This window comes from Streptomyces sp. NPDC001292, from assembly GCF_042896465.1.
GTDB lineage: Bacteria > Actinomycetota > Actinomycetes > Streptomycetales > Streptomycetaceae > Streptomyces.
Genome location: NZ_JBIAXG010000002.1, coordinates 339,678 through 397,348 on the forward strand (window position 1 = coordinate 339,678; position 57,671 = coordinate 397,348).

At 68.5% G+C, this 57,671-nt stretch carries 43 protein-coding genes and 2 pseudogenes (2 of these 45 cut by a window edge); 13 read left to right on the forward strand and 32 right to left on the reverse strand.

Annotation, left to right across the window (positions count from 1 at the left end; all coding sequences use genetic code 11):
• The 4 genes and pseudogenes from ACFY4A_RS04385 to ACFY4A_RS04400 form a co-directional block, all read right to left on the reverse strand.
• Nucleotides 1-993: pseudogene (locus ACFY4A_RS04385) on the reverse strand (type IV secretory system conjugative DNA transfer family protein) (it extends 796 nt beyond the left edge of the window).
• A 95-nt stretch (nucleotides 994-1,088) separates the two neighbouring features.
• Complete coding sequence (locus tag ACFY4A_RS04390; protein ID WP_390827859.1) at nucleotides 1,089-1,754, reverse strand: hypothetical protein; 666 nt, start codon at nucleotides 1,752-1,754, stop codon at nucleotides 1,089-1,091.
• An 89-nt stretch (nucleotides 1,755-1,843) separates the two neighbouring features.
• Entirely contained in the window at nucleotides 1,844-2,572 is a 729-nt protein-coding gene (locus ACFY4A_RS04395) for a hypothetical protein (protein WP_390827860.1), read from the reverse strand.
• A gap of 124 nt (nucleotides 2,573-2,696) precedes the next feature.
• Nucleotides 2,697-3,073, reverse strand: a pseudogene (locus ACFY4A_RS04400) (hypothetical protein).
• A 424-nt stretch (nucleotides 3,074-3,497) separates the two neighbouring features.
• Here ACFY4A_RS04400 and ACFY4A_RS04405 point away from each other — a divergent pair.
• Nucleotides 3,498-3,791 (forward strand): hypothetical protein, encoded by a 294-nt coding sequence (locus ACFY4A_RS04405; protein WP_390827861.1) that lies wholly within the window; start codon nucleotides 3,498-3,500, stop codon nucleotides 3,789-3,791.
• An 825-nt stretch (nucleotides 3,792-4,616) separates the two neighbouring features.
• Here ACFY4A_RS04405 and ACFY4A_RS04410 read toward each other — a convergent pair.
• The 16 genes from ACFY4A_RS04410 to ACFY4A_RS04485 all read right to left on the reverse strand — a co-directional run bounded on the left by ACFY4A_RS04410 (nucleotide 4,617) and on the right by ACFY4A_RS04485 (nucleotide 18,758).
• The gene (locus ACFY4A_RS04410) at nucleotides 4,617-4,847 is read right to left on the reverse strand and encodes a hypothetical protein (RefSeq protein WP_390827863.1); all 231 of its coding nucleotides are present in this window, start codon (nucleotides 4,845-4,847) and stop codon (nucleotides 4,617-4,619) included.
• Nucleotides 4,848-5,047: 200 nt separating this feature from the next.
• On the reverse strand, nucleotides 5,048-5,470 hold the full coding sequence (locus ACFY4A_RS04415) for a hypothetical protein (RefSeq protein ID WP_390827864.1): 423 nt from the start codon (nucleotides 5,468-5,470) through the stop codon (nucleotides 5,048-5,050).
• Nucleotides 5,463-5,738, reverse strand: a complete 276-nt coding sequence (locus tag ACFY4A_RS04420; protein WP_390827865.1) for a site-specific integrase — start codon at nucleotides 5,736-5,738, stop codon at nucleotides 5,463-5,465. Before ACFY4A_RS04420 ends, ACFY4A_RS04415 begins: the two co-directional genes overlap by 8 nt.
• Nucleotides 5,739-5,761: 23 nt before the next feature.
• Nucleotides 5,762-6,658, reverse strand: a complete 897-nt coding sequence (locus tag ACFY4A_RS04425) for a site-specific integrase (RefSeq protein WP_390827866.1) — start codon at nucleotides 6,656-6,658, stop codon at nucleotides 5,762-5,764.
• Between the two features lie 397 nt (nucleotides 6,659-7,055).
• Nucleotides 7,056-7,445, reverse strand: coding sequence for a hypothetical protein (locus ACFY4A_RS04430; RefSeq protein ID WP_390827867.1), 390 nt, complete (start codon nucleotides 7,443-7,445; stop codon nucleotides 7,056-7,058).
• A gap of 189 nt (nucleotides 7,446-7,634) precedes the next feature.
• Entirely contained in the window at nucleotides 7,635-8,894 is a 1,260-nt protein-coding gene (locus ACFY4A_RS04435) for a hypothetical protein (RefSeq protein ID WP_390827868.1), read from the reverse strand.
• 251 nt (nucleotides 8,895-9,145) lie between these two features.
• Nucleotides 9,146-9,910 carry a hypothetical protein gene (locus ACFY4A_RS04440; RefSeq protein ID WP_390827869.1) on the reverse strand — a complete coding sequence of 255 codons (765 nt, stop codon included), beginning with the start codon at nucleotides 9,908-9,910 and terminating at the stop codon, nucleotides 9,146-9,148.
• Nucleotides 9,911-10,007: 97 nt separating this feature from the next.
• Nucleotides 10,008-10,598 carry a hypothetical protein gene (locus ACFY4A_RS04445; RefSeq protein WP_390827870.1) on the reverse strand — a complete coding sequence of 197 codons (591 nt, stop codon included), beginning with the start codon at nucleotides 10,596-10,598 and terminating at the stop codon, nucleotides 10,008-10,010.
• Nucleotides 10,599-10,733: 135 nt separating this feature from the next.
• A complete protein-coding gene (locus tag ACFY4A_RS04450; RefSeq protein ID WP_390827953.1) occupies nucleotides 10,734-11,369 on the reverse strand; it encodes a hypothetical protein in 636 nt (211 codons plus the stop codon).
• A gap of 95 nt (nucleotides 11,370-11,464) precedes the next feature.
• Nucleotides 11,465-12,970 (reverse strand): ATP-binding protein, encoded by a 1,506-nt coding sequence (locus tag ACFY4A_RS04455; protein WP_390827871.1) that lies wholly within the window; start codon nucleotides 12,968-12,970, stop codon nucleotides 11,465-11,467.
• 27 nt (nucleotides 12,971-12,997) lie between these two features.
• Nucleotides 12,998-13,450: a DUF6238 family protein gene (locus tag ACFY4A_RS04460; RefSeq protein ID WP_385942197.1), complete on the reverse strand. Its 453-nt coding sequence runs from the start codon at nucleotides 13,448-13,450 to the stop codon at nucleotides 12,998-13,000.
• 25 nt (nucleotides 13,451-13,475) lie between these two features.
• The gene (locus tag ACFY4A_RS04465) at nucleotides 13,476-14,942 is read right to left on the reverse strand and encodes an SCO6880 family protein (protein ID WP_390827872.1); all 1,467 of its coding nucleotides are present in this window, start codon (nucleotides 14,940-14,942) and stop codon (nucleotides 13,476-13,478) included.
• Nucleotides 14,943-15,079: 137 nt separating this feature from the next.
• On the reverse strand, nucleotides 15,080-16,507 hold the full coding sequence (locus ACFY4A_RS04470; RefSeq protein WP_390827873.1) for an ATP-binding protein: 1,428 nt from the start codon (nucleotides 16,505-16,507) through the stop codon (nucleotides 15,080-15,082).
• Between the two features lie 28 nt (nucleotides 16,508-16,535).
• Nucleotides 16,536-17,216 carry a hypothetical protein gene (locus tag ACFY4A_RS04475; RefSeq protein ID WP_390827874.1) on the reverse strand — a complete coding sequence of 227 codons (681 nt, stop codon included), beginning with the start codon at nucleotides 17,214-17,216 and terminating at the stop codon, nucleotides 16,536-16,538.
• Nucleotides 17,216-17,524, reverse strand: a complete 309-nt coding sequence (locus ACFY4A_RS04480) for a DUF6112 family protein (protein WP_390827875.1) — start codon at nucleotides 17,522-17,524, stop codon at nucleotides 17,216-17,218. Before ACFY4A_RS04480 ends, ACFY4A_RS04475 begins: the two co-directional genes overlap by 1 nt.
• Before the next feature lie 88 nt (nucleotides 17,525-17,612).
• Nucleotides 17,613-18,758: a C40 family peptidase gene (locus ACFY4A_RS04485; RefSeq protein WP_390827876.1), complete on the reverse strand. Its 1,146-nt coding sequence runs from the start codon at nucleotides 18,756-18,758 to the stop codon at nucleotides 17,613-17,615.
• 576 nt (nucleotides 18,759-19,334) lie between these two features.
• Between ACFY4A_RS04485 and ACFY4A_RS04490 the strand changes: the two genes are divergently transcribed.
• Entirely contained in the window at nucleotides 19,335-20,081 is a 747-nt protein-coding gene (locus ACFY4A_RS04490) for a DNA-methyltransferase (RefSeq protein ID WP_390827877.1), read from the forward strand.
• Between the two features lie 96 nt (nucleotides 20,082-20,177).
• On the opposite strand, the gene ACFY4A_RS04495 is transcribed toward ACFY4A_RS04490, so the two are convergent.
• Entirely contained in the window at nucleotides 20,178-21,116 is a 939-nt protein-coding gene (locus ACFY4A_RS04495) for a DUF5655 domain-containing protein (RefSeq protein WP_390827878.1), read from the reverse strand.
• A 492-nt stretch (nucleotides 21,117-21,608) separates the two neighbouring features.
• Between ACFY4A_RS04495 and ACFY4A_RS04500 the strand changes: the two genes are divergently transcribed.
• Nucleotides 21,609-22,817, forward strand: a complete 1,209-nt coding sequence (locus ACFY4A_RS04500) for an IS110 family transposase (protein ID WP_390827879.1) — start codon at nucleotides 21,609-21,611, stop codon at nucleotides 22,815-22,817.
• Nucleotides 22,818-22,869: 52 nt separating this feature from the next.
• Here the strand turns inward: ACFY4A_RS04500 and ACFY4A_RS04505 are convergent, their stop codons facing one another.
• Complete coding sequence (locus ACFY4A_RS04505) at nucleotides 22,870-24,561, reverse strand: DUF6119 family protein (protein ID WP_390827880.1); 1,692 nt, start codon at nucleotides 24,559-24,561, stop codon at nucleotides 22,870-22,872.
• Nucleotides 24,562-24,564: 3 nt separating this feature from the next.
• Between ACFY4A_RS04505 and ACFY4A_RS04510 the strand changes: the two genes are divergently transcribed.
• Nucleotides 24,565-24,729 carry a hypothetical protein gene (locus ACFY4A_RS04510; RefSeq protein ID WP_390827881.1) on the forward strand — a complete coding sequence of 55 codons (165 nt, stop codon included), beginning with the start codon at nucleotides 24,565-24,567 and terminating at the stop codon, nucleotides 24,727-24,729.
• A gap of 107 nt (nucleotides 24,730-24,836) precedes the next feature.
• Here ACFY4A_RS04510 and ACFY4A_RS04515 read toward each other — a convergent pair whose 3' ends face one another.
• The 5 genes from ACFY4A_RS04515 to ACFY4A_RS04535 all read right to left on the reverse strand — a co-directional run bounded on the left by ACFY4A_RS04515 (nucleotide 24,837) and on the right by ACFY4A_RS04535 (nucleotide 32,735).
• Nucleotides 24,837-28,208, reverse strand: coding sequence for an AAA family ATPase (locus ACFY4A_RS04515; protein WP_390827882.1), 3,372 nt, complete (start codon nucleotides 28,206-28,208; stop codon nucleotides 24,837-24,839).
• A 106-nt stretch (nucleotides 28,209-28,314) separates the two neighbouring features.
• Nucleotides 28,315-28,689 (reverse strand): hypothetical protein, encoded by a 375-nt coding sequence (locus ACFY4A_RS04520; protein ID WP_390827883.1) that lies wholly within the window; start codon nucleotides 28,687-28,689, stop codon nucleotides 28,315-28,317.
• Nucleotides 28,686-31,145, reverse strand: a complete 2,460-nt coding sequence (locus tag ACFY4A_RS04525) for an AAA family ATPase (RefSeq protein WP_390827884.1) — start codon at nucleotides 31,143-31,145, stop codon at nucleotides 28,686-28,688. The genes ACFY4A_RS04520 and ACFY4A_RS04525 overlap by 4 nt, the downstream gene beginning before the upstream one ends.
• Nucleotides 31,146-31,343: 198 nt before the next feature.
• Entirely contained in the window at nucleotides 31,344-31,973 is a 630-nt protein-coding gene (locus ACFY4A_RS04530) for a hypothetical protein (protein ID WP_390827885.1), read from the reverse strand.
• Nucleotides 31,974-32,150: 177 nt separating this feature from the next.
• A complete protein-coding gene (locus ACFY4A_RS04535) occupies nucleotides 32,151-32,735 on the reverse strand; it encodes a hypothetical protein (RefSeq protein ID WP_390827886.1) in 585 nt (194 codons plus the stop codon).
• Nucleotides 32,736-33,018: 283 nt separating this feature from the next.
• Here ACFY4A_RS04535 and ACFY4A_RS04540 point away from each other — a divergent pair, with 283 nt between their 5' ends.
• The 5 genes from ACFY4A_RS04540 to ACFY4A_RS04560 all read left to right on the forward strand — a co-directional run bounded on the left by ACFY4A_RS04540 (nucleotide 33,019) and on the right by ACFY4A_RS04560 (nucleotide 42,678).
• Nucleotides 33,019-35,160, forward strand: a complete 2,142-nt coding sequence (locus tag ACFY4A_RS04540) for a hypothetical protein (RefSeq protein ID WP_390827887.1) — start codon at nucleotides 33,019-33,021, stop codon at nucleotides 35,158-35,160.
• A gap of 17 nt (nucleotides 35,161-35,177) precedes the next feature.
• Complete coding sequence (locus tag ACFY4A_RS04545; RefSeq protein WP_390827888.1) at nucleotides 35,178-36,800, forward strand: type I restriction-modification system subunit M; 1,623 nt, start codon at nucleotides 35,178-35,180, stop codon at nucleotides 36,798-36,800.
• Nucleotides 36,793-37,992, forward strand: a complete 1,200-nt coding sequence (locus ACFY4A_RS04550; RefSeq protein WP_390827889.1) for a restriction endonuclease subunit S — start codon at nucleotides 36,793-36,795, stop codon at nucleotides 37,990-37,992. The genes ACFY4A_RS04545 and ACFY4A_RS04550 overlap by 8 nt, the downstream gene beginning before the upstream one ends.
• Nucleotides 37,989-41,267, forward strand: a complete 3,279-nt coding sequence (locus ACFY4A_RS04555) for a type I restriction endonuclease subunit R (protein ID WP_390827890.1) — start codon at nucleotides 37,989-37,991, stop codon at nucleotides 41,265-41,267. Before ACFY4A_RS04550 ends, ACFY4A_RS04555 begins: the two co-directional genes overlap by 4 nt.
• A 154-nt stretch (nucleotides 41,268-41,421) precedes the next feature.
• Nucleotides 41,422-42,678, forward strand: coding sequence for a hypothetical protein (locus tag ACFY4A_RS04560; protein WP_390827891.1), 1,257 nt, complete (start codon nucleotides 41,422-41,424; stop codon nucleotides 42,676-42,678).
• Between the two features lie 140 nt (nucleotides 42,679-42,818).
• On the opposite strand, the gene ACFY4A_RS04565 is transcribed toward ACFY4A_RS04560, so the two are convergent.
• Together ACFY4A_RS04565 and ACFY4A_RS04570 are read right to left on the reverse strand one after the other, a co-directional pair.
• A complete protein-coding gene (locus ACFY4A_RS04565; RefSeq protein ID WP_390727911.1) occupies nucleotides 42,819-43,259 on the reverse strand; it encodes a DUF5615 family PIN-like protein in 441 nt (146 codons plus the stop codon).
• On the reverse strand, nucleotides 43,259-43,876 hold the full coding sequence (locus tag ACFY4A_RS04570) for a DUF433 domain-containing protein (RefSeq protein WP_390727910.1): 618 nt from the start codon (nucleotides 43,874-43,876) through the stop codon (nucleotides 43,259-43,261). Before ACFY4A_RS04570 ends, ACFY4A_RS04565 begins: the two co-directional genes overlap by 1 nt.
• Before the next feature lie 580 nt (nucleotides 43,877-44,456).
• Here ACFY4A_RS04570 and ACFY4A_RS04575 point away from each other — a divergent pair.
• Nucleotides 44,457-45,776: a hypothetical protein gene (locus ACFY4A_RS04575; RefSeq protein WP_390727909.1), complete on the forward strand. Its 1,320-nt coding sequence runs from the start codon at nucleotides 44,457-44,459 to the stop codon at nucleotides 45,774-45,776.
• A 308-nt stretch (nucleotides 45,777-46,084) separates the two neighbouring features.
• Here ACFY4A_RS04575 and ACFY4A_RS04580 read toward each other — a convergent pair whose 3' ends face one another.
• Complete coding sequence (locus ACFY4A_RS04580) at nucleotides 46,085-46,249, reverse strand: hypothetical protein (RefSeq protein WP_390827892.1); 165 nt, start codon at nucleotides 46,247-46,249, stop codon at nucleotides 46,085-46,087.
• A gap of 236 nt (nucleotides 46,250-46,485) precedes the next feature.
• On the reverse strand, nucleotides 46,486-48,015 hold the full coding sequence (locus ACFY4A_RS04585; RefSeq protein WP_390827893.1) for a helix-turn-helix domain-containing protein: 1,530 nt from the start codon (nucleotides 48,013-48,015) through the stop codon (nucleotides 46,486-46,488).
• A 412-nt stretch (nucleotides 48,016-48,427) separates the two neighbouring features.
• Between ACFY4A_RS04585 and acnA the strand changes: the two genes are divergently transcribed.
• Nucleotides 48,428-51,145: an aconitate hydratase AcnA gene (gene acnA, locus ACFY4A_RS04590; RefSeq protein ID WP_390827894.1), complete on the forward strand. Its 2,718-nt coding sequence runs from the start codon at nucleotides 48,428-48,430 to the stop codon at nucleotides 51,143-51,145.
• A 596-nt stretch (nucleotides 51,146-51,741) separates the two neighbouring features.
• On the opposite strand, the gene ACFY4A_RS04595 is transcribed toward acnA, so the two are convergent.
• Nucleotides 51,742-55,545: a GH92 family glycosyl hydrolase gene (locus ACFY4A_RS04595; protein WP_390827895.1), complete on the reverse strand. Its 3,804-nt coding sequence runs from the start codon at nucleotides 55,543-55,545 to the stop codon at nucleotides 51,742-51,744.
• Between the two features lie 458 nt (nucleotides 55,546-56,003).
• On the opposite strand from ACFY4A_RS04595, the gene ngcE reads away from it, so the two are divergent.
• Together ngcE and ACFY4A_RS04605 are read left to right on the forward strand one after the other, a co-directional pair.
• Complete coding sequence (ngcE, locus tag ACFY4A_RS04600) at nucleotides 56,004-57,449, forward strand: N-acetylglucosamine/diacetylchitobiose ABC transporter substrate-binding protein (RefSeq protein WP_390827896.1); 1,446 nt, start codon at nucleotides 56,004-56,006, stop codon at nucleotides 57,447-57,449.
• Nucleotides 57,450-57,504: 55 nt separating this feature from the next.
• A protein-coding gene (locus ACFY4A_RS04605) for a carbohydrate ABC transporter permease (protein ID WP_390827897.1) crosses the window boundary here: on the forward strand, nucleotides 57,505-57,671 show its beginning. Its footprint extends 760 nt past the window's final position; only the first 167 of its 927 coding nucleotides appear in the window; it begins with the start codon at nucleotides 57,505-57,507; the stop codon falls past the right edge of the window.

The following is a 57,671-nucleotide window of genomic DNA, read 5'->3' on the forward strand; positions in this document are numbered from 1 at the left end:
GCTCCGGAGACGGTGCCCTGGAGCTGGGCGGCGACCGCGTCGTGGCCGGCGTCGGTGAGCAGGTCCACCGGGGTGCGGTCGGCCGGCATGGCGAGCCAGGCCAGGACGTCGGTGATCGGCCGCCGGTGGGACGCGGCGGCGAGGAAGAGGGCGCCGAGGGTGTTGCTCGCGGCCGTGGACCAGAAGTCGGAGCCGCTGGACTCGTCCACGCTCGCGGTGACGAAGTGCCCGGCCAGGCGCTTGGCCCCGGTCAGGTCGCGGGCGTCGGCGAGGATGTCCCACCACATCTCGCGGGGGTGGTGGGCGATCTGCTGGGGGTCGAGGGTCCAGATCGTGCCGACTTCGGCGCGGGCGTCGACCGTGGCGGTGAAGGCGTCGTTTGCGGCCTTGTTACTGGTGAGCAGGACCGGACCCGGCGCCGAGAGGATCGCGGGGATCGCCAGCCCGGACGTCTTGCCGGAACGCGGGGCCATGATCGCGACGATCACGTCCTCCCAGGACGCGCGGACTTCGGCACTACCGGGGTCGAGAGTGCCGAGCAGGATGCCGCGATCGGCGGGAGCGACCTCTTTTACCCTCCCGGCCGCCCAGGGACGGGCGCAGGCTCTTCGCCTTGGTGACGATCTCCTTGTCCAGGAGAGGCGCCAGGTCCGCCTTGCGGGCGAGTCCGGACTGGGAGCCAGCCCGCCAGCGCATCCACAGCACCACAGCGCTGGTGACCAGGGCCACGGTGAGCAGGCCGGGGACGAGGCGGGCACCGACCAGCAGCGCGGTGGCGCTCAAGGTCGGCCACAGCACCTCCGGGTGCAGCAGTGCGTCGGTGGCGCGGAAGGAGGCCCATGGCCCGTTCCCGACCAAGGTGTTGGTGAGGTTTCCAGTCAGCCAGGCGAGGGAGCCGAAGGCCATGGCGGCGCCGAGGACGCCGAACAGGAGGTAGAGGAGCGCGTCAGACCCGGTGGTGGTCGAGGGTGCGCTGGTACGCGGGGAAGGCACGGCGGTTCCTTGGGTGTGCGAGCGGGCGGGGGCGGGGCGCGCTCGGCTCTCGTGCAGCTCATGGGGCTACTCCTGGGGGCTCGAAGCAGAACGTTTCAGCGAGGTCGGCCGGCAGGGCGCGACGCGGGCGGAGGCGGTGCGGCGGCCGGCGGGCTGCCGGTCGACGGCGGTAGTCCGGCGTGCGGCGAGGAGGCGCGGGCGGCCCGCTGCCGGTCCGAACCGGGGCTCTGGACGGACGACGGTGCGGGGACAGCTTCGGCGCCGAGGACGTCGTCGAGCAGCTCCCGGCTTCGCAGGACGTTGACCCTCTCGTAGTGCCGGGGGTCTGTGCGCTCGGCAGGACAGGCGGCGACACCGTCCTCGGCGACCTCCAACTGCTCACGGACGTCCTGGAGTATTCCGTAGGCGGCAGCCAGTCGCGTCCAGGTCTCGAAAGTCGGGTTGTGGTGCGGGTCGTCGAAGTCGAGACGGGCGCGGGTCCAGTCGGCGGCAGCGGCGACGAGTTCGGTCAGCTCGGGCAGGGCCCCGACCAGTGCGTCGTTGACCTCCTCGATGATCCCGGCCACCTCGTCGGGCGTGGCGTCCTCGTTGAGGCGAGCGATCATCTCGCGGACGGAGTACGGGTCGGCGGAAGCACCGGGCAGGTGCCGGATCTGCAGCGGCTTGTCGGAGCCGGGTGCCACGCTGCGGTGGGCGAGCCGGATGTTGTGCTGCATGGCGGCGCCGACGGCCTCGCCGATGCTGGAGTAGTACTCGGGCATGTCGCCTCCTCGGGCGGTGGTCCTGGACGGCCGAGCCGGGTGGGGACACGCGACAGATCGGTGGCTGGCGGTGAGGAAGACGACCTGGGTCACCGTCGGGGGCCCGAGGCGCGCGGCGAGTGGCCGGTCGCGTTGAGCTGCGCCGTTTCGGAACCGGGTGCCGAGGAGACCTTGGCCTTGACCGCTGCGGGCGACGTGGCCAGAGCGGCACCCCGGTGATCGCGCAGCGTCCGTGCTGCGGTGTGGACCTCTGACGCGGTGCCGACGCGGCGCAGCTCGGCCTCGGAGTCGATGAGTTCGGACTGTGCCGAGCTGACGAACTCCGAGGCGAAGCCGAACCGATCGGCGAGTGCGTACGCCTCCTCGTCCAGGTCGTTGATCTGTTCCCCAGCCGCCTCCAGCGCCTCCCGGACACGCTCCAGAGCACCGTGCTCGGGATGAAGGAGCTGCTCGACCGCTTGCCGAAGGCCGATCCCGTCCTCGGCTGCCCGGATCCGGTCCGTGATCCTGAGGAGTTCCGCTCCGGCGGCGTACGGCCCGAGCGCATCCACCGGAGGGCTCCTCCGGGTCGTGTCGAGAGAGGGCGGAAGGACGACGTCGTAGCGAGCGGCGCGGAGCATCTCGACCGCGTGGGTGGCGATGGCGACCTTGTCGGCGAGCGGAGTGGTGGTGGGAAGGCGATGACGGCGGCCATGCCAGTCGTCGATCTGCTGGAAACCGGCGTGCCGGAGCAGTTGGGCGGAGAGGTCGTCGGTAGCGCCCTTGGCGACGACGCTGCCGCTGAACTCGGACGTAATGGTGATCGAACGGGTAGGCAAGGAAGTCTCCGGGGCTCGGGGAACAAGGGACCCGGAGGACCGGGTCAGCAGGGAGAGAATCCGGCGAATCCGGGATTTGGCCGGGCCGGAGATCGCTGGTAGAAGCCGCAGGCCGCCCGGTCGGTCAGAAGTAGGGGTTCTCGGTCGGCCGATCGGCCCCGGTGGCGGCCTGGAGTAGCTCGGTGAGGTCGTCCGGCTGGGAGGAGCGCTCATCGATCCACCACCCGGCGCGGGTGACCGTACGAGCGCTCTCCTCGATCCCCTCCCATCCCGCCTCGCTGGTTTCGCCTTCGGTGACCAGCGCGGTGTAGGCGGCGGTCAGCGACAGCGCAAACCCCAGGCGACGGCCCGCTCGGTCCCCTCTAGAGGAGGCATCCGGTACTGCTCGAACCAGGCTTCGGACGCGGCCTGCTCCTCGGCGCGCTTGGCCTTGAGTCAGGCGGCCTTGTCCTGCTCGTCGCCCTCATTGGAGGCATGCCAGCAGTCGGTGCTTATCTGCATTTCACCAGAACGAGTGCAATCCAAGGTTGTGATCCGTCGTCTGACAGCGACCAAGACCTTTCCCCCGCGTACGGCCAGTAACTCCCACAGGCGGTCCCAGCTGATGGCCAGTTCCGCTCCCCGGTTTTGTGCCGCCTGATACGGTGCGTGACCGAGCTGTGGCGAGGTCGGCGGCCGTGTCGGGCGGTAGGCGATGGCGGCCTGCAGGGGAGGCCCCGAGCTGCGGCCGGAGCGTGAGAGGCGAGACTGCTCGCGCCGACTTCGGCGAGCGGTCGAGGCTGAACGGCAGCCGGCCAAAGCTGACGCGGGATCGGTTGGACATTGTCGCCCTCGTCGGCGATGCCAGCTGGCTCCGTCGTTGGTCTCGTCGACGAGGAAGCCGTGATTCGGCGACAGCCCGCCGCGGTGCTCGTAGGGTGCCTGGATGCCTAAGCCGATACGGATGAGCCGCCGCGCGTGGGTTGCTGCGTGGGTGGTGCTGTGCGCGGCTGGCCTCGCCGCCACCGCCAAACTGAACGTCTCCTCGGCACCGGACCCGCAGCCCGAGAAGTCCGTCAGTGCCGAGTGCGCCGAGCGCATCGCGGACATCGAGACGCAGCGGGCCAAGGCCAAGCAGGAAGGCAAGGGAGACGGAGTGCTGGTCTTCTCGCGAGTCCAGGTCGGCACCGAGGACGACTGCCTTGACGCTCTCCGTAACCACTTCCGTGGCGATCAGTGAGCCGCGCTACCTGGCTCGCCGCGATGGCAGGGCTGACCTTCGTCTGTGCCGGGGCAATCATTACCGTGGGCGCCACGTCGGAACCGAAGCCGCGGCCCACGCCGCCGCGGGTGTACTCCTCCTGCCTGGCCCCTCTCTGTCAGCCTTGGGTGAGACGTCCCGCCACCGACAGTCGTCGCGGGCTTCGCCGCTGGGTACCGTGTGTACATGTCCACTCGCGCGGAGTTGCGTCGGATACGCCGTATCGACCGCTTGATGGAGATCATTCTGCCGAGGGTGGTCCGGCGCGTGGTCAACGGTGAGGCATCGCAACCCGGTTGGTTGCCTCGCCGCTGAGTGACTCTCGTGTCGGGTGACGTCGACCTGGATGCAGGCGTCGGCGCAGTCTGGCTCGTCTGGCGTCCCGGATCCGCGAGAGCAGAGACGCATACTGCACTGATTGAGCATTGCGGCGAGAAGTGGCAGTGCACAGCTCGTGGGAGTGCGTCGGGCGGTGACCTGCTGGCCGAGAGGCTGGCGGTGGGCCAGCTGTCAGCGGTCATGTAATTCCCCAGAATCTTCATGATCAGCGTCACGTAATTCCCCACCTGGGCTGAGGCCGTGATGGGCCGCCCGACGGTCAAGTATGCGGCTGGTCCGGTCAGTCAAGGGCGCCTTCGGCGGCGCTCCGCGCTGGCCTTACGGCCACCCTGGACAGCCCTGACCAGCCTGAACGACGGTCTGGCTATCGGGCGGCCCGGGAACCTCTGGCACCCTGGGGGCCTTGACGCGCGGTCACCGTCCCCATGTCCACAACGATCGCGACGTCGGCGTCCCCCTGGCCCATTACGTGACGTTCTGGGTGGGGAATTGCGTGACCGTCGACACCAGCTGGGGCAGGTCGGCATGATTGAGCTCGGCGGAGGCGCAGGTTGCCTGAGTTGTGCCTATCGCCTGCGGCATCGTCATCCGGACTTCATCGGGATGGGCTCGTGGGTCGGGTCCAGCGAACTCCGGGTGGCGGCCGAGGTGGATCATCTCCTCCTCGGTGACCGACGGATCGAGGTGCCTGGGCATGGGCGGCTCATCGTGGTCTGGAAGTCCTCGTCCACGGGCCACGGGGGGACACGACCGCTCCTCGTGGCTGTGGGGGGTGACGGCTCGGAACTTTCCAGGATCGGCCCTCACGACAGTATGGACAGCTATACCTGGGCAGAGTTGAGCGGCCAGGTGGAGTGGTAGCTGTGAGTCTTCCGTAAGCAGGGTGGTCCTGCTGCTCAGGGGCCTGCCGGCGGCGGGACCGCTTGCTCCGGCAGGTGTGAGCTTCCCCCGAGATGCGGTGGAGGGTGCCCGGTCCGGTTGGGGTCCAGGCCAGCGGCGGTGATCTCGCCGCGGCCCAGAGGGCTTGCATCCCAGCGCTGTTGCCAGGTGCTGCCCTCGAACCCGCCCAGGTAGGCCAGGACGCGCCGGGCGGAGGCCCGGTGCTGAGCGGCGGCGTCCGGCGAGACGTCGTGCGCTAGCTGGCCGATGAGCTGCGGTGTGGCGGAGGACAGATCCCCGAAGGGGCGTGGCACGGTGGTCGCCGAGGCCGGGCGGGCCTCGATCTGGGTGGAGGCGAAGCGGCTGATCAAGGCCGGCTCGTCGCCGGTGTGGGTGTGGCGGCGGCTGACGCCAGTGGTGGGACGGGCGAGGTCAGGCACCGAACACCGCCGCAATGTCTGCGGCGGCGTAGCCCGCAGGGTAGTGCCGGACCGCTCGGGGTGCGGCGTAGTGCTCGGTGAGTTTGTCGAAGAGTTCCTCGATGTGGACGGCCAGATAGCGGTTGGTGGTCTGGATGTCGGCGTGCCGCATGATCGTCTGGACTTCGGGGAGCGTGAGTTTTCCGCCATTGGCCATGCGGTAGGCGGCGGTGTGCCGTAGATCGTGCAGGGACCAGTTCGTTCCCAGCAGGGTGTTCGCCCGCTGCATGACACGGCGCCTGGTCCAGTAGGTCAGCGGACGCTCGGGCCCGCGGCGGGTCCGCCAGACCGGCTCGCCTCCGGCCGGTGTGCCGGCCGCGTCGAGGTAGAGGGCCAGGCGGAACAGGCCCTGCGGGGAGACCGGGACTGCCTCCCTCGCCTGGTGCCCTTGGTGATCACGTAGATCCGCTGGCCGGACCAGTCGATGTCGCCGGCGGCGATGCCAAGGAGTTCCTCGGCGCGGGCGCCGCTGGAGACGTAGATCTCCAGCAGTGCCCGGTCCCGGTCGCAGTTCATCGCGCTGAACAGTTCATCCCACAGCCGGTCGGGAATCGACCGCGGCGGACGGTCGGGCACGCGCTGCCGCAGCCGAGCGCGGCCGACCAACGGCGTGGGCTCCAGCGGACTGCGGTGCCCCAGCGCCCGGCGCCGCTGAGCCGAGCGCGGCACCGGGTTGACGACCGGACCGCGGCCCTGATCGGCATGGAACTCGTAGAACCCGCTGATCACCGTCAGGGCGTGGTTGATCGTGCGTGGCGCGTACCCGGCGCATAAAGACGACTTGCTCGTACGGAGATTGACCGTGCCAGCAACCGGAGCATCGGCCCGGTGCCGCTGACGTTGTGGGTTTGCAGCCGAGCGCAGCCAACCCGTCAGCACCGCGACCTCGGACTCCGTCGCCTGCTCCCACCCGGTGCCAAGAAGCCACAGCAGGCGGAACCACCGCAGCATGCCGTAGCCGTAGCTGCGGCAGGTCAGCGGGCTGGAATCCCCAAGCGCCAGGTCCCGCAGAAACGCGGTGACCGGCTCGACCTCGGCCCCTGCCGCATCGAGCGTCGCGTACGGCGGATGTGTCTGGTTGACCTCCACGGCTCGTCCGAGGCGAGGGATGGCCCGTCGGCCCTCCGTCAACTCATCCCGTACATCCATCACTTACTCCTTGATCGCGGCCCGTTACGCCATGACCAACGAGGTGGGGATGGTGCAGTTTCAGTAACAGAGCACTCCTGCCTGGAGAGATTCGGCGAAGCCCGCCCGGCGGTCGACCGGTCGGTCGGGCAGGTCGCGGTCGGCATGGTGACCGCAGAAGTATTCTTCGCGATTCACCCGTCTCAGGAGACAGCAAGGCGTGGCCGTCGGCATCATCGAATTGTCTGAGCCGACGGCCGCATCCTCTGAGCGGTCAAGAGGGCTTGGTCTCGTGATCTAGAGATGATCAATTCCAAGAGATGCCTGCAGGGGGTGTGGGGTGGGCGGCGGCCGAAGCCACCGCGTGGCGGTCAGGCGGCGGGCTGCCGGCCCTGGTTGTCGAGGTGGCAGCGGGCGGTCAGGCGTCAGGGTCGATTTCGGGGTGCGTGAACCGCACGGGCTTGCCCAGCGACCGGGCGTAGGCGATTTCGGCTCGGGTGCTGTCTCCGATGTAGTCGCCGACTACGAGCACCTCATCAGCGAGCCGGATCTTCGCCCGGTGCAGATCGTCGAGTCGAACCTTCAGCGCCTCGGCCTCGACAGGATCGGACCAAAGTTCGTGCGGCGACTTCATGTCACAGCCCGGTTTGACGACAATCTTTCCGGCTTTGGTCTCCCGCAGATCGGCCTCGTTCATCTCGGTCATGAAGCGGGTGGAGCCGCAGATCACGACGATAGGCGGGAGACTCAACAGCTTCTTCGCGTCAGCGAGCTTCTCCTCGGGGGTGAGCAGTTGCGGGTATGACACTGGTTCCTCCTGGTGGTGTGGTCCAAGGGGTGCCTGCGGAGACCCCGCCGTTTGCGGCTGGTGACGTGACAGCGTTCTTACCGGCACTCCCAGATGGGCGAGAGTGAGGAGAGCCACGGGTGCATATATGGGCGAGAGCGAATCGAATCCGACGGATCTGGTGTCACGTGGCCGTGTTTCTCCGCGTCGTCATTCGAGAGAGTCGAAGTCTGGCGAGGAAGCAACACGGCTGGCCCTGAGCACCTGGGCAAGGGTAGAAAGCGCTTCGAAGACACCAAGGACCTCGCTGAGGAACTCGAGATACGTCATCCCGGAGGGGCTCTCATCGCTGACAACGCGGCCTGTCTGGAGGTCGTGATGTGCTGTCGCGTGCCCAATCGTGTTCCGGCGGCGATTATTGAGCAAGCTCTCGAATGACTCCCAACCTGGAACTTGTGCCACATATGCGATCTTGTATGCATTGGATAGTTTGTCGAACTTATCGAGGTTCTTGGGGCGCTGCTTCTCGGGTACGCGGTCGGGGTGGACGTTGCCGAAGTCGTCAGGGTTGCCGCGCTTCACCGAGTTCTGAGCTGCGACGAGCGGCCACAGGCACTTGCAGGCGAGCTCGAATCCGTGCTGGTAGAGGTCCCTCACCAGCGAGAACTCGTCGCGGTAGAGCACTAGTTCGTCGAAGGCGCCCGTGTCGCCCGGCCCGAAGAACCTCCCGAGGAGCCCCATCTCCCAGGACTCGTGATGCTCTACGAAACGGTTCAGCTCGGTGAAGACATCTCGCTCCAGACTCGCCGAGGACTGTCCTCGACGCCGAAAGGTCAGGAGGTGATCCCTGTGTCGTTCGATCGCTGCCGAGTGCTTCCGCGAGAATCGGCCGATCACGTTCGCGCTGGTGGTCCCCGTGGTCCCCGTGATCACCGTCGTCGCTGTTCCCACGGCCTGGTAAGCGACAGTCGTTCGCTCGTGGCTCGTGCTCGGTTGCCATTTGAGCCCAAGCTGCTGCTGCGCGATGCGAGCGAACATCTCGGTGTTGCCCTGGAGGTAGTACTGAAACAGCATGCGGACCTTGGGCCACATGACTTGGCCCGCCTCGAGCGCCGCACGCCGTTGGGACTCGAACTCCATAAAGGCGTCGTCGCCGAGGGCCTGGACGAGCGTCAGCGTTGGGAAGGCCCCGTTCGGGGTGAACGAGTCGGCGTCGTAGCGCGACGGCACGAACGGATTGATAGTCACGACGCGTGTACCAGGGACTTCTGGCGCGGAGCCGCTGAGCACCTCGCACTCGATGTCGACACGGTGGTTCTGGATCTCAGTGCCCGACATCGAGCCTCGGATCGACAGTCCGCAATGCGGACACGGCAGATAGAAGCGCGTTCTGCGGGTCGGTTCCACGCCCAGCCGGGCGACGAACGCTTCGCCACATCCGTGGCACTTGAGGTGGTAGCGGGAGATCACGGGGCCAAGCTATTCGCGGCGGTCGTCGTGAACGTGCACAGAGCAGTGGTCATGGAGATCCTCTGACACGAGATCCGCAGAGCGTCTTGTGTGGGACCACCTTCCGGCCGTGGGGGTGGCCGCAGTCGCTCGCCGGAAGGTTGATACATGTCAGTCATAGTACTCGATGCATGTGCACATATGGACGGACCGAAAGTGAATCCGATGCGACTCCGTCTCGACGTACCCCCGCTCACTTTAGGGGAGTTGGATCAGTGGTCGCGTGAGAACGCGATGCGGGGGTCAACCGGCCGGACCGCCGCTGCGGCGACTACGGAGGCGGGGACCGGCGCCTTGCGCGGGAGGCCGGCGCGGGCCGGGCTGGCGGCGAGCGCGGCGGCGCTGATCGGAGATGCACGAGCGGGGACTTGGCCTCGTTCGCGGGACGCGGTCGGCGCGGCAGCAGGGCGGGGACGCGCTGTCACCTCCTGAGCGAGGCGGGGCTGCACTGCGACCTGCAGACCCGACCGGTGCAGGGCCAGCGTGGCGTCGGCCACCTTCCCCAAGGCTTCGCCGCGATCCGTGGTGGCGGGCAGTGTGTAGATGTCCAGGCTCGAGTTATGCCGCCAGCCGTGCTCCACCAGGGCGAGCCCGCTGAGGCGGGAGACACGGTCGTCGATGGCCGCGACGATGCCAAGCTGAGGATGTTCGGCGAAGGCGACGTCGGGCTCACCGAGCGGGCCGCGGGCGCGGACCGGTGCCGTGTCGGGCGTCAGCGCGGGGTCGAGTGCGGCGTCCACGTCGACCCGGTAGCCGGCCTTGCGCAGCAGCTCGACTGCTCGGGTCGTACGGCCCTGTCCATCACGGTTCTGGTTGGCCAGCGCGTACAACGTCGGCTGGTCGGGGACGGGATGGAAGTCGAATCCCTTCAACATCCAGGTGCTGGCCGCGAGGTTCTTCGGGTTCGCGGCGACGATGCCGTAGACGGGGTGGTGACCGAAGGCCAGATCGGGCAGTACGTCGTAGTGGCTGGGCATGGCAGATCCATCCGGGGTGGGTGCGGTCGCAGGTGTGGTCGAGGGGCGAATCGCTTCTGCCGGTGCGGTACACGAAGGACTCCTGAGCGGTGGTTGGTCAGCGATCGGGGGAGGACGAGGGTCGTGCGGGCGGCAGCGCGGCGGGGGCGGACGACTCCGCCGGCGATCCGGACGGGAGCGCGTGCTGTCCCGCCGCCGGCGAGGGGGCCAGAGCGGCACTCACCCGGGACCGAGCAGGGGGTGGCGGGAGCGCGCAGGCGGCGCGCTCCTCGACGGATCGCTCCTGCTCCTGGCGTGGCGGAACGCCAAGCTGGTCCAGGCGGGCGTCGACGGCGGTGAGCAGATCTGGCACGCTGCCGCCGTGCCGCGCGTGGGGGCCGCCGGGCTCGGAGTCGTAGACCACTTCGTACACCGTGTGCTCGGCGGACCGGTGACGGGTCACCATCCAGCTCTCGGGGGACTCGGGGTGCTCGGAGGACGGCTCCTGCGGTGGCGAGATGATCAGTGAACTGCCGTCGGGAAGCTCCGCGTGGACGATGTAGTCGCTGAGGCCGTACTCGACGGTGCACTCCAGGCCGCGCTGCCGGAGCGCAGTGGTGAGGGCGGCATAGCGGTGGTCCTGTTCGGACGCAGCGGGCGGGGACGACGCGCTGATCCAGGCAAGGACCTGAGGGCTTTCGGGGTGCATGGGGTTTCTCCGTTGTCGAACGTCCCCGGGCCGACGGCGTGAGCCGCCGGTTGTGTGGGGCTTGAAGGGGTGCGGTAGTCCATGAGGATCCGGCGATCGGTCGGTTTGGTGCTGCCGTGACTCCGTGCTAGGTGGTCAGCGGAAACGACCGGGGGACGGCGGATGCGATGCCGGGGGGACCGGAGGCGAAGCGGGCGATACGCCACGGGCGCTGGGAGTGGACCGGGTCAGGGCGACGCGCGCCCGTTCGGTCTGCGCCGGCCGTTCGACGTCCGCCCGGTCAGCGAGGTACTCACCGACGCGTACGAGCGCCGGGCCCTGGTAGGACAGCTCGTGCGCGTAGTGCCAGCCCTCGCTGTTACGGTGCTCCTCCGCACGCTCCTGGTAGAGCTGGAGCGAGCCCGGCTGCGAGCCGTCCATGAGCGCCATGATCTGGTCCCACTCATGTCGCAGCTCCTCCGCCCGGAGCAGGGTGGTGTCGATCCCGCGCAGTCGGCGGAGGTCGTCACTGATCGGTCCCTCGACGTAGTCGGGGCCGTCGGCGGCGGCACGGACCCCGGCCAGTACCTCGGGTCCGTGGTCGAGGAACACCTCGGCGTGCTTCCACGCCTCGGCGTCGCGCTTGACCTTGCCGTCCGCGTAGACCTCGTCGTCCAGCGGCCAGCCGTCCGCGTCGCAGAGGGAGTCCGAGACCGCGTCCCAGGCGTCGGACGCCTCGTTGATGCCGGCGGCGGCCGAGGCCAGTGCCGGGAGGTGCCGTCGCCACGCCAGAGGGGCGGTGGCCTCCGGCGGCTGGTTGTCACCGGAGGCGGGAGGAGTGGAAGAAGCAGACATGATCGATCCTTGTTGCTGTGCCGGTCGTTGGGCTAGGCCGCCATGCGAGCGTCGGTGTCGAACAGCTCGCGCTCGGCCGGGTGCAGGATGTGCTGCGTGATGAAGGAGCGGCTGGCGACCTTCCACAGACCCCGGCCCTTGGTCAGGGCGGACACGGCCTGGGTCTCGACGCCGGTCAGGCCGAGCAGGGACGCGGCGGCGGCGAGCTGGTCGGGCTCCTGGCGGTAGATGATGCGGGTGCTGCAGTCGGCGAGGAGGCCCTCGGCCAGGACTCGGCCGCGCGAGCCGGCGTCGCCCGCCGAGAGCAGGTCCGACAGCCGATGGATGACCATCAGGTTCGCGATGCCCAGGCCACGGGAGAGCTTCCACTGCGACTGCATCCGCTCCAGCAGGCCGACGTGCCGCATCAGCCGCCACGCTTCGTCGTAGATCACCCAGCGCCGCCCGCCGTCAGGGTCGGCGAGGGCGGACTCCATCCACGCGCTCGCGCACGTCATCGCGAGGACCAACGCCGTGTCGTCGCCGGAGCCGCCGAGACGGGAGAGGTCGATGGACAGCATCGGCGTGGTCGGATCGAACGACACCGTCGAGGGTGCATCGAACATGCCGCTCAAATCACCATGCACCAGGCGGCGCAGGGCGTGCGCGAGGTCCTGGGCGGCTGAGCCGAGGTGCCCGGCTTGGTGGCCGAGGGCCCGGTCGAGGCGTTCCGGGGAGCCGAGGGCGTGCGCGATCTCGCCGAGCAACGGTACCGTGCCGCGGGCGGTGGCATCGGCAACGACCAGGTCCAGGGCGAGATCGAGAGCGGTGTGCTCCATCGGCAGCAGATCGCGCTTCAGCACCGTGCGGGCCAGGCCCGCCAGGAGCAGCAGGCGGCGCTTGCGGACCTCCGTCGTCCAGTCCTCCTCGCTGACGGAGGCGGGCCGGGCCGGGGCATCCAGCGGGTTCAACCGGCCCGGAAGCCCTGGCCCCAGCGCGATGCTGTAACCACCGAGGGCCTGCGAGACACTGGTCCACTCGCCCTTCGGGTCGCACGGGATATAGATCCGGTAACCGTGGGCGATCGACCGGGTGGCGATCGACTTCGCCAGCGCCGACTTGCCCATGCCGATGATCCCGGCCAGGACCGCGTTGGGGTTCGTGAAGCCCTCGATCCGGCCGCTGTTGTACAGCGAGAACGGGTCGAAGCAGAAAGCTGCTTCCGCGTGCACATCGCGGCCGATGAACACCCCCTCGGCCCCCAGGCCGCCCTCGGCCACGAAGGGGTAGGCACCGCTGGCTGTGGCGGTGGTCATCCGGTGGGCGGGCAGGTCGAGCTTCCCGCCCCGGGCCGAGGCCGGGCCGGGACGACCGGCCAGCGGGTAGGCGGGCCGCAGTTCCGGGTCGAGGGTCTGCTCGGCGCGGTGCTTGGGCGGGGTTCCGGCGAGACGTGCCTGGCGGCGGGCCTCGGCGAAACCGGCTCGAGCGGCCCGCTGCTCGGCGCGTGACGTCTTGCGGGGCACGAACAGGGGGGAGGCACTGGCGCGGGTACGGGACATGAACGTTTCTCCAGACAGGGTGGCGGGTCAGCGGCGGACGAGGCCGGTGAACGGCGCGTGCAGGTCGGCCGGGGTGGTGCGGCGCCGCACCGAGTGCGCGGTGCGCTGGTGGCGCTGGCAGATGGTCAGTTCCGGCGCACCTTCGGGCAGGCCGGCCTGGCATGCCTCGGATTCGGGGATCTCGCCGGAGTCCGGTCGGGGTGCCGCGTGGTAGGCGGCGTGGAGGTGCTCGGCGGCCTGCCAGATGCGGGTGCGGGCGGTGCGCAGCTGGTCGCCCTCGCCCGCGACGAGCTGACCGGTGCGACCGGCGTGGGCGTCGAGCAGTCCGTACAGCGATACGAGGTGGGCGTGCAGGGCGTCCAGCTCGGCGCGGGTGGTGACCAGCGGGCCGCCCGGGACGTTGAGTGCACGGTGGAAATCGAGTGCCGCGGTGGCGAAGGGCACGAAGTCCTGTGCGGGCGGGCTGGCGGTGCGGGACATGAGGGTGCTCTTTCGGAGGGGAGGTTCAGGCGGCGAGCGCGAGCGGCATGGCGGCGGCGGTGAACGCTTCGGCCTGCTGCCAGGTGAGCGGCCGGAGGTCGAGCTGGGCGCCGACGGCCGCGGTCTCCACCACCGCGCAGGCGTTGCGCAGTTCGTCCTCGGTGTCGGCCGAGACGGTCAGCAGCCCGGTCAGGGCGACGTCCGCGTGCCCGGCGATGAGCTGGCGCTCGCGCGCCTTGATGTCCTGGTACTCGATCGAGTCGGCCTCGGAGTCGACCTGTCCGCGCCGGGCCCGCTCGGCGGCGTCGGCGATCACGCTGGACTTCTTGCGCTGCACGTCGCGCAGAGCGGCGTCCAGGTTCTTTGGCTCGTAGGAGAGCGACAGCGTGCGCCGGACCCCGCCGGTGAACAGGAGCTGGTGCAGGAATCCGGCCGACGTCTCGGTGCGCGGCCAGTTCTCCACCCAGTAGGTGGCGTGGACGGCGGAGTCGGTAGCGATGTGGTCCGCCTTCTCGACGACCACGACGGGGCCGGCGGCGGCGGGCTCGGCATCAGGACGGCCGGCGGTGGACCAACGATCCAGCGTCGCCAGCGCCTTCGGGTCGTAGGCGGTGCGTACCACGGCGGCGATCTCGCTGGCGGTGAGCCAGCCGGTCGGGGTGAGTCCGGCGGTCCGCGCGGCCTGGTCGAAGGTGGAGGTGAGCTGGGCCAGGACGCTGAACCCGCCGGTGAGGCCGCCGCCGGCCTGGTTGATCAGGCGTCGTGCCGCCTTGGTGTCCAGGGATACCGCGACGTACGCCTCGTGCGGGGCGGCTGCCGGGCCCGCGCTCTGGATCAGCTCGTTGTAGATCGTGCCGGCCATGGGGGTGTCGGGTCGGCCGTGCTCTTCCCAGTAGCGGCGCAGCGCGTCGCCGGAGTCGGGGATGGTGCGCTCGATCACCTGGATGCGGGCGATCTGCCCGGTGCGGGCCAGCGCGGCCAGCGCGCGTCCCCAGCCGCTCACGTTGGCCTGCTGGGTGCCCGGGTCGAGCAGGGCGTAGGCGCGGGAGGAGACCTTGACCACCGCGGTCAGCGTGCCGGTGTGCGGGTTGTGGACCGCGCCGTACTTGCCGTCGGGAGCGGTGGCCACGCGCAGGCTGGCGGCGGTGCCGGGCAGGTGGAGCAGCCCTTCGCGGGTCGGCCGGCGAGAGGGCCGGGTGAGCCAGACGAACTGGCCGCGCATCCGGCGCAGCGCGTAGCGGATGACGATGGGGGCCCAGTCCGCCAGGGCACGGCCTCGGTGGCGGACGAAGACGAGGAGGGCGGTGGCCGCCCACAGGGGAATGAGCTGCAGAGCGCCGACCACACCTCGGGTGAGGATCACGGCGAGAAGGAGAAGGCCGGTGAGTCCGGCGACGGTCAACTGCGGGACGGTCAGGCCCAGCAGGACGCCGCGCCTGCTGCGGTGGGGGAACTTCACGGTGGGCGTGGAGGACTGGTGCTTGCCGGACATGGTGGTTCCAGACGGTGGGAGCGGGCGGAGGACGGGGCGCGCAGTGCTCTTCTGGACGTCATGGCGAAACCTTCCTGCTGGTCGGGGGAGGTGGGGGCGGGCCATGGAGTGCGGCCCGCCCCCGGGGGTGTGGTGGCTCAGGAACCCGAGGGCGGTTGGGTGGGGTACACCCAGTTGGTCGGCGTCGGAGAGCCGGCGGCCGACGGTCCGGACGCCGACGCCGACGCCGACGCCGACGCCGGAGTTCCGGAGGCCGAAGGCGCGGGGCCGACAGGCGGCATGGAGGTCATGTCGCCGCCCGGAGCCGATGTGCCGGCGAGGTGACCGGAGCCGCCCGCCGCGCCTTGGACAGTCACCTCGGGCCCTTCCTGTTCGTCCTCGCCGGGACGCGTGATCAGCGGCGGGATCCCTGGGCGCTGGATCAGGGCCCGGCCCTTGTCGCCGGTGGCGTTCGGGTCTTCGCCGTACCGGAAGCGGGTCTGCTGCTTGGGCGAGCCGGCGTCGATGCCCTCTTTGCTGGGGTTGCCGCCGGAGGGGTTGATGCCGGAGGCGACGCCGTCGGTCCCTGCACCGGGGACCTGGTTCGGGCCCTGCGGGGCGGGGGTGCCGGTGCCGGCCCGCAGAGCGAGGCTGCCCGCGGTCTTCGCCGCTCCTGCTGCGACCGCCATGCCGGCGACGCCGGTGCGGTGCATGTCGTCGTGGCCGCCGCCGTCGCTGGCCCAGTGGACGAACTTGTACGTCGCGTATGGGCAGAGCAGGACCAGGACCATCACGACGATGCCGGCCATCGCGTCGGACAGGGCTGCCATCCCGTCGCTGGCGTCGCTCTTGCCCATGGCGGAGACGCCGATGAGGAAGACGACGGTCATCAACAGCTTGGAGACGATCAGGGTGCCGGTGGCCTCGATCCAGCCGCGCCGCCACCGCTTGGCGACCTCCCAGCCACCGCCGGCCCCGGCGAACACGGCGAGCGCGACCATGATCAGGACGCCGACCTTGCGGGCGACCATCACGCCCCAGTAGAGGAACGCGCCGATCGCGCACCCGAAGGCGACCAGTGCGGGGACGCCCCAGCCGAGGCCGTACATGGCCCCCATCTGGTCGACCTTGATCACGCGGCGGATCGCGTCGTCGATCGAGGTGTTGGCCGCTTTGAACAGTCCGTCGGACAACGCGTCGACCACGGTGATGGCGACGGTGGTGAAGGCGATGGCGGAGAAGCTGAACAGGACACCGGTCATGGTGCCGAACGCAGCCTTGACGAGGGCGCGTTCGTCTCGTCGCCAGGCGGCGGTCATGAGCTGGATGCAGAAGATGCCGACGGTCAGGGCGAGACCGATGGGCAGGAGCAGCTCGTAGTTGTCCCGGAACCACCCGGCGTTGAGGTCGATGGCCGTGGTCCTGTTGACGGCCTTGGCGGCCAGGTCGGCCGCGCTGGACGCCAGCTCGCCCGCCGACTTCGCGATCCACGCCCCGAGGCCGTCGGTGACGGTGCCGGCGGGGTTGGTGGCGAAGTCGACGGCGCCGCAGACCTTGTCCATCAGCGGGAAGTCGCAGACTCCCATGGGTCGTACCTCCGTTCTGAGGCGAGGGTCAGGGCGCGACGGACGGCATGACGCCGACCAGGGCGCAGGGGTGGTCGGGGCGGCACTGGACCGCGAGGGTGGTGGACCGGCTCTCCGCGCCGCCGGCGGGCGAGCCCTTCCAGGCGATCGACTGCTTGCCGGAGACGGTGACGGCGTAGACGTACGCCTGGGTGATCGCCCCGGGGTCGTCCTGGAGGGCCTGGGTGAAGGCGTGCGGGAAGTGCCCCTCGTTGATCTTGGCGGTGGCGACCTGGTGGTTGGCGGCCATTTCCTTCCACAGCACGGGCGACGGGACCGTCTTGTCGACGGAGGCCGGGTCGGCGTACTTCGACTCCGTGGTCAGCCAGTCGCGCAGTGCCTTCCGTAGCTCGGGCTGCGAGTACGCCCGGGTGTCGTACGACCACAGCGCTGCGGCGGCGGCCTTCCCGTACTTGATCGGGTCGTGGGTCTTCGGCGGGACGGGTAGGGCGCGGGGCCGGGTGTTCGGCCCGGACGGTGCTGCGGACGGGGAGGACGCCGTGGACGAACTCGACGGTGGCGCCGGAGTATCGGAGGGGCTTCGGCCCTCGCGGGTGAGGTAGGCGATCAGGCCGGCGAGGGCGATGAGCACCACCAGGACTACGGTGCCGAGCAGCGCCCGGCGGCGCACGCGAGATGCGCCGCCGGGGTGGGTGGAGTGCTGAGCCATCAGTGGACCTGCGTCCCGAGCGTCGAGAAGAACGCCACTACGCCGTTGGCTGCGCCGAGCAGAAGGGCCGCGCCGGCACTGACCAGCACGCCCTTCTTCCCGTTCGCCTCGGCCTGGTGACCGCCCGAGTGATGACCCCAGGCCCACACGCCGGCGCTGACGGCGAGGGCGCCGACCACGGCGATGAGCCCGAAGAGGCTGATCGAGCCCATCACCTGCTTGAGGACGTTGAGACCCGGCAGCCCGCCCGCGTTCGGCTTGATTCCGGGGTCGTAGGCGAGCTGGATGACCTGGTCAGCGAGATACATGGGGAACTCCAGTTCGAATGAGCGCACGTCAAAGCCCTGAAGGGCGAACCAGCGGTGCGAGAAGAGGTGAGGAGGGGGGAAGCGCCGGTCAGACGACTCGGCGGGCCGCGAGAATCCGCGATTTCCAGGACGCGACGGTCGTGATCCGCACGACGTCACCGGTGTGCGGGGCGTGGACGATCAGGCCCTGCCCGATCGCCATCCCGACGTGCTCGGGCACGGCGGCCGCCCCCTCGGTGAAGAGGAGGTCGCCCGGCTTCAGGGCGTCGACCGACACCGACTTACCGTCCTTGACCTGCGTGTACGTGGTCCGCGTCAGGCTGACTCCGGCGGCCTTGTACGCCTGCTGCATCAGGGAGGAGCAGTCGCATCGGCCCATCGGGTTCTTGCCGTGGGAGTCGGTGCAGTTCCCGCCCCACTGGTACGGCGTGCCGAGCTGGCCCAACGCCCACCGGATCGCCGTCTGAACCTCTCGCGGGGCAGTGGCGGGGATCTTGTACTCGTCCGGCAGCGCGCCAGCCGGGATGGTGCCGAAGTCCGTCCCGTCGCCGTCCGCCGAGCAACCGCCCGCGGAATAGGGCGAAGGACCGCCGGTGTCGGCAGAGCCGGACGGCGACGGGTTCGGCGACGGGTCGCCGGCCTTCTGCAGCAGGGGCTCGATGGCCTTCTGCAGGGCGGTGGCCAGCGGCTCCCACCTGGCGTACGCCTCGGGGAAGCCCGACTTCTGCACCGCCTGGGCGGCCTGGGTGACGGACAGGGACTGCCAGCCGGAGACCTTCTTGAGCCCCTCGTAGAACTTGGTGCTGGCGTGCACCGGGTCGAGGATCTCGCTGGCCGTGCCCCAGCCCATCGACGGCCGCTGCTGGAAGAGACCCAGCGAATCGCGGTCGCCGTAGGTCAGGTTCCGCAGGCCGCTCTCCTGCAGGGCGGTCGCCAGGGCGACGACCTGCCCTCGGGCGGGGATGTTCATCGCGACGCCCGTGGCCTGGATCGTCTTGGCGTTGGGCACCTGATCGGCAGGTGCGTCCAGGCCCGGCACGGATACCGAGCCCTTGTCACCGCCGTCCAGGATGGCCTTCACCTGCTTGGCGACGGCGGAGGTGTCCACACCCTGTGCACCGTCGTTCGAGCACGAGGCCGAGGCGGTCCCAGCGCCGATGGCAAGGATCGGAAGCGCCAGCAGCAGCGGTCCGGTCGCGCAGAGACCGACGAGGGCTCCGGTCGTCTTCTTCATCGCCGCCGTTCAGCACGACGGCGGTGCCGGCCAGGTGACGGAGGTGGGTCGGGGCGCGGGTGTGTCAGGGCATGCTGCATCGCAGCGGCTCCTCGGTGTTCGTAGGAGGCACGGTGCCGACTTCTCGTGCAAAGCCGTCGGCACCGCGCCGATGTGCATCCGCCTCTCGACGGGCCCGGGTCAGAGGAGTTGGTAGCTTCCGGACGCCGGTTTCAGGTCACGCGCGGCAGCCAGCCGCGCTCGTAATCTCAGGCAGTGCACCGGGACCTCCTCGCGGCGCTCGCGGATACGTGGGCAACGTGCCGCCGAAGCTGCTCGATTGGACGAGACAGCACGGATAAGCACAGGTCAACGGGGGTGGAGCAGGGCTCCTGCCCGGTGACACGGCGAGACAGTAGACCGGGATTCCGGCCGCACCAAACGACTGCCGTCCCGGGGCCCGCTGCAGGAGGTCACCTCGTTAGGTGCGGCCGGAAATCGTCGTTAACCTCCGGTGCAACCTCGCCCGAGACGAATGCAGTTGAGCGCTGTCCGGAGCGGGTCCAGATCCGCCGTGCCCGAAGAGAGGCCCTCCCCATGAGCTACACGCTGCACCGAGGCGATGCCCTGACCGTCCTGAAGACCCTCCCCGACGAGAGCGTCCAGGCGGTGATCACCGATCCGCCGTACAACTCCGGTGGCCGTACCAGCTCGGACCGCACCGGCCGCACCGCGCGTGCCAAGTACGTCACCAGTAACAGTGCCCACGACCTCGCCGACTTCCCCGGCGAGAACCGCGACCAGCGCTCCTACCGCTCCTGGCTCACCGAACTGCTCACCGAGGCGTACCGGGCCTCGACCGAGCACGCGGTCGCCATGGTCTTCACCGACTGGCGCCAGGAGCCGACCACCTCCGACGCCCTGCAGATGGCGGGGTGGACCTGGAGTGGCACGATCCCGTGGATCAAGCCCTCCAGCCGGCCCCGCAAGGGCGGGCCGAAGCAGGACTCGGAGTTCATCATCTGGGGCGTCAAGGGATCCCTCGACAACACCCGCGACCTCTACCTGCCGGGTCACTACATCGCCTCCCAGCCCCGCAAGGGCCGGGTCCACATCACCCAGAAGCCGGTCGAGGTCATGCAGCAGCTCGTCCAGGTATGCCCCGAGGGCGGCACCGTGCTCGACCCGTTCACGGGCAGCGGCTCCACGGGGGTCGCGGCCCTGCGCGAGGGACGCCGCTTCGTGGGCGTCGAGCTATCCGCGCACTACGCCGACGTCGCCGAGGAGCGGCTGCGCGCCGAGCTGACGAAGGACGACTTCGAGCTGGCCGGACCGGAGGCATGAGCATGAGAGCGGAGAGCCCGGGGCCGGCGGCCTGCAGACGCCGAAGGGCGGCTGGTGCATCGAGTAGCCGATGCACCAGCCGCCCTTTTCGTTGCGTCAGGCCGCTTCGAACGCCCGCCGGATGAGCGGCGCCGCCTTCTCCAAGTCGGCCGCCGAGAGGAGGCGTACCTCCAGGTCTCCGGTCCCGAGGTGTCCGATGCCGCGCATGTCCCGGGTGAAGCCCTCCTCCAGCTCGACTGAGTCCGGGTCGAGCCTGAGGTACGCCAGGATCGCCTCGTGCTTCGGACGGAAGATCACCGACGCTATGTTCACCAGCCGCCGGTAGGCGATGTAGTGCCGCAGCGGCGCCACCTCCACCTCGCCCCACGCCGTGAGCGCCTCGTCCAACTCCGCGTAGAGGTCCCGCAGACATTCCGGGACGAGGCCAACACCTGCCGGCGAAGGAGTCACCGGCGCCGTCGGAGCGCTGTCGACCACCGTTGCTCGCTCCCGGCTCCGCCGAGACGGGGCGGCGCTCGGGAAGCCGGGCGCGGAGTCGACGAGCAGCAAGCCCAGAAGGCCGCCCTCGAAGATCCGGTAGCGCACCAGGTCGATCCGCTCGGGCAGACGCTGCACGGCCACCCGGTCGTGGTGCGAGAAGCCGGCCGCGATGCAGACCGTCCGCGGACGACGCCAGTCGATCGACGCGGCGGCTTCCACGCCCAGCACCTTCCGCACGAGCGCCTCGAACTCGTGCTGCGCCGACTCCAGCCAGGACAGGTACGAGACGGCCTGCGACATCACCCCGCTGTCGGAGCCCTTCTTGAACTCGATCACCACCGGGCTGCCGTTCTCGTCCAACCCCAGGGTGTCGATCCGCCCCCGGTGCCAGGGACCGGTCGCGTACTCCGACGCCAGGAACCGGATGCCCAGCATCTGTTCCAGACCGGCCTCCACCCGCCGCTGCAGCTCTACCTCCAGCGTGACCGACGAACCGGGCAGCTCGACGTCACGGCCGGCGGCGTCGAGCCGGAACAGCTTCAGGTCGCTCACCATCGTCCCCCTCCGTGATCACTACAGGAGAAGTAATCGAAACCGGCCCGCGGGTATTCCAGTGGATACCTGAGTGTCATGCCGCGTCGGGGTCCTCTGGCCTCTCGCTGTTCTCGGCCAATGTGGACGCTTCGGGGTCGTTTGGGGAAGATGATCAGCTGCGTCAGGCTTGTACCGATTCGGACAGGCGTTGGACGCGTCACGGCGCCCGCGAAGTGGGGATGGGGGTCGTCCCGTTATCTTTTTCGCGGTCCTGCAAGAGGGCCGCTGGCCTCCGGGCCCGGCATGACTGTTGCCCCCTGTCGAGCGAATGACCTGGGGGGGTGGTGTCACCGGGCCCGAGGGGTGCCGTCGGAGACGCTGATCAGAGGCCCGACCACCGCCCGGCCGGGCGCAATGCCCGGCATCCTGCGGGCGGCAGGTCTGCATAACGTGGATGCGCGCGAACGGACCCACCGCCAAGGCCGGCACCGGATCGAACCATGTGGGGGCACAGTGATCGATATCGACCAGGTGGGCGTCTTCCTCGGCCTGGACGTCGGAAAGAGCACGCATCACGGCCACGGCCTGACCCCGGCCGGCAAGAAGGTCTTCGACAAGCCGTTGCCCAACAGCGAACCGAAGCTGCGGGCCGTCTTCGACAAGCTCCGGGACAAGTTCGGCACCGTGCTGGTGATCGTGGACCAGCCCGCATCCATCGGCGCCCTGCCCCTCACCATCGCCCGCGCAACAGGCTGCCAGGTCGCCTACCTGCCCGGACTCGCCATGCGACGGATCGCAGACCTCTATCCGGGCGAGGCCAAAACCGACGCCAAGGACGCGGCCATCATCGCGGACGCAGCCCGCACCATGCCCCATACCCTGCGCTCTTTGGAACTGACCGACGAGACCACCGCCGAACTCACCATGCTCGTCGGGTTCGACCAGGACCTCGCCGCCGAAGCGACCCGCACGTCCAACCGCATCCGCGGCCTGCTCACCCAGTTCCACCCCAGCCTGGAACGCGTCCTCGGCCCACGCCTGGACCACACGGCCGTCACCTGGCTCCTCGAACGCTACGGATCCCCGCAGGCTCTGCGGAAAGCCGGCCGGCGCAAGCTCGTCGAGGTCATCCGCCCCAGAGCACCGCGCATGGCCCAGCGGCTCGTCGACGACGTCTTCGACGCCCTCGACGAACAAACCGTCGTCGTTCCCGGCACCGGCACCCTCGACGTGATCGTGCCCTCGCTGGCCAGATCGCTGGCCGCCGTCCACGAACAACGCCGAGCCCTCCAAGCCCAGATCGCCGCCCTACTGGAGGCCCACCCTCTTGCCGAGGTCCTGACCTCGATGCCCGGCATCGGCGTCAGGACCGCCGCAGTCCTCCTGACCACCGTCGGCGACGGCAGCTCGTTCCCGAGCGCCGCCCACCTCGCCTCCTACGCCGGCCTCGCCCCCACAACGAGACAGTCCGGCACCTCGATCCACGGCGAACACGCCCCCAGAGGCGGAAACCGGCAGCTCAAACGCGCGATGTTCCTCTCCGCGTTCGCCGCCCTCCACGACCCCGCCTCCCGCACCTACTACGACCGCTGCCGAGCCCGAGGCAAGACCCACACACAGGCCCTCCTCCGACTCGCCCGACACCGCATCAGCGTCCTGTTCGCCATGCTCCGCGACGGCACCTTCTACGAACCACGCGTCCCCGAAGCAGCCATCACATGACCAGCTCAGGCTTGACGAAGGACATAGAGGCACCCCCCGGGGCGCCCTGGGTTCAGCGTCGGATTGCGACGACCTCGACCTCTGCGTTCATCGCGCGCAAGCGACGTGCCGACTGGAGGAGGGAGACCTGGGCGAAGGCGAAGAGGGAGTCGACGGTGATCTCCTTCCCGTCCTTGAGGAGGATGGCGAGCACGACCTTCAGCGTGCCGAAGTCGCTCAGGAGGCGGTGGTCGGGAGTACGCTCCGCAACCTGCCCCAAGAAGACGCCGCGGATGGCTTCATCGCTGCGGAGGGTTTCGACGGCGGTGACCGCCTGGGCGAAGAGGTGGTTCAGTGGCGCGGTGCCGTCGCTGCTGGTGGCCTTCTTGACGCAGATCAGCTGGTTGTCCGGGCCGAGGACATCGCAGACCTCCAGTCCGCCACCGTTGAACTTGTCCGTGACGATGTTCTTCTTGTCGAAGAGGAGGTAGCCCGCCTGGCCTGCTGCCTGCTTGTTGTACCAGTCCTCATCGTGAGAGTCCCGCCCCTTGGCGTTCGGTACTCCCTTCGGCCAGGCGGGCAGTTGGACGCTGGACGGCTTGCCCAGCAGCTCCCGGAGCTCTTCCTCCAACGTCTCGAGGAATCCGGCCCCCACCTCGTACCACTTTCCGTGGCCGTAGAAGTACCGCGCCGTTCCCACGGGGACGTCCGCGATGAGCCACTCCTTGCCGGTGGTCGCGGCGCTGGCCGGCGTTTTCAGGTCGTCGTCGCTGAACATGACGACCCGTACCTGGCCGAGCGCCTTGAGGCGCTTACTCTCGGTCTTGTCCGAGACGAACTCGAGGAGGACAGGAAGGGCCAGGTCGGTGACGTCGATGCTGCGGCTCCCAGAGCTGATCCGGAACGCCTGGGCGGAGCCGAAGCCCTCCTGACAGCTCTCCGGAACTCCCAGCGTGAGCCGCGGGTGACTCGGGTCGGCGAGCATGCCCTCAAGGACTGCCTGGGCATCTACAGCCTTGCGGCTGCGGTTGTCCAGCGTGCGGAGCCGATCGACGAAGCCCAGTTCGGGCAGCGGATCCGGGCGCGAGCAGACCTCCTCTATCGCACGCAGGTCGCTGAGGAATTCCTCCGGGGTAGTGGCCAGCGGCAGCTTGATGGTCGACTCGGAACACTCGACTCGAACATGCTTTGAGGTACCGGAGGGCAGTGAAGTCAACGGGATGCCGCTGACCGTTCCACAGATGCGGCGGACGACCGCGCCGAACCGGTCGAGCCCGAAGCCGTCGATACGCTCCCCCCTGGCGACGGAGTACTCGTCGACACGCCCTCGTCCGTCCATGATCTGGTTACGCACCTTGATGATGCCGTCCTCGTCGAGGCAGCGGGTGGCGAACTCCAGGCCGAACTCATCATCACGGTAGTACGGGTCCAGCATGTGCTGGCCGACCCCGTAACTCAGGGCGTACAGGCCGCGCTCGGTGCGCATGAGCACCAGGCCCGCAGCGGAGTGATTCCGTTCGTTGACCTCCAGGCCGGTGATCCGCTCGACGGCCGGGCACCAGTCGGCGCGGTCCCGGGGGATGCCCCCGTTCACCAGCAGCCCTGTGACGCCCTCCCGGGCGAACTCGCGGACTTGGTAACCGGGTCTATCGAGATAGTGGGGGCGCACGAGGGTGCGGAGTTCTACCTCGCCGCCGTCCGGAACGGCGAGCCGGTGCAGCGTGGACTTGCGGGTGCCGGTTTTGCTCTTCTTTATGACATCCACGTCGTGCTCCTTCGAGTCGCGGTGCCGGTGACCGCGTTGCACGAGATCGGCCACACCATCGACGAGAAGCGCGCTCGACAGATCCTGCGCGATCTGGCCGCTGAGGGCCTGCTGCTGCGCGTCGATGGCGAGCGAGCCCGATACCGCCCTGCTGATCCGGAGGAGTAGAGGCGACGGACGGCGGCACGTCGGGCGGTGTCGGTAGCGGCGCCCCCCGTCACTGCTTCGTCGGTTTCAGAGAACGGGCTTCATCGTGCTGTCCAGACCGATGGCGCCTACGGCCGCGCCGAGCCCAGGGCGACATCCGTGTCCCGGCCGGCCCAGCCGCCGTGGGTGCGCCAGAGGAGGTGGACACCGTAGACGGCGAGCAGGGTCTCGGCGGACCATTCCTCGGCCGGCGGCTCGGTGAGGACCAGGTAGAGACGGTCGGCGGGGGCGGCCAGGGTGTGGTTGATCTCCAGGAGGCGGGCGGCACCCGAGCGGAGGTCGGCGTAGGCGGATTGGTCGGCGCCGAGGATCTCGTAGAGGAAGTCTCCGTCCTCGGCCGTGCGGCGGACATCCACGACTTGGGATGACGTCGCATGTGCGTCGGCCTCGAACAGGGTCGACATCAGGGCATGACGCACCGCTTCGTGCTTCTTGCACGCGCGGTCGGCGGTCGCGGTGGTCTCCAGCACGTGCAGAAGATCCGTCACGGAAGGTGTCGTTACGGCGGTGTCCTCGGCGGATGCCATGGGCTCGGCTGCTTCCTGCTCGGGCTGCGGTGCGGAGGGGGCGGGTGCGGTCTCGGTTGCCGGTTCGGTCGAGGTGGTCATGCGGTGCTGGAGCGTCTCCCGGGCCTGGGCCAGGGAGGGGGACCAGCCCGTTCGCGCCAGGTCTTCGCGGAGACGACTCACGTCCAGGCTGTCGTCCTTGAGGGCGCGATTGGTTTCGGCGGCGAGGTCACGCAGGAGATTCAGACGCTGTCTGTCGGGGGAGCCGAGCACTCGTCGTACGTCCACCCAGTCCGCCTGATCGCGGCGGAGCACGCGGTTGGCCATGCCCTTGAGCTCGGAGAGCCGCTCGCGGGCGTTCTCCGGTACGGCGCCGCCATCGGCGGTCAGTTCGTCGAACACGCCGAGCGCAGCCAGGTAACGCTCGGACATTTTCGCCGAGATGGGCTGGCGTCCCCGCTGGTCCGTCGTGAGCAGGCAGTGGTTCCTCTCCTGCGCGAAGACCCAGCAGTCCAGCTTCTCGCCGATCCGTGGCGGAGTCGATCCGTGGCGGACGGTCAGGATCAGCGGGACCTTGACCGTCGGCGAGAGCGCTTTGACCTTGTAGCGGCCGCCTGTACCCCGGTCGACGACGCGGACACGAATGGCGGAGCCGATCTCGGGGACGTCAGCGGCCGCCATCGACGGCTCGGTGGGGGTGGTTCCAGGTTCGGGAGTATCGGTGGTGTCCATGAGGGCGTCCGGGAGCGGGGAGGTGTGCAGGACGGTCAGGCTCTGGGTGCTTCGGGTGAGGGCGACGTAGAGCTGGCGCAGCCCAGCCGGTCCACGGTCGGCGATGGTGGCGGGTTCGACGACGAGGACGTGGTCGTACTCCATGCCCTTCGCGTGGGCGGCGGCGAGAACGGACACGGTGGCACGGAGCTCTTCGGTGAGGCCGGTGGTCTGGTCGAGATGACGGTTGATCTCGTCGAGCCAGCCGGAGTCGTCGGGGACGATGACGGCCACGCGGCGCAGGGTGTGTCCGTCGCTGGTGCCGACGAGCCGGATCGTCTGAGCGACGGTCTCGTCGAGCAGCGTCCACGGTTCGGCTGCCAGAGTCCGGACGCTGTCGGGGCCCGCTTCGCGCACCGCCCGGGGGTAGGGGAGCGAGGGGGCGATCGCGCGAGCCAGAGGCGCGACGAACTCCATGATTTCCGCCGGTACGCGGTAACTGGTGTTCAGTTCGGCGACGTGCCAGTCGCCGTGGTCGGACAGCAGAGTGCCGAGGCGGTCCCAGTCGGTGTAGGCATGCGGACCCGTGGCCTGAGCGAGATCGCCGAGTACGGTCATGGAGCCGTTGACCGCGATGCGCCGGCGCAGTGAGCGCGCCTGCATGGGGGTCAGGTCCTGGGCCTCGTCGATGACGATGTGCCCGTAGCGTTGCGGAGTCTCTCCGGTGATGAGGTGGCGCAGCTCTTCCAGGCAGACGCGGTCGTCGAGAGTCCAGCGGTCGGCGTCCGCGGTCGCTGCTCTCGGACGGTGGAGGGCTGCCTGCTCTTCCGGGTCGAGGATGCCGTCGGCGCAGGTGCGCAGGAGTTCGGGGGAGTCGTAGAGGCTTCGGAGGGCTTCCCTGTCACCGGGCGACTGCCAGACGCGTTCGATCAGCCGCTCGACTTGGCGGTTGCGTTCCAGGTCCCGGCGGATCGTTCCGCCTTGGCTGCGGCGCGGGGTCAGAGCGACGAGTTCCTGGAGCAGGCGGTCCACCAGCAGACTGCGGAAGCGGTTGCGGCGTTCCCGGTAGGAGCCGTCGCCCTCGCGTGCTTCCTGGAGAAGGACGAGAACCTCGGAACGCGGGATACGCAGAGTGGTGCTGCCGGCGGTGACCGCGAGTTCGGGTTTGGCGTCCTTGTACGTGGGCGTAGTGGTGAATTCGTCGATCGCGTCGGGACGGCACTCGTGTTCCACACGCCGGCGCAGGACGGCAGCCATGCGGTCGTCGGACTTGACCAGCCGTGCACGTGGGGTGTCGGCGCCGAGGACCTCGCCGTCCCAGAGGCGGTTCATCTGAACCGCGTTGATGTTGCGGGTGCCGAGGGTCGGCAGGACCTGGCCGACGTAGTCGAGGAAGCGTTCGTGCGGGCCGATGACGAGGATGTCCTGCGCCTTGAAGTGGTCGTTGTTGACGAGCCACGTCACGCGGTGCAGGCCGACCGCGGACTTTCCGGTGCCCGGGCCACCCTGCACGACGAGGATGTCGGCGGGAGAACCGGTGACGAGATCCATCTGATCGCGGCGGATGGTCTCGACGATGTCCCGCATGCGGCCGCTGCGGGAGCGCTGCAGCTCGCGCAGGAGGAAGTCGTCGAGCGGCTGTTGTCTCTTTTGATGGAGCCGGGCGACGTCGGACGGGGTAGGAGCATGCGGGACCGCTGGCGTCTCGGACGCCGCGATCTTGGGATCGTCCTGGACCTCGACCGCGGGTTCGGCGCCGTCGAGGACAGGCGGCGCGGTGGGGGAGGCGACGGAGATCTCATCGACGTACTCTTCGACGACGTTCTTCGCGCAGCGCAACTGTCTCCGCAGGAGCACTTCGCCTGGTGCCTCGGGCAGGGCCTTCGCCCACTTCTCCGCTATCGGGGCGGTCCACAGCACGACGACGGTCTCGCGGGTCTCCACGTCGGAAACGGCACGGCGGCCGATGTAGAAGGTGTCCGACGCCTCACCGGGCTGGATGTCGACGCGGCTGACGACCAGCGACGCGTCGCCGAGACCGGCGTACTCCGCGGCCTTTGCTTCGGCGTCGTTCTGGTTGGCGACGCTGTCCTTGCCGCTGGCGGATGCCGCGGCGATCGAGCCGCCGCTCAGTTCGGCCAGTCGTTTCTCGTAGCAGTCGTAGGCGCGGTCCACCGCCTTCTGCTCTTCGGCGATGATCTCGTCGCGCATGGTGGTGCTCATGTACGTCCCCTCCCCCTGCGGCGCCCCGAGAGGCGCCGCGCGCCGGGCATATGCCCGGCCCCCGGCAAAAGACTTATCAGACAGATGAGCCAGCTGTGAATATCGGTCAATGAGGCAATTCCCGTACGAGTTCGCTGACTTCCGCACGCCATGAGTGGACCTGGTCCCGGGTGGGGCCGATCTCGTACTGGTGGTAGTGACACCCGAGGCAGAGGTGCGACCAGACGGCGTTGGCCCTGCGGGCGGTCGTTGCGGCGGTGTAGCAGCGCAGGCAGAGCATCTTCGCCCGCGTGGTGATGCCGGCCAGTCCCGGCATCGCGGCGTCGAGCGTGCGGTCGACCGCGATCTCCAGGGCGGTCCGCAGCGCGAGGGAGGCTCCACGGTGCCGACCGGCCACCGATGCTTCGACGCTGGGGTCGGAGAGCAACTGGTCGGCCGTCAGCAGCAGTTCCTCGATCGACGTGCTTGCGACGCTGGTCACTTGGCCACCTCCGCCTTGCGCACCTTCTGCGCGAGGTCGCTGATCTCGTCCACGAAGCGATGTGCGTTGGTGATGCGGGCTCCTGCGGAGTGCGCGCCGCTCTGGCACATCTGTACGAGCTCCATCGCGCGCCGCCCGTACCGGTGCCTCAGCTCCGTCTTCGCATCGTCCATGCGTCCGCTGTCTCCGAGGAAGGCCAGCGCGGCCACCCTCCAGAGCTTGTTCGCATCGGTCACGGCGAACTGCAGATCGAGCTCGGAACCTCCCAAGCGGTGATGCCGGATCCAGGCCGCTTCGACGAAGGCGTTCTCCAGGGCGATCCGGCAGAGACTGGGCAGCACGTGCGTGCGTGCCGCTTCCGGGAGGTTCTCGGTGCTGGCGAGAGCCCTGGCGTCCGAGATCGCCTGGCGGACCGGGTCGGTCACGGCCTTGACGTTCACCTTGGACGCCTTGCCCCGCTCGACCTCGAACACCGTGACCGGCAGCTCCTGGGTCGTGAAGGCGCGCTGGAGCCGGGTGTCGTGGGTGAACACGACGACCTGCCGGTGCTCGCCGAGCTCGTGCAGGACCTGGGCGAGCCCGTTGACCTTCGCAGGATCCATGGACTGCACGGGGTCGTCGATGACGATGAAGCCGAACGGGCTGTCGACGGTGGCGGCCCGGGGCAGGAACAGGGACAGCGCGAGCGAGTGCTGCTCTCCCTGGCTCATGACGCTCAGCGCCGAAGCTTCCTCCCCATCGACGGTGACGTCCATGACGAGCTTGCGGACGGTGGCCTTCTCGCTGCCCTGGAGGCTCACCGACTGCAGGTCGATGTCGCTCTCCTGGCGAAGCTTCTCCCAGATCCGCTGGGAGTGGCCGGTGAAGCCCTCCATGCGCCGCTCCCGCAGCTCGGCGGTGAGGGTCTTGACCCAGGTGCGGGCCTTCTTGATATGGCCGAGCCGGGGCTCGGCGTCCGCGGCGGCGCGGGCCTTCTCCGTCCAGCTCGCCAGGCGTGTGACGAGCTGACTCCACCGTTCGTCCCGCTTCTCCAGCTCCCTGGCCGCGTTGTCCTTCACGGCGGCGCAGGCGTCAGCCAGGGTCAGGGCGGTGTCGTGGACGCGCTGTACGAGCTCCCTCGGGTCGGTGACCGCCCGGCAGGCGAGCCACGCGTTCCACGGATCCGCAAGGGAGGCGGGGATCCGATGGGGCCTCTCCATGAGGTTCTGGGCCGAGCGTGCCGCAGACCGGAGTTCACCGCGCGCGTCCTCGGCGGTCTTCGCCTCCTGGCGAAGGAGGGTGATCTGAGCGCCGGCACCGGCGGCCCACGCCGAGTCGAGGACCTGCTCCGTGCCGCAGACCGGGCAGGACTCCTCGTCGGGGTGGCGGTTGTTATGGGCCAGGGCCTTCTCCAGAAGCTCGGCACGCTGCAGAGCGTCCTCGGCACCGGTCAGGCGCACGTCCTCGACCCCGGCGAGCGCCTCGCGCAACCGGTCCACGGCGGCCCCGACCTGTTCCAGATCCGGGCCCTGCACCTCGACCTCGGCGCGCAGCTCGGCGAGGATGCCGTCGTCGGTGGCGGGCAGCCCCGCCACCAGCCCTTCGAGGGTGGCGAAGTCCGGCCGGCCCTTCGTCTCGATGGCCACGAGCGCCTGGACCGCACGCTCGTCGTCCTGCAGCGCGTACAGCGCTTCCTTGATCTCCGGCAGTTCGTTCTTCGCCGCCTTAACGGCGTCGCCCAGCGCCTTTTCCCGCAGCCCGAGGTGGTTGTACGCGGTGCTGAGGTGCCCCAGTCCGAGGATCGTGGCGATGGAGTCGTACATCTGGGAGGGTTTGCCGCTGATCATGCGGCCAAGGTCGACGTACGACAGGAAGGGACGGTAGTCCGTCAGGGCCTGCTTCCAGGAAGCCTGGTCGATGGGCACCGTGCCGTGCCCGGGGCGCCGGAACGTGCCCGCGCAGTCGGTGACGTCGTGGCCCGTCCACGTACGGCTGAGCGTGCTCCGGCCGGAGTCGCCCTCGACTGCCAGCTTGACCTCGATCTCCGTCTTGGCCCCGTCATGGAGATTGCGCCAGTTGCTGGTGCGTGTCGCGTCCTGTCCCAGCCAGCGCGTGTTCGTACCCGTGAACGCCGTCTCGATGGCCTCGGCGATGCTGGACTTGCCAGAGCCGTTGCGGCCGACGACGAGCGTGACACCCGGCCGGGGGCTAAGGTTCAGCCAGGTCCGGGGGCCGATGCCGCGGAACCCTTCCACGGAGACGGAGTCGAGGTAGATCCGGCCCATGGGCGAGTTCCCCGGGGTCTGTGCGCTGCCGAGTGCCTCGGTCAGGAGCGCCTTCACCGGTTCGCCGAGGGGTGCCGCGGTCAGACGTGCCTCCACCAGCTCGGCGAGCGGCGTGGACTGGGCGGCCGGGGCCTGCGCGGCGGGGTCCGCGGAAGGGTGTGCGTTCGACTGGTTCTGCTCGGAACTGGTCATGGGGGCCTTCCTGGAATTGGTGCCGGTTCGGAGGTACGGGGCAGTGGCGCACGCTGTAGACGTGGGTCTTCGACCGCGCTGGTTGCCGACGGGCCGGGGCTTCGGACTCGACGTGGTTGGTCGGCGGGGTGCCGGTCAGCCGTCGGTGAGGTGTACGCGATGTGGGCGCCGATGTGGCGTCGCTTGCTGTCCGGGCGGTCAGCCGCCGAGGGTGAACTCGAGCCCGCCTGCCCGCAGGGCGGCCTCCGTCTGGGTGAGACCGCCGCGGTGGGACACCTCCACGGTGTAGAACTTCGAGCCCGGGGTGATGTCGTCGACAGTGAAGGAAAAGACGCACCCGTCCTCGGTCTTCTCGCCCAGGCCGAGCGAGCCGATGGCGACCAGGGTTCCGTCCGCGTCGGTGACGTTGACCTGGGTCCCGAGGTCGATGTCGGAGTAGCCGCCGGTTCCGGAGCACACCTCTCCGGTCTCCAGTCCCGCACCGACTTCGGCGAGCGTGAGCGTGCCGTCGGTTGCGAACGGGGCCGGCGCCCGAGTCGCTCCGGTCGCGGCGACTGCCGGCTGGCCGTCGCCGCTCTTCGCCGGGGCCGCGTCGGGACCGAGCAGGGACAGCGATGCCCAGCAGATGCCCACGGCAGCGGCTCCGGTGCCGATGCCGAGAAACAGCACGGCGGTCCGCGAGAGGTGGGCCCAGCGGGAACCGCGCGCCGTCCTGGGGATTTCTGCCGGATCACTCGACGGCGCGGACTCGGGCATGGGCGGAACCTGGCCGCTGGGCGGGAGCGGGTCCTGAGCGGAACCCTCGGCGGACTGCTCGGACTCGGACATGGCGATGCTTCCCCTCGTGAGTGATCGGGAGCGGAACGGAGCTGGGGTGCGCGGTGGAAGGGGCCGCGGGCGCCGGAGAGACCGTCCGGCGAGCGCTGGCCGGGTAACGGGTCTGTCCAGGTGGGCGTGCAGCCCTGAGGCGTTGGTCGGGCAACCGGGGAAGGAGACTCCTCGGTGTCAGCCGACCTTCTTCCAGTCCTGGCAGCCGCTGGTCTTGAAGTACTCGCCCTTGTTGAGGGTCACGCGGCCCTGCCCCTGGAGGTTGTCGTTCGCGATGATCGCGTCGAACTCGCCCGAGGCGTTCTTCAGCCGTGCCCAGTAGCAGTTCGGGATGATGCTGTCCTCCTCCGGGCCACCGGTCCGGTAGGTCCCCGCCTGGACGTCCTCGCCGACGAGGTACTGGCCTTCGCCCGAGAAGATGCTCGGGGGACCGGCCTTCTTCTTCGGCTTCGGCTTGGCCGCGGCAGTCGCCTTGACCGTCTCGGTGACGGTCACCGCCGGCTGAGGCTTGGCCGCGGCGGTCTTGGTGACCGTGGTGGCCGGCGAGGCGCCCGAGGCGTTCGCTGTACCACCGGACTCGCCGCCGCCTCCGATCGCGGCACCGAAGATCAGCGCGACCAGCGCCGTCGCACCGTGGGTGAGCCAGACCTTGCGCCGCGTGGGCGTAGGACCGGTGGGCGGTTGGCCCGGGTGGGGCGGCTGGGCGAACGGGTGCGCCGTCAGCTGCGGAGGAACCGTCCCCCAGCCAGCGCCTCCACCCATGCCTCCCGACGGCTGGTGGCTGGGCGGAGTCGAGGGCATGTCAGTCATGGGGAGACCTCCGGATCGGTGACTGCGGAGAGCACCGGATGTCGGTGCGCCGAACGAGCACCAGAGTGGGACCGGAAGGCTCCAAAACCCTTTGGAGAAGCTGATAACTGGGGTTATCAGCTTCTTCCTCAACACGTTCTTCACCTAGCTGTAGGGTTCTGCCTGCCGCGAGCCCACCGAGGGCTGCCGGGGCCATGGACGCCCTGTCGGGGCCAGCACAGAGGGGGCGAGGCGAGTGACCAGCACACGCGAAGAGGCCGTGTCGCCCATCGTGCCCGAGCCGCCGGCCTGGCGGATCACGTATGCGGAAATCGCCACCCTTGCCCAGGTGCGTCGGCCCGTCCCCACCACCTGGAGCCGTAGGCACCCCGACTTCCCCGCGCCCGTCGCCCACGAGGAAGGGCGGCCCCTGTTCGACGCCCGTGCGGTCGTCGACTGGCTGACGACGACGGGCCGCGGCAACGCCGATCCCCGCCACCTGCGGGCCGAACTGGCCCTGTACACCCTCGCCGCCTGGCGGACGCCGGCCCTTTCCGCCCCTGTCCTGGTGGGGGCGCTCACCGCGCTGATCTGCCTGCGCCGGCAACTCGACGCCCCGCTCTCGGGTCGGAGCTGGGACGCGATCCTTACCCAGGCCGACGAGCTCGACCCCGAGGACACCTACATGTCGGCCGAGTTGCAGGCCGTTCCGGAGCCGGACCGCATCGGCCCCGAGCTGGCCGCATTGGCCGACGAGCTGACCGAGGCCGCCTACACCCCCGCTGAGGCTTTCGACTGGGTCTTGGAGGCCCGCCGCCGCCTCGGCACCTACGACCTGGCTACCGACGAGCCCACCCCGGCGGTGGCACGCGCCCTCGCGGCCCTGTCTGGCGTCGACACCCTCGACGAAGGCTCCGTCGTCGCCACCCCGCACGCCTGCTCCGGCGACCTGCTTGCCGCCCTGCACGCCCTGGCCGCCGAGGACTCTGGGCACACCTACCTCGCCGCCGACCCTGATCCGGTGCGGGCCCGTCTGGTCCGCCGCCGGATGCTCGTCCGAGGCGTGAACGAGTTCGACCTCGGCGTCACCGAGGGGGAGGATCTGCCTGTCGACGATTGGGGATACCCCCATCTGCTGGTCTCTGTCCTCCCCTATGAATCGGCGGAGAACCGCAGCCCGCAGGTCGTGCTGGAGCAGGTGCAGGCACTGACCGACTACCTTGGGGAAGGTTCAACAGCCGTCGTCCTCGGCCCCGCCGATGTGCTCGTTCGCCCGTTCCCCCGGCACAGCGAGGCCGACCGTCTGCGCCGGTCCTTCCTCCGGGACAGTTTACTCAAGGCCGCGGTGAGCCTGCCCGACGGCGCGTTCCCGTACCGTCCCGGCTACCGCACCGCCCTCTGGGTACTGGCCCGCACGTCGGCGGAACACCGCACGGGCCTGGTCCTCCTCGCCGACTACTCTGCGCAGCCGCTCACCGATACCGTCCTTGACGCGCTCGCCGAGGACATCGCCATCTGGCGCGCGGCCCCCTGGCGCGGTGATCGCCGCCACGAACCCCGCCACGCGGTGATCATCCCGGCGAAGGACCTCGACGACCGGCCGGGCGCCGCCTTCACCACCCAGCACCGCCCGCCCACGGCCCGCTACACGCGGGGCGTCATCGAGCGTCCGGTCCGCATCAGCGCACTGGAGCAGCGCCTGACGGAGCTGCACGAGCAGGCGCGGCAGCGCACCGACCTGCGCACGGCACTGAGCACCCAGGCCGTACTGCGCCCTGACGACCAGCCGGTACGGCGCACCACTGTCCGCCGACTCCTCGACGACCGACGCCTGCGCCGACGCCCCGGGCACCGTTTCGCCGACGAACACCTCACGGCAGACGGCCACTACACGGTGCTTACCCCCGACGAGGTCCTCGGCATCGCACACCCGGGCGGACGCCGCATCGACCGTGGAGTGCTCCTCACCGGCTACGAGCACGCCCTGTTCACCGAGCCGGGCGACATCGTCGTCACCACGAGCCCCCGCTTCGGCACCTACGTCGACGAAGCGGGCCTCTCCCTGGTGGCAGCCCCGGCCCGCATTCTCCGCGTCCACCCCGACGCCGACCCGCCGGTGCTGCCACGGGTGCTCGCGGCACTGCTGCGGGCGGCCGCTGCCGAGTACGCGCGCACCAGTGGCGCGGTGCGGGCCTCGCGAGGCATCGAAGACCTCCTCATCCCCGACCTGAGCAGGCGCGAGGCCGAGCGTTTCGACACCGTGCTCGCGGAGATCGAGACCCGCGCGCACCTCCTGCGGGAGCAGTCTGCCGCTCTCGACGACCTGGCCCGCCTTACCGCCGCCGGCATCGCCGACGGCACGCTCACCCTCCAGAACCTCCCCGGAACCGACGACTGAAGGAGACGTTCCGTCCCATGCCACCCCGCAACAAGACTGCTGCCGACCAGGCATCGCTGTTCAGTGCATCCACCGCCAAGGAGATCCAGGACATCCTCTGGAAAGCGGCGGACAAGCTGCGCGGCTCCATCGACGCCGCCCAGTACAAGGAGTTCGTCCTCGGCCTGATCTTCCTGAAGTACGTCTCCGACGCCTTCGACGAGCGCCGCTCCCAGCTCGCCGCGGAACTCGCCGATGACGGCATCACCGAGGACCGGATGGACGACTTCCTGGAGGACCGGGACGAGTACACCGGCGCCCACGTCTTCTGGGTGCCGGAGACCGCCCGTTGGACTTGGATCGCCACCCACGCCAAGAGCCAGGGCGTCGGCAAGCTCCTCGACGACGCGATGGACGCGGTCATGCGCGAGAACGCCTCGCTCACGGGTGTCCTGCCGAAGATCTTCAACCGCGACAACGTCGACCAGAAGCGTCTCGGTGAACTCGTCGACCTCATCAGCGACGCCCGCTTCGGCGGCAACGGCGACAAGCCCGCACAGGATGTGCTGGGCGAGGTGTACGAGTACTTCCTCGGCAACTTCGCTCGTGCCGAGGGCAAGCGGGGCGGCGAGTTCTACACGCCGCAGTCCGTGGTCCGGCTGATCGTGGAGATCCTGGAGCCGTACGAGGGACGGGTCTACGACCCCGCGTGCGGCTCGGGCGGCATGTTCGTCCAGGCGGCCAAGTTCATCGAAGCCCACGCCGGGCGCGCCCACAAGGCCGATATCTCGGTCTTCGGTCAGGAGCTCAACGAGCGCACCTGGCGCCTGGGCAAGATGAACCTCGCCATCCACGGCATCGACGGCAATCTCGCCCCCCGCTGGGGCGACACCTTCGCCGACGACAAGCACCCCGACCTCAAGGCCGACTTCGTCATGGCCAACCCGCCGTTCAACATCAAGGACTGGGCGAGGGACGAGAGCGACCCCCGGTGGAGGTACGGGGTTCCGCCCAAGGCCAACGCCAACTACGCCTGGCTCCAGCACATGATCGCCAAGCTGGGTGAGCGGGGCACCGCTGGCATCGTTCTGGCCAACGGCTCCATGAGCTCCCAGCAGAGCGGCGAGGGCGAGATCCGCCAGGCGCTGGTGGAGGCCGACCTGGTGGCGTGCATGGTCGCGCTGCCGTCCCAGCTGTTCCGCACGACGCAGATCCCGGCCTGCTTGTGGTTCCTGGCCAAGGACAAGACCCCGCAGGGCGCGAAGCGCCTGGACGACCGGCGCGGCGAGATCCTGTTCATCGACGCCCGGAACATGGGCGAGATGGTCGACCGTACGGAGCGTGCACTGACGGAGGCCGACCTCGCGAAGATCGCCGGCACGTACCACGCCTGGCGGGGCACGGCTTCGGCACGCGAGGAGGGGCTGACGTACGAGGACGAACCGGGCTTCTGTTGCTCGGCGGACCTTGCGACGGTCCGGGAACACGGGTACGTGCTGACACCGGGGCGGTATGTGGGTGCTGTTGAGGCGGAGGAAGAGGGGGCGGAGGCGGTGGCAGAGCGGATCGCTGCGCTGACGGAGGAGTTGTACGGGCTCTTTGAGAAGTCGGCGGAGCTGGAGACGGTGGTTCGGGAGCAGTTGGGGAGGGTCGATGTCTGAGTGGATGACGACCACTCTCGGAGAGAGTGGTGCATGGCTTTCCGGCGGTACCCCCAACACCTCACGGCCTGACTATTGGGGCGGCGATATTCCTTGGATCTCTGCGGCGAGTCTCAAGGAATTTCAGGTCCAAGACTCCGATCGCAGAGTCACGGCAGAGGGGGTGATGAATGGAACTCGACTTGTCCCGCTTAATGCAATTTTGATGGTAGTGCGCGGAATGAGCCTCAAGAGTGAATTCCGCATGGGGATTACGAGGCGGGAAGTTGCCTTCGGCCAGGACTGCAAGGCTCTTATTGCCAGGCCGGATATCCATCCCATGTTCTTGGCTTACGCTATTAAGGCGAAGACTCCAGAGATTCTAGCGCTGGTCGATGAGGCGGGTCACGGTACGGGAAGACTGCAGACGGACCGGCTATTCGGTGTCGAAATTGGCATCCCCAGATCGCTGGACGAGCAGGCCGCAACAATTCGATTGCTTCAGGCGCTGGATGACAAGATCGCCGTCAATGAGCGCATTGCCGCGACCGCCAGGCAACTTGGCATGGCCCTCTTCGGCCAGGCTTCACTCGAGGGCGATCTCATGCAGGTCGACGTCGCATCGGTCTCCAGTGTGCTCACCCGAGGAATCGCCCCCAAGTATTCTGAATCTAGTGATGATGTCACGGTTCTGAATCAGAAATGCGTCCGCGACGGGCGTGTGAATCTTGCCCCCGCGCGTCGAACGCTGTCTGAGAAAGTCAAAGCTCAGAAGCTGCTCCATCGAAACGACGTGCTGGTTAATTCGACGGGTGTCGGGACTCTTGGTCGAGTCGCGCGGTGGACTTTCGATAGCCCAGCCACTGTCGACTCGCACATTACGATCGTGCGCTTTAATGAAGTGCGCGTGGATCCCGTCTGTGCGGGGTTTGCATTGCTTCTTGCGCAACCTGAGATCGAGGAAATGGGTGAAGGTAGTACTGGGCAAACCGAGCTTCGTCGAGCTCAACTCGGCGATATGGAGATCACTCTTCCCAGTAGGGCGCGGCAGCAGATGCTCCGCGCTGATCTTGATGCTCTAGAAGAGCGTGCCGACCGAGCACTGGCAGAATCTCAGACCCTCGCTGCCCTCCGTGACACCCTCCTCCCCCAGCTCATGTCCGGCCGCCTTCGCGTCAAAGACGCCGAGAAGATTGTCGAGGACCACACATGACGCACGATGACGAGAGCGGAAGCAGAAGAAGCCAGAACCACCGCCCCCTGGAAGCCGACTGGGAAATCCTCGCCCTCGACGAGCTCGCCGAGCTGGCCTGGCTCCCCGCCGCCGGAAACGAGTTCGCGCCCGGCTCCGGGCACCGTAAGTCCTGGGATGACCTGATCCTCTACCCCGACCTCCGTGAGGCGATCGAGCGGCTTAACCCCGAGCTGCCCCCAGACGCCGTGCGCGACGCCATCGCCGCCGCGGCGACCCCGGAGTCGCAGGACACCTACGAGGAGAACCGCACCGCCCACGGTTACGTGACCACCGGCATCCGCTCCGTCGTATACACCGACGCCTTCGGTGCCGAGCACAACCCGACCGTCCGCCTCGTCGACCTGGCGGACCCGGACGGGAACACGTACCGCGCGCTGAACCAGGTCACGGTCGTCGACGGCGAGAAGCGGCGTCGTTTCGACATCGTCCTGTACGTCAACGGACTTCCGCTCGCCGTGCTGGAGTTGAAGCGCGCCGGCGACGAGAACGCCACGCTCCAGGACGCGCACTCCCAGGTCTCCCGGTACGTGAAGGAGTTCCCGACCGCCTTCCGCTACAACGCGGTGGTGCTGGTCTCTGACGGCATCACGGCGAAGTACGGCACGCCCTTCACCCCGTACGAGCACTTCGCGCCGTGGAACACGGACGAGACCGGGGCCCGCGTCGACCCATTCACCGCGGACGGCGACGGGGTGGCCGACTCGGGCCAGAACCTGGCGCTGCACGGGCTGTTCACCCAGCCCCGCTTCCTCTCCCTCTGCCGGTCGTTCATCAACTTCGTGCCGTCCAAGCAGATGAAGCGCATCGCGAAGCCGCACCAGTACTTCGCGGTGACCCGTGCTGCGGAGAAGGTGCGCGAAGCGGCAGCCGGAGACGGGAAGGCCGGTGTCGTCTGGCACACGCAGGGCTCGGGCAAGTCCGAGGAGATGGTGCTCACCACGGCGATGGTGATGAGCGACCCCGCCCTGCTGAATCCGACCGTCGTCGTCATCACCGACCGCAACGACCTCGACGACCAGCTGTACTCCACCTTCCTGGAGAGCGAGATCCTCCCGGGTACACCTCTCCAGGTCGCGACCCGGGCCAAGCTGCGGGAGGAGCTCGCGGCCAAGCGGACCGGCGGCATCCTCTTCACCACCCTGCAGAAGTTCGGCAAGACCAAGGAGGAGAAAGAGTCGGGGGCCGACCACCCGCTGCTCTCCGACCGGCGCAACATCGTGGTCGTCGTCGACGAGGCCCACCGCAGCCACTACGACAACCTCGACGGCTACGCCCGCCACCTCCGCGACGCCCTCCCGCACGCCACGCTCCTCGCTTTCACCGGTACGCCGATCTCCGAGGCAGACCGCAACACCCGCGAGGTGTTCGGCGGTTACATCGACATCTACGACCTCAAGAGGGCCGCCGACGACGGCGCGACGGTCAAGGTCTTCCACGAGGGCCGGGTCATCAAGCTCGTCCTCGGCAAAGACGTCGACCCGACGAAGATCGACGAGGAGGCCGACCGCATTACCGACGGCCTCGACGATACCGAACGCCGCCGGGTCGAGACGGCCGTCGCCACGATGAATGCCATGTACGGCTTGCCGGCCCGTGTCAGGGATCTTGCCGGGGACCTAGTGGCGCACTGGGAGGAGCGGCGAGAGCGGATGCAGCCGTTCGTCGGCGTCTCCGAGCAGGGCGGGGCAGCCGGCAAGGCGATGGTCGTCTGCGCGACCCGTGAGATCTGCGTCAAGGTTTACGACGCCCTGCGCGAGTTGCGGCCGGACTGGCACAGCGACGAGCCCGCCAAGGGCGCGATGAAGATCGTCTTCTCCTCGAACTCCCGCAAGGACGAGGACCACCTGCTCGTCCACGCTCTGCCCGACGGCCAGCGCAAGGCGGTCATCAACCGGGCCAAGGACCCCGACGACGAGCTGGAGCTGCTCATCGTCAACAACATGCTGCTGACCGGCTTCGACGCGCCACCGGTGCACACCATGTACCTGGACCGTCCGCTCAAGGGCGCCAACCTGATGCAGGCCCTCGCCCGGGTCAACCGCCGCTTCCGCGGCAAGGAGGACGGTCTCCTCGTCGGCTACGCTCCGCTGACCGAGAACCTCCAGAAGGCGATCGCTGAGTACACGGACGCCGACCAGGAGGACCAGACCCTCGGTCAGAACCTCGACCGTGCGCTGGACGAGCTGCGCAACGAGTACGACATCCTCAGCGACATCCTGCGCGGCTTCAACTGGCGTGCGCGTCTTGAACAGCCGACGGCGAAGGCGTTCGTCAACGCCGCTGGCGGGGCCGCCGAGCACCTCCGGAACCCGCGTACCCCCGGCAACGATCCGGAGAAGCTCGACGACCCCCGCCAGACCCTCGGCCGACGCTTCCGCGAGCACTCCCACCGCCTGGAGCGCTTCTACGCGCTGTCCGCCAGTGCCACGCACATCGGCGAGCGTTTCCCGGACCATTCGGCCTGGCGTCGGGACATCCAGTTCTTCGTCGAGGTCCGCGCCTACATGGCCAAGCTCGACGCGGCGGAGCGCGAGGCGCGCGGTCTGCCCATCGCCCGAGACGTCGAGCTGTACCTCGCCCAGCTGACCTCGTCCGTGGTCGAGACCGGCGGGATATCAGACCTGTTCGCCGAGGCCGGCCTGGAGATGGCCGACCTGACGCACCTCAACGACGCGCTCGTCGCCAAGCTCCAGGGCAGCGACACCCCGCACCTCGCGGCGGAGGCGCTGCGGCGGCTCATCGAGCAGAAGATGCGCGAGGTCACGCGCCACAACATCGTCCGCCGCACAGCCTTCTCCGACCGCTTGCAGGACCTCATGATCCGGTACACCCGGCAGCAGTACACGAGTGCCGAACTCATCGCCAAACTCGTTGAGATGGCCAAAGAGGTGGTCGAGGACGCCAGGCGCGGCGAGAAGTTCGAACCACCGCTTAACTGGCGCGAGCTCGCCTTCTACGACGCCGTGGCCGAGCACGGCACGGCTCAGGAACTCATGGGCGACGAGATCCTGGCGAGCATCGCCCGCGACCTCGTCGCGGAGGTCCAGAAGAAGCTCAAGCCGGACTGGATCGCCCGCGAGCCGGTCCGTGCCGGTCTCCGCAGCGCCATCAAGCGCCTGCTGGCCCGCCACGGCTACCCGCCGGACCGTCGTGCGGAGGCGGTGAAGCTGGTCCTGAAGCAGATGGAGCACTTCGCCGACGAGTGGGCCACCACCGGTATGCCGGACAGCTGAGTCCGCGCGGCCACGTCGGCGCAGAGCAGTGCACCCGTCCCGACCGGGTCGGGGCCGAGGTCTCCCGCCTTCGGAAGACCTCGGCCGCGGCCCGGCGATCACTCTGCGAACCCCGACCACCTTCGACGGCGAGAAGCCACTTCAGGAGCGGACCATGGACAACGAGATTCAGCTGATCAGCGACGGGGATGGGCTGACAGTCATCGGGAGCGCGAAGGATGTCGAAAACTTCCTAGCTTCGGAGGGACTGCCGTCCAAGAGCCTCGGACCGCGATGGTACAAGTCCGTCTTCGCTACGGGTGCTGCAGTCGCAGAGGCAGGATCGGAGTTCGCCGCCAACTCCGCTCACTGGGTGAAGCTGACCCCGAAGTCGGCGCTGCTTCTCAAGAAGTATGGCCTGAGGGAGAGCGCGAAGACGGGGCTCAGCACGGGTGTGCTGAAGGGGCAGAAGGGTCAGATCAAGGGATTCCTCGAGTTCGCGCACGCGCCCCGATCGCTCCTGTCCAACCCGGCGACTCTTGCCAACGCCGGGAAGTTCATGGCGCAGGTTGCGATGCAACAGACCATGGACGAGATCACTGACTATCTCGCCGCGATCGACAAGAAGGTCGACGACGTACTGCGTGCCCAGAAGGACGCTGTGTTGGCCCGCATGATCGGGGTGGGCTTCGTGATCGAGGAGGCCATGACCATCCGAGAGAAGCGGGGCAGGGTCGACGAGGTCACCTGGTCGAAGGTGCACGCCGCGCCGGCGACGATCGCGGAGACGCAGGCGTATGCGCTGCGTCAACTCGACGCGCTCGCGGAGAACATGGAGCGCCAGACCAAGATCAGCGATCTCGCCACGATACTCAAGGAAGCTGAGGTCATCGTTCGAGAATGGCTCGCCGTTCTGGCTCGCTGTTTCCAGTTGCAGGACGCGATCGCCGTACTGGAACTCGACAGGGTGCTGGACGCGTCCCCCGATGAGCTCAACGGGCATCGCCTCGGCCTGAAGGCGGCCCGGCAGGACCGGCTGGAGCACATCTCGCGGAGCAGCGAAACTCTGCTGGCCAGGATGAACGCCGCTGCCGGCGTGGCCAACGCCAAGGTGTTGCTGCACCCGACCACGTCCCCGGCTGTGGTCCAGTCGAGCAACCAGGTCGCGACTGGCGTCCATGGCTTTCACGTGCGGCTCGGAATCGAGTCCGGTGGCGACTCATCTGAGGCGAGGCGATGGACGGAAGCTGCCCTGGAAGTGAGGGACAAAGCGTTGGAAACAGGAGTAAAAGGTGTTGATGCTGCCCGAAGCCTTGGCAACGAGACCCTCGACCGGGCCAACTCGGTGAAGAACAAGCTCTCCAGCGGTATCGCCGAGCGAGCGCGTCGTCTGCGCGGGAACGACGAGCAAGGCGACAAGAAGACTGAGTGAGCGCCGACCATCCCGGTATGCCGGACGACTGACGCACGCTCCTGCCGACTCTGCACCAGAAGGATCACCGTCCGGCCCTGAGCTGGGTGGTCGTCATGGCTTCCCGCCACGTCGGGTATGCGGCGGGAAGCGTCGCTCGTCTACCGTGGCCAGTAGGACGGCGGTGACACGGACGGGTCCACACGCTCGAAACGGTGCTTGCTCACCGGGTTCAAGCCCTTGATGTGAATCAGCTGCTGGGTGTCTGCTTCGCTGAGCTCACCGACGATCAGGGGCATGGCCGCTACCACCGCACCCATGGCCAGGCCCAGACCGGTCATGCCCCTGTGCGCCTGGCTGAAGCGGATATGGTGCATGCCCGACTTCTTGATGGCCTCCGTCTCCGACGGATCCTCCAGCTGTCGGGCGTCCCTGGTCAGGAAGGCATCGAAGCCCTTTCTCGCAGCATCGGGGAGAAGCGCGAGATCCTTCTTGCCCGCCCACTTGATCTCACTGACGTGCTTGACCTCGTGTCCGGGCAGGATCCGTCTGAGCATCTCCAGCACCTGTACGGGGACGTTCTCGTCGATGAGGATCCGCATCAGGCAGCGCGCGCTCCCGTGCTGTAGCTGTCCACGTAGAGGGCGAAGGAAGCAGCGTCACGTGCGGCGTCAGCGGTGACGCCGGGGTAGTAGTCGGCGATCTTCTCCGGTGGGATGCCGTCCTCGACCAGCTCTGCGACGGTGTCGAAGGGGATCCTCGTGCCCGTGATCACGGGCTGTCCGCCCTGGGTCTCGGGGTCGACCGTGACGTGCTGCTTCGGCTGGAGCAGGTGAGGGACGACGACGCCGGCTCTGGGAGCGAACTCCTGCAGGATGTCGGCCATGGTGGCGACCACTCGTTGGCCAGGGCGTTTGACCAGATCGGTGCCATGGTCATCGTGGCCTGCGAGGACGATGGAGTCGCCCTCGGCCACCAGGGAGTAGCTGGACAGGTGCTCGACCTCCCCGATCTTCCTCAGGGTGGCCAGGGCTGCGCGGATCTTCTGGAGTGACACGTCCTGGCGAAGGTGGGCGAACGCGCGCAGCGCGAGTACGTCCCGGAAGGAGTACAGGGCCGGCCTGGCTGCCAGCTCGGGCTGAAGGATCGGCCCGTTGCCACGGTCCTGCCTCCACGTGCGCAGTTGTCCGACCGTCGCTCCCGAGAGGGCCGCAGCCATGCGGGTTGAGTACGCCATCTGCTGCCTCCCATCCTGGTCGCGTGCTGTGGGGTGCCATCATCCCAGTTCTCCGAGCGGGAACGCTACAGAACGACGAGAGCCCAGATGCTCCAGATCCTCTGCGGCGAAGCGGTGAAACGTCCAGCCTGCGTGAGCCGTGCGTGAGCGGACAGGTCGGCACGGGCCGGACCGGACGAGCACGTGCCTCTCGGTGGCACGCCGCTGACCAGCAAAAGCAGGACCCAGTGCCACGGCTCGGCATCCACCGTCACGATCTCGCAAGCCCTCGTAATGCGCAGGTAGCGGGTTCGAATCCCGCAAGCGGCTCACTCGGAAACCCCAGATCGGATCCCTTCTCCTGGGGTTTCTTCTGGCGCTACGCAGGGCCCTGGCGCGGGCGCCGCGCGAGCCAGGGCATACGGCGGCCACGTGTGAGGTGAGCGCGCGCAGGAGGCCCCGGTGTGTGCTTTCCGCTGCCGGTGTTGTGAGTCCTCGACAACGTGCTGACACAGGGGCCGAGCTGGTCAGAGCCCCAAAAAATGCCCTTCGTTCCTATCTGCGGGCCGTCATGCTGGAGGACATGCACCCTCGTGACGAAGAGATATGGCGGGCGATCGATCGGGGCGACCGGGAGATCGACTGGGAGGCGTGGTTCGGCCACCCGGAGGGGGCCGACTATCTCTCCGCGGCCGGACACGAGGTCACTGCTCGGGCGGTGGTCGGCCTGACGTCGTTCTTCGACAGCCGCTGGCTGCCCAGGGCCGTGACCCCCTCGCCCGCGGCCAGCCGGGACAGAGACACTTTCGTCGGACTGGGCCGTTCCTCACCAGTGCTTCAGTTCTTCAACGGCGCTGACAAGGGGGCGTGGGTTGAGGCGGTGCGGTGGTGGGCTGCCTACGCCTACTTGGAGAAGGCCGGGGTACCCGGCTTCGCCTCCGTCCGCCGTGACGCCCGCCGTGACGTCACCCTGTCCCGGTTCCTGCACACCCAGACACAGGCCCGCCTTGCGCTCATGGGCGCGGCCCGCGGACTCCCGGTCGAACTGGAGCCGGCGAAGGCCAGCGGGGGTCCCGGCGACATCCGGATCGGACCGGTCTTCATCGAGGTTGTCACCTTTGCAGAGGACCAGAGGCTCCAGGACTACGAGAGGTTCCGCGAGAGTTGCCGGATGCACCTCTTCGCCCTGGATAGGGGGCGCGAGATCTACTGGGAAGGCGATCTCCCCGAACTCCTGAACGGCCACGACTTCGAGGCATGGAAGAAGCGCACCGAAGAAGCCGCCGACGAGTGCATGGCCTCGGGGACCGCAGGCGACGTCGTGACCAGTTCTGGGCGACGGCTGACCGTCCGCCCTGGGAAGGCTCCTCTCGACACCAGCCTCGCCGGGGACGCGGTGGAAAGCGACCAGGGCAAGCGACTCCTGGGCAAGGTGCGGGGTAAGGGCGCCAAGACGGAGGGAGCCGGCACCGCGTGGATCTGGGTAGAGGACCACAGCGGCCTTTTCCACTTCCCTACGCCCTTCGCCGACATGACGCTCGCTGCGAAGACCGACGCGCTCGCGGACCTGCTTGGACCCGTTCTGAAGGAGTACACCCATGTCGCTGGAATCGTCGTCTCGAACGCAGCCCACCGACGCCTGCCCCTCCCGCCGGACGAGGACGCGCCCCGTCGAGCCGGACAGGGCTTCCAGCGCGGACTGCCCCTCGACAGGGTCCGCGAGACCATCGTGATCCCCCGGAGGATCCTGTTGCCCGAGCAGACGAGCCTGATCGCCCGCATGTGCGATGCCGAGGCAGCTTCGCTCAACTGGGCTCTGGCGAAGCTCGGCGTCCCCGGGGGTGTGTCATCCCTGTTGTCGGCTCCTCCGGACCCTCGTCCGGCCCCCCTCTGGACACCGTGAGGCCGACTTCCGGTGTGGGGAACCTCAGGAGGACCGAGAAGGGGAGGGCTGCAGGCCTCGCCAACAGTTTGATCCAGACGGGCCGCTCACCTTGGGCCGCTCCAGTAACCTGGCCTGGGAGGCATTGCGCATCTCCTGGCCCGGCAAACCAGCCCGTTCCTACTCGTGCATGCGGGGGCGCCGCTGTGTCGCTGCGGGCACCGACGGGGCAGCGCCGCCAGCGGCCAGATTGTTCGCCAGCAAGGCCCGTAGTGGCAAAGCGCTCGAGACGGGACAGCGCGACACTGGATGAATGTCTACTCGCCCTATCACGCCGGGACGGCTGCAACGACGTCCGGCCGAGCCGCACGGATCGCCGCGACCAACGCGTACAGGTGCGGATCGAACATGGCCCGATACTTCGTGGGCGGCGACTGCATCGACACGAACCGCACTCGCGGGTCGCCGACGGGGACGTGGGACGCCACCGTCACCGCCGCTCCTCGGACGTTGCGAGGCCACTTCGACGACAACTCTCCGTGAAGGCTGACGGATGCTCAGGCATCTCTGACGTGTCGTCAACTATTCAAGATCATCTTGCACGTGCGTTGCACAAGGCGCTGAAAAACAACAGTGATCAATGGACAGTCGCGAAGGTGAGTATCCGCAGGTCAGCCAGCATGTTGAGGTGTCGTGCCCCTTGCCTCCAAGGGGCACGACACCTCACCGGTCAGATGTCCCGGAAGATCTCGATCTGCGCCCCGATCGAGTTCAGCCGCTCGGCGAGGTCCTCGTAGCCGCGGTTGATGACGTAGACGTTGCGCAGCACCGACGTGCCCTCGGCGGCCATCATGGCCAGCAGGACGACCACGGCGGGGCGCAGGGCCGGCGGGCACATCATCTCGGCGGCTCGCCAGCGGGTCGGGCCTTCGACCAGCACCCGGTGGGGGTCGAGGAGTTGCAGGCGGCCACCCAGGCGGTTCAGGTCCGTCAGGTAGATCGCCCGGTTGTCGTAGACCCAGTCGTGGATCAGCGTCTTGCCCTGCGCGGAGGCCGCGATGGCCGCGAAGAACGGGACGTTGTCGATGTTCAGACCCGGGAATGGCATCGGGTGGATCTTGTCGATCGGCGCCTCCAGCTTGGAGGGCCGGACGGTGAGGTCCACCAGCCGGGTGCGGCCGTTGTCGGCGAAGTACTCGGGCGTGCGGTCGTGGTCGAGGCCCATCTCCTCCAGGACCGCCAGCTCGATCTCCAGGAACTCGATCGGCACCCGACGCACCGTCAGCTCCGACTCGGTGACGACGGCGGCGGCCACCAGGCTCATCGCCTCCACCGGGTCCTCGGAGGGGGAGTAGTCGACGTCGACGTCGATGTCCGGCACGCCGTGCACGGTGAGCGTGGTGGTGCCGATGCCCTCGACCCTGACGCCGAGCACCTCCAGGAAGAAGCACAGGTCCTGGACCATGTAGTTGGAGGAGGCGTTGCGGATGACGGTCACGCCGTTGTGGCGGGCCGCTGCCAGCAGCGCGTTCTCGGTCACGGTGTCGCCGCGCTCGGTCAGCACGATCGGGCGGTCCGGGCGGACGGCGCGGTCCACCACGGCGTGGTACTGGCCCTCGGTGGCGGTGACGTCAAGACCGAACCGGCGCAGCGCGATCATGTGCGGCTCGATGGTCCGCGTGCCGAGGTCGCAACCGCCCGCGTAGGGCAGCTTGAAGTGGTCCATCCAGTGCAGCAGCGGACCGAGGAACATGATGATGGACCGCGTACGGCGGGCGGCGTCGGCGTCGATGGCGTCCAGGTCGAGGTCGGCCGGCGGCACGATCTCCAGGTCGGTGCCGTCGTTGATCCAGCGGGTGCGCACGCCGACGGAGTTCAGCACCTCCAGCAGGCGGTACACCTCCTCGATCCTGGCCACCCGGCGCAGCACCGTGCGCCCCTTGTTGAGCAGCGAGGCGCACAGCAGCGCCACGCACGCGTTCTTGCTCGTCTTCACGTCGATCGCGCCGGAGAGCCGGCGGCCGCCCACCACCCGCAGATGCATGGGGCCCGCGTAGCCCAGCGAGACGATCTCGCTGTCCAGGGCCTCGCCGATGCGGGCGATCATCTCAAGGCTGATGTTCTGGTTGCCGCGCTCGACGCGATTGACGGCGCTCTGGCTGGTGCCGAGCGCCTCGGCCAGCTGTGCCTGCGTCCAGCCCCGGTGCTGCCGGGCGTCACGGATGAGCTTGCCGATGCGTACGAGGTAGTCGTCTGCCATGAGGTTGAGGTTATCTCAGATATGAGATGGCGCCTCCTGGGGGGTCCATTCGGGTGATGAGCCGTCAGTGGGCCCCGGGTCAACGGGTTCGATGCCGCCCGAAAGGTCCGGGTATTCCAGGTACGTCCGTCGATGTTCCGTGGTGGTGTGCGGTGCCGGGTGGCGCCTCGCGTCGCGCCGCGGCTTCGGTCGCGGAGGGCGCGCCGGTCCCGTCGGGCAGTCCGGGCCCAGTCCGCGCATGACCATTCGGCCCCCATGTATTAGAGTTATCTCGACATCGAGATATCTGCCGGGGTGCACCACAGCCGCCACTGGTAAGGGCTGCCTGACTTAGGCTTACCTTACTGGATTGCTCGAGTTGCCGTGGCGGCAGGATCGTGGTGGTACGCGCACATGAATGAAGGAGACTGTCGTGTCGGCGAACAGCTTCGACGCCCGCAGCACGCTGCAGGTGGGCGACGAGTCGTACGAGATCTTCCGGCTTGACAAGGTCGAGGGCTCGGCCCGACTGCCTTACAGCCTGAAGGTGCTGCTGGAGAACCTGCTCCGCACCGAGGACGGCGCGAACATCACCGCCGACCACATCCGTGCCCTCGGCAGCTGGGACTCCCAGGCCAAGCCGTCGCAGGAGATCCAGTTCACGCCGGCCCGCGTGATCATGCAGGACTTCACCGGCGTGCCCTGTGTCGTGGACCTCGCCACCATGCGCGAGGCCGTCAAGGAGCTCGGCGGCGACCCGGCGAAGATCAACCCGCTGGCCCCGGCCGAGCTGGTCATCGACCACTCCGTCATCGCCGACAAGTTCGGCACCAACGACGCCTTCAAGCAGAACGTCGAGCTCGAGTACGGCCGCAACAAGGAGCGCTACCAGTTCCTGCGCTGGGGCCAGACCGCCTTCGACGAGTTCAAGGTCGTCCCGCCCGGCACCGGCATCGTCCACCAGGTCAACATCGAGCACCTGGCCCGGGTCGTGATGGTCCGCGACGGCAAGGCCTACCCCGACACCCTGGTCGGCACCGACTCGCACACCACCATGGTCAACGGCCTCGGCGTGCTCGGCTGGGGCGTCGGCGGCATCGAGGCCGAGGCCGCCATGCTCGGCCAGCCGGTCTCCATGCTCATCCCGCGGGTCGTCGGCTTCAAGCTCACCGGCGAGCTGCCCACCGGCACCACCGCAACCGACCTGGTGCTCACCATCACCGAGATGCTGCGCAAGCACGGCGTGGTCGGCAAGTTCGTCGAGTTCTACGGCGAGGGCGTGGCCGCGACGAGCCTGGCCAACCGCGCCACCATCGGCAACATGTCGCCGGAGTTCGGCTCCACCGCCGCGATCTTCCCGATCGACGACGAGACCATCAACTACATGCGCCTGACCGGACGCCCCGAGCAGCAGCTCGCGCTCGTCGAGGCGTACGCCAAGGAGCAGGGCCTCTGGCTGGACCCGAACGCCGAGCCGGACTACTCCGAGAAGCTCGAGCTGGACCTGTCCACCGTCGTGCCCTCCATCGCCGGCCCCAAGCGCCCGCAGGACCGCATCGTCCTGGCGAACGCCGCCGAGCAGTTCAAGCAGGACGTCCGCAACTACGTCGACAGCGTCGACGAGGCGGGCGTGGAGTCCTTCCCGGCCTCCGACGCCCCGGCCGTCCACCCCAACGGCGCCCCGACCAACCCGGTTCCGGTCACCGCCCCCGACGGCACCACCTACGAGCTGGACCACGGCGCCGTCACCGTCGCGGCCATCACCTCCTGCACCAACACCTCCAACCCTTACGTCATGGTCGCCGCCGCGCTGGTGGCCAAGAAGGCGGTGGAGAAGGGCCTGACCCGCAAGCCGTGGGTCAAGACGACGCTGGCGCCTGGCTCCAAGGTCGTCATGGACTACTACGACAAGGCCGGCCTGACGCCGTACCTGGACAAGCTGGGCTTCAACCTCGTCGGCTACGGCTGCACCACCTGCATCGGCAACTCCGGCCCGCTGCCGGAGGAGGTCTCCAAGGCCGTCAACGAGCACGACCTCGCGGTCACCTCGGTCCTCTCCGGCAACCGCAACTTCGAGGGCCGGATCAACCCCGACGTCAAGATGAACTACCTGGCGTCCCCGCCGCTGGTCGTCGCCTACGCCCTCGCCGGCTCCATGAAGGTGGACATCACCCAGGACGCGCTCGGTGTCGACCAGGACGGCAACCCGGTCCACCTGCGGGACATCTGGCCGACCGAGGCCGAGGTCAACGACGTCGTGGCCAACGCCATCGGCGAGGACATGTTCTCCAAGTCCTACTCCGACGTGTTCGCGGGCGACGCCCAGTGGCAGTCGCTGCCGATCCCGACCGGCAACACCTTCGAGTGGGACGCCGAGTCCACCTACGTCCGCAAGCCCCCGTACTTCGAGGGCATGACGATGGACCCGGCCCCGGTCGAGGACATCGCCGGCGCCCGGGTGCTCGCCAAGCTGGGCGACTCGGTCACCACCGACCACATCTCCCCGGCCGGTGCCATCAAGGCCGACACCCCGGCGGGCCAGTACCTCACCGAGCACGGCGTGCAGCGCCGCGACTTCAACTCCTACGGTTCCCGCCGCGGCAACCACGAGGTGATGATCCGCGGCACGTTCGCCAACATCCGCCTGCGCAACCAGATCGCGCCGGGCACCGAGGGCGGCTACACCCGCGACTTCACCCAGGACGGCGGTCCGGTCTCCTTCATCTACGACGCCTCGCGCAACTACATCGAGCAGGGCATCCCGCTGGTCGTCCTGGCCGGCAAGGAGTACGGCTCCGGCTCGTCCCGCGACTGGGCCGCGAAGGGCACCGCACTGCTCGGAGTCAAGGCCGTCATCGCCGAGTCCTACGAGCGCATCCACCGCTCGAACCTCATCGGCATGGGCGTCCTGCCGCTGCAGTTCCCGGAGGGCCACTCCGCGTCCTCCCTCGGCCTGACCGGCGAGGAGACCTTCTCCATCACCGGTGTCACCGAGCTCAACGAGGGCCGCACGCCGAGCACGATGAAGGTCACCACCGACACCGGTGTCGAGTTCGACGCGGTCGTCCGCATCGACACCCCCGGTGAGGCCGACTACTACCGCAACGGCGGCATCATGCAGTACGTGCTGCGCAGCCTGATCCGCAAGTAACGGATCGGATCCTGTAGGGCAGTTGGGCCGTATCCCCGGCAACGGGGGTGCGGCCCCGCTCTTTCATGCCGGACGTTCACAGCCGCCGCCGTGCACGCCGGCTGCACCGGCGAGTGAGGTGGGGGCGCTCCCATGGCGGCGGACCGGAACCTGGCGTCCGGAGGGGCTCCCGCCTCGCCCACCGATGGTGCCGGCTGATACGACACCCATGTGCGACAACGTTGCCAAATGGGTCTGTTCATGACTGCGCCGCCCTCCGCCGACAACGATGTCGATACTGGCGCCCAGGACCCCGCCCGCGTGAGCACAGGCCGCGCCCGCGCACCCGTACGCGGTCTTCCGTGACACCACCGGCGCACGCCACCGTCCCTGAGGCTTGTGCGGCCGGTGCTGCGCGACCTGTCCGAAGGAGGAGGGGCCGCGTCATGCGTTTTCCGTCCCATGTCCCTGCTGCCGGCCGCGGTGCTCGCGACCGGCGGCGCCACCCCCGCCCTCGCCGTCTTCACCGCCGCCACGGGCTGACCGGTCGGCGGGACGGCACGAAGGGGCGGGCCCCGTGGGCCCGCCCCTTCCTCATGCCGGATGCCGGAGGTGCGTCAGGCCAGCAGCTCCACTTCCGCCAGTGTCGAGGCGCCGTCCAGGACCAGGCGGTACTTCTGGTAGGGGCCCGGTGCGGCGATCGTGAAGGGGCGGGTCTGCTTGTCCCAGGCGAAGGACTCGCCCGAGCGCCGGTCCACCGTCTTCCAGGTCGTGCCGTCGGTGGAGGCCTGAAGGGTCCAGCCGGCCGGGGCCTCGGCGCGGTCGGCGGGCGAGGTCAGGGTGTACTGGACGGCCTTGGTGGTTCCTGCCGCCGGCAGGTCCACCGTCGTCACCGCGGCCTCCGTCGACGAGGTGTCGTCGAACAGCGCCCCGTCGCCCTTCAGCACGTCCGCCCGCGGGCTCGGCGCCTTGTCGCCGGTCGTGATCGACACCGGCGCCGCGTCCTTGCCCGTGCCCCACGAGGAGGGGCGCGGGCCCATGTCGAACTGGAGGACACCGCCCTTGGACAGCAGGGAGTGGGGCAGGCTCGTGGAGTTCCACGCCTTGCCGTTGAACCGCACGCCCTGCACGTACACGTTCTTCGCGCTGTTCTTCGGGGCCTGGATCACCAGATCGCGGCCGCCGTCCAGATGCAGCGTCGCCCTGGTGAACAGCGGGGAGCCGATGGTGTACTCGCCGCTGCCCATGACCAGCGGGTAGAACCCGAGCGCGGAGAACAGGTACCAGGCCGACTGCTCGCCGTTGTCCTCGTCGCCGTGGTAGCCCTGGCCGATCTCGCTGCCGACGTACAGCCGGGAGAGCGCCTCACGGACCTTCTCCTGCGCCTTCCACGGCTGCCCCGCCGCGTCGTACATGTAGATCACGTGGTGGGCGACCTGGTTGGAGTGGCCGTACTGGCCCATCCGCACGTCCCGCGCCTCGGTCATCTCGTGGATGACACCGCCGTAGGACCCGACGAACTCCGGGGAGGCCGTCTCGGGAGTGGCGAAGTAGGTGTCGAGCTTGTCCGCCAGGCCCTTGCGCCCGCCGTACAGGTTCGCCAGGCCCCGGCTGTCCTGCGGGGCGGTGAAGGCGTAGCCCCAGCCGTTGGTCTCCGTGTAGTCGTAGCCCCACACGCGCGGGTCGTACTTCGACTGGTCGAGGCGCCAGTCGCCCCGGGCGTCGCGGCCCTGGAAGAAGCCGACCCGGGAGTCGAAGAGCTTCACGTAGTCCTGGGCCCGGTTGAGGAAGTACTCCGCCTCCTCCTTGTAGTGCTTCTGGCCCGTCTTCTTGTAGAGGGCCTCGCCCATCTTCGCGATGCCGTAGTCGTTGACGTAGCCCTCCATCGCCCAGGACAGGCCCTCGTGCGTGGCCGTGCTGGTGTAGCCGAGGAAGGGCGAGGTGGTCATGCCCTTGCGGCCCACGCCCGACGACGGCGGCACCACGGTCGCGTTCTTCAGGGCCGCGTCGTAGGCCGCCTTCGCGTCCATCGGCACGCCCTTGACGTACGCGTCCGCGAAGGCCACGTCCGAGGAGGTGCCGGTCATCAGGTCGGCGTAGCCGGGTGAGGACCAGCGGGAGGTCCAGCCGCCGTCCTTGTACTGCTGCACGAAGCCGTCGACCATCTCACCGGCCTGACCGGGCGTCAGCAGCGAGTACGCCGGCCAGGTGGTCCGGTAGGTGTCCCAGAAGCCGTTGTTGACGTACACCTTGCCGTCGACGATCTTCGCGCCGGTGTGTGTCGGCGTGTCCTGGCCGGGCATCGGCGAGAACGGGGAGGCGTACTGGTACTTCCCGCCGACCTTCTCGAAGCCGGAGTTCGGGTACAGGTACAGCCGGTAGAGGCTGGAGTAGAGCGTGGTCAGCTGGTCGGGCGTGGCGCCCTGGACCTCGACCTTGCCGAGCACCCTGTCCCAGGACCGCTGGGCGGCCGCCTTGACGGCGTCGAAGGAGGTGCCGTCCGGGACCTCCTGCCGCAGGTTGTCCTTCGCCTGGTCGATGCTGATGAGGGAGGTGGCGAGACGCAGGGTGACCGTGCGGTCCTTGCCCGCGTCGAAGCGCAGGTAGCCCTTGACACCGCTCGACGAACCGTCCTTCACCGGCTTGTCGAACACGCCGTAGACGAACAGCCGGGTGGCGCCGGTGGACAGCCCGGACTTGACGTCCGAGTAGCCGGTGACGACGCCGTGCTCCTTGTCCAGGGTCAGGCCCGCCTGCTCGGTGACGTTGTCGAACAGCACGCTCGCGTCGTCGCCCGGGTAGGTGAAGCGCAGGACGGCCGCGTGGTCGGTCGGCGTCATCTCCGCCTCGAGGCCGTTCTCGAAGCGCACCCCGTAGTAGTACGGCCGCGCGGTCTCGTTCTCGTGCCGGAAGGCGAGCGCGCGGGCGGTGCGGCCGGTGTCCGGGGTGCCCGCGGCGGCGGACGGCATCACCTGGAAGGTCTGCCGGTCACCCATCCAGGGGCTCGGCTCGTGGCTCGCGCTGAACGCCTGGATCGTCGGCAGGTTGCCGTCGTTGTTCGCGCGCGCGTACTCGTACAGCCAGCTCAGCGAGGACGCGTTGGTCACCGGCGTCCAGAAGTTGAAGCCGTGCGGCAGGGCGGTCGCGGGGAAGTTGTTGCCGCGCGAGAAGCTGCCGCTGGAGTTGGTGCCGCGGGTGGTCAGCGCGTAGTCCGACAGGTGCGCCTTCGGCTTCTCCTGCGGCGCCTGCCCGATGACCACGTCGTCCAGCCAGCCGCGGAACTTCGCGGGGCCGGTGGGGGAGTCGTAGGCGAGGAGGACCCGGTCGATGGTCTTGCCGGCGGCGACCGAGCCGATCCGGGAGACCACGTTGTTCCACTGGTTGACGTACAGCGCCCTGGCCGCGCCCTGGCCCTGCGGGCTCAGGGTGAAGCCGTGCTGGTCGGTCGCGCCCAGCCGGCTCAGGTAGGTGCCGTCGGTGAAGGCGAGGTCGACGGCTGCGTTGGTGGCGTCGTAGTCGCGGTCGCCGTCGGCCATGGACGGGTAGAGGCGGTACGACAACTGCGTGTCGGGCAGCACCTCGACGTTGACGTCGAAGACCTTGTTGTACGAGTACGCCCGGCCCTTCGCGGTGTGCCTTCCGGCGTACCGCAGGGCCCTCTTGCCCGTGTATCCGGCGCCCGACTTGGCGGTCGGGGAGCCGCTCGGGCCGCGGTCGACCAGCGAGAGCATGTCCTGCGGGGCCGGCGCGTCGTCGCCGCCGGTGGAGAACTGCACATCGGCGAGCTGGAGTATGTCCGAGGCGCCGTTGTTCCCGGTGACGTCGAGCCGGAAGTGCTGGTACTCGGCCGGTTCGGCCAGGTCGTAGGTCCTGGTCTGGAACCGTTCGGAGAAGTTCTCCCCGGTGCGGGTGTCGAGGGTCTTCCAGTCCTTGCCGTCGGTGGAGCCCTTCAGGGACCAGTCCTTCGGGTCGCGCCCGGCGAAGTCGTTGGCGGACGTGAGGGCGTAGCGGGCGATCTTCACCGGTTTGTCGAAGTCGAACTCGACCCAGCCGGTGGGCTCGAACGTCAGCCACTTGGTGCCGGACTCGCCGTCGACGAGGTTCTCCTTCACCTCCCCGCCGCCGGTGTTCTCCCCACTGGCCCGGACCTCGGTGATGTGGTCGTCCACATTGCCCGGGATGCCGGTGCTGTAGCCGCCGTCCACGCCCGAGGCGCGCTTGCCGCCGTCCCGAGCGGTGTCGACCGTGTTCAGCCAGTCCGGCGCCGGATCGCCGGCCTCGAACGAGGAGCTGAACTCCCGGCCGGCGGCCGGGGGCTTGCCGGGCAGGGCGACCGCGACCCCCTGCGAGCCGGCTGCCGTGACGAAGGCGGCCGTGATGGCGATCGCCGGACCCCATCTGTGCCGTACTCTGCGCTGCATGCGCGGTGTCCCTCCCTGCATTCGGACAACGTTGTCAGCTCTTTGCGCAAGGACCAGTAGGGAGCCAAGTGACCAGTGATGTCAAGGGTGTTGGGTGTGGCATCTGGGCACAAAGGAGAGGATATTTCCGTCAAGGGAAGCCCACGGGCGGCTCATATTCTGCGTGAGGTCTCAACTCGGAAAAGACCCGCGGTGAACCTTGCTCTCGATCTTGCTCCGCTGACCGGAAGTGGACTATACCTGTCGGCGTCCGCGCGACCGTGAGACCGGCCGGAAGCGGGCCCGGGGGAGTCGGAAGGGGCGGTTCGACGTGTGAAACGCGTCGGCCTCCTTGTCTTCCGTCCGATCCCGGTGCATGGCGCACGACGTACTTCCTGCACGACCCAGCTTGACCCGACCGCGGTGCCGGGGAGGATCCGGTTCACCGCCTGAGTCCTGGAGAAGGCGAGGACTTGAGCATGGGATCCACTTCCGCCGAGAACCACGGAGGCGTTGGCCGCCGGGCTCTGATCAAGCGGTCCGCCGCACTCGGTCTGATCAGCGTTCCCGCGATGAGCTTCCTGTCCGCCTGCGCCAGTGGTGGCGACAGCGGTCAGGACAAGGCCAAGGCCGGCAAGAAGACCGAGAAGAACCCGCTCGGTGTCAACGACACCGCGCAGATGGAATTCGTCCTGTTCGACGGCGGCTTCGGCAAGGCGTACGCCGAGGACGCCGTGAAGGTCTATCAGAAGGACTTCCCCAAGGCGAAGACCAAGTTCGCCGCCACGCAGAAGATCCAGTCGACGCTCCAGCCGCGCTTCAACCAGGGCAACCCGCCGGACCTCATCGACAACTCCGGCGCGGAGCAGATGGACATGGGCGTCCTCGTGGGCAAGAACCAGCTCGCGGACCTCACCCCGCTGCTGGACGCGGCCTCCTACGACGACCCGAGCAAGAAGGTCCGCGACACGCTGCGCCCGGGCATCGTGGAGATGGGCCAGTTCGACGGTCAGCCGGTCTGGATCCTGTACTACGCCTACGCGGTCTACGGCGTGTGGTACTCGCAGAAGGCCCTGGACTCGCTGGACGAGAAGTACCCGGAGACCTGGGACGAGATGCTCAAGGTCTGCGAGAAGGCCAAGAAGAAGGGCATGGCCGGCTGGACCTACGCCGGCAAGTACCCCTACTACCTGCCCTTCTCGCTCTACCCGATGATCGGCAAGGTCGGCGGCCGCGAGGTCCTGGACGCCATCGACAACCTCGAGCCCAACGCCTGGAAGCACCCGGCGGTCAAGGCCTGCTTCGAGGCCTACTACGAGCTCTACCGGAAGGGCTACGTCCTCAAGGGCACCCCGGGCCTGGACCACATCCAGTCGCAGACCGCCTGGGCCAAGGGCAAGGCGCTGTTCATCCCGAACGGCTCCTGGGTGGAGAACGAGTCCGCCAACGTCATCCCGCAGGACTTCGACCTCGCCGTGTCCGCGCCCACCGGCCTCGACAGCTCCGACAAGATGCCGTTCGGCACCATCTGGGCCTCCGGCGGCGAGCCGTTCGTCGTCCCGGCCAAGGCCAAGAACCCCGAGGGCGGCATGGAGCAGCTGCGCATCATGCTCAGCGAGGCCTCCTCGAAGAACTTCACCTCCAAGGTGAAGTCGCTCACCGCGTACAACGGCGGTACGGACGGCATTCCGCTCACCCCCGGACTGAAGTCCGGAGTCGCGGCGCTGGACAAGGCCGGCTCCAACGTGGTGAACCCGCGGCTGCAGGACTGGTACGTGCAGCTCCAGAAGGAGAAGATCGGTGTGTCGGGCATCGGCGAGATGATGGCCGGCCGCCTCACTCCGGCCGAGGCCATCAAGAAGATCCAGGGCTTCGCCGACGAGGCCGCGAAGGACCAGTCGATCAAGCACTACAAGCACCAGTAGTCCTGAGGATCCGTCACCAGCGGTAGCACCCACCCAGAGATCGGGGTCGGCAGCAATGCAGCACGGCAAGTACCGGTTCATCGTGGGGTTCCTCACGGTTCCCCTGGGGCTGTACGCGCTTTTCGTCATCTGGCCGTTCATCCAGTCCATCTACTACTCGTTCACGGACTGGACCGGTCTGAGCCCCGAATTCCAGATGGTCGGCTTCGACAACTACCAGAG

Coding starts and splice junctions, on each gene's coding strand:
- ACFY4A_RS04390 (WP_390827859.1), bottom strand. CDS start 1,754: ATGCCCGAGTACTACTCCAGCATCGGCGAGGCCGTCGGCGCCGCCATG.
- ACFY4A_RS04405 (WP_390827861.1), top strand. CDS start 3,498: ATGCCTAAGCCGATACGGATGAGCCGCCGCGCGTGGGTTGCTGCGTGG.
- ACFY4A_RS04410 (WP_390827863.1), bottom strand. CDS start 4,847: ATGCCCAGGCACCTCGATCCGTCGGTCACCGAGGAGGAGATGATCCAC.
- ACFY4A_RS04420 (WP_390827865.1), bottom strand. CDS start 5,738: ATGCAGCGGGCGAACACCCTGCTGGGAACGAACTGGTCCCTGCACGAT.
- ACFY4A_RS04425 (WP_390827866.1), bottom strand. CDS start 6,658: ATGGATGTACGGGATGAGTTGACGGAGGGCCGACGGGCCATCCCTCGC.
- ACFY4A_RS04440 (WP_390827869.1), bottom strand. CDS start 9,910: ATGCCCAGCCACTACGACGTACTGCCCGATCTGGCCTTCGGTCACCAC.
- ACFY4A_RS04445 (WP_390827870.1), bottom strand. CDS start 10,598: ATGCACCCCGAAAGCCCTCAGGTCCTTGCCTGGATCAGCGCGTCGTCC.
- ACFY4A_RS04455 (WP_390827871.1), bottom strand. CDS start 12,970: ATGTCCCGTACCCGCGCCAGTGCCTCCCCCCTGTTCGTGCCCCGCAAG.
- ACFY4A_RS04460 (WP_385942197.1), bottom strand. CDS start 13,450: ATGTCCCGCACCGCCAGCCCGCCCGCACAGGACTTCGTGCCCTTCGCC.
- ACFY4A_RS04465 (WP_390827872.1), bottom strand. CDS start 14,942: ATGTCCGGCAAGCACCAGTCCTCCACGCCCACCGTGAAGTTCCCCCAC.
- ACFY4A_RS04470 (WP_390827873.1), bottom strand. CDS start 16,507: ATGGGAGTCTGCGACTTCCCGCTGATGGACAAGGTCTGCGGCGCCGTC.
- ACFY4A_RS04475 (WP_390827874.1), bottom strand. CDS start 17,216: ATGGCTCAGCACTCCACCCACCCCGGCGGCGCATCTCGCGTGCGCCGC.
- ACFY4A_RS04480 (WP_390827875.1), bottom strand. CDS start 17,524: ATGTATCTCGCTGACCAGGTCATCCAGCTCGCCTACGACCCCGGAATC.
- ACFY4A_RS04485 (WP_390827876.1), bottom strand. CDS start 18,758: ATGAAGAAGACGACCGGAGCCCTCGTCGGTCTCTGCGCGACCGGACCG.
- ACFY4A_RS04490 (WP_390827877.1), top strand. CDS start 19,335: ATGAGCTACACGCTGCACCGAGGCGATGCCCTGACCGTCCTGAAGACC.
- ACFY4A_RS04495 (WP_390827878.1), bottom strand. CDS start 21,116: ATGGTGAGCGACCTGAAGCTGTTCCGGCTCGACGCCGCCGGCCGTGAC.
- ACFY4A_RS04515 (WP_390827882.1), bottom strand. CDS start 28,208: ATGAGCACCACCATGCGCGACGAGATCATCGCCGAAGAGCAGAAGGCG.
- ACFY4A_RS04525 (WP_390827884.1), bottom strand. CDS start 31,145: ATGACCAGTTCCGAGCAGAACCAGTCGAACGCACACCCTTCCGCGGAC.
- ACFY4A_RS04530 (WP_390827885.1), bottom strand. CDS start 31,973: ATGTCCGAGTCCGAGCAGTCCGCCGAGGGTTCCGCTCAGGACCCGCTC.
- ACFY4A_RS04535 (WP_390827886.1), bottom strand. CDS start 32,735: ATGGGTGGAGGCGCTGGCTGGGGGACGGTTCCTCCGCAGCTGACGGCG.
- ACFY4A_RS04545 (WP_390827888.1), top strand. CDS start 35,178: ATGCCACCCCGCAACAAGACTGCTGCCGACCAGGCATCGCTGTTCAGT.
- ACFY4A_RS04550 (WP_390827889.1), top strand. CDS start 36,793: ATGTCTGAGTGGATGACGACCACTCTCGGAGAGAGTGGTGCATGGCTT.
- ACFY4A_RS04555 (WP_390827890.1), top strand. CDS start 37,989: ATGACGCACGATGACGAGAGCGGAAGCAGAAGAAGCCAGAACCACCGC.
- ACFY4A_RS04560 (WP_390827891.1), top strand. CDS start 41,422: ATGGACAACGAGATTCAGCTGATCAGCGACGGGGATGGGCTGACAGTC.
- ACFY4A_RS04565 (WP_390727911.1), bottom strand. CDS start 43,259: ATGCGGATCCTCATCGACGAGAACGTCCCCGTACAGGTGCTGGAGATG.
- ACFY4A_RS04570 (WP_390727910.1), bottom strand. CDS start 43,876: ATGGCTGCGGCCCTCTCGGGAGCGACGGTCGGACAACTGCGCACGTGG.
- ACFY4A_RS04575 (WP_390727909.1), top strand. CDS start 44,457: ATGCACCCTCGTGACGAAGAGATATGGCGGGCGATCGATCGGGGCGAC.
- ACFY4A_RS04585 (WP_390827893.1), bottom strand. CDS start 48,015: ATGGCAGACGACTACCTCGTACGCATCGGCAAGCTCATCCGTGACGCC.
- ACFY4A_RS04595 (WP_390827895.1), bottom strand. CDS start 55,545: ATGCAGCGCAGAGTACGGCACAGATGGGGTCCGGCGATCGCCATCACG.
- ngcE (WP_390827896.1), top strand. CDS start 56,004: ATGGGATCCACTTCCGCCGAGAACCACGGAGGCGTTGGCCGCCGGGCT.